Origin of the sequence: Pseudomonas sp. BF-B-26, from assembly GCF_019956495.1 — a bacterium.
Lineage (GTDB): Bacteria > Pseudomonadota > Gammaproteobacteria > Pseudomonadales > Pseudomonadaceae > Aquipseudomonas.
The window spans coordinates 1-44,904 of record NZ_JAHBDP010000089.1 but is presented as its reverse complement, the minus strand read 5'-3'; the positions used below and the strand labels follow the sequence as shown (position 1 = coordinate 44,904).

The 44,904-nt window shown below is 59.3% G+C and carries 45 protein-coding genes, 4 tRNA genes and 2 pseudogenes; 38 read left to right on the top strand and 13 right to left on the bottom strand.

The annotated features are described in order from the left end of the window. Positions 1–96, top strand: a pseudogene (locus tag KGB03_RS20125) (IS110 family transposase); the annotation flags it as partial. Positions 97–138: 42 nt separating this feature from the next. Here the strand turns inward: KGB03_RS20125 and KGB03_RS20120 are convergent. Further along, entirely contained in the window at positions 139–1,143 is a 1,005-nt protein-coding gene (locus KGB03_RS20120; RefSeq protein ID WP_192411036.1) for an NADP-dependent oxidoreductase, read from the bottom strand. Then, a complete protein-coding gene (locus KGB03_RS20115; protein WP_223528523.1) occupies positions 1,140–1,277 on the bottom strand; it encodes a hypothetical protein in 138 nt (45 codons plus the stop codon). Before KGB03_RS20115 ends, KGB03_RS20120 begins: the two co-directional genes overlap by 4 nt. 101 nt (positions 1,278–1,378) lie before the next feature. On the opposite strand from KGB03_RS20115, the gene KGB03_RS20110 reads away from it, so the two are divergent. The 4 genes and pseudogenes from KGB03_RS20110 to KGB03_RS31405 all read left to right on the top strand — a co-directional run bounded on the left by KGB03_RS20110 (position 1,379) and on the right by KGB03_RS31405 (position 5,789). Continuing rightward, positions 1,379–2,140 carry an SDR family oxidoreductase gene (locus tag KGB03_RS20110; protein WP_150657097.1) on the top strand — a complete coding sequence of 254 codons (762 nt, stop codon included), beginning with the start codon at positions 1,379–1,381 and terminating at the stop codon, positions 2,138–2,140. A gap of 184 nt (positions 2,141–2,324) precedes the next feature. After that, positions 2,325–3,716, top strand: a complete 1,392-nt coding sequence (locus KGB03_RS20105) for a PLP-dependent aminotransferase family protein (protein WP_223528520.1) — start codon at positions 2,325–2,327, stop codon at positions 3,714–3,716. A 108-nt stretch (positions 3,717–3,824) separates the two neighbouring features. Further along, a pseudogene (locus tag KGB03_RS31410) lies at positions 3,825–4,928 on the top strand (HAMP domain-containing protein); the annotation flags it as partial. Further along, on the top strand, positions 4,908–5,789 hold the full coding sequence (locus KGB03_RS31405; RefSeq protein ID WP_371317146.1) for a methyl-accepting chemotaxis protein: 882 nt from the start codon (positions 4,908–4,910) through the stop codon (positions 5,787–5,789). The pseudogene KGB03_RS31410 and the gene KGB03_RS31405, both read left to right, overlap by 21 nt. Positions 5,790–6,371: 582 nt before the next feature. Here KGB03_RS31405 and KGB03_RS20095 read toward each other — a convergent pair. After that, positions 6,372–7,130, bottom strand: a complete 759-nt coding sequence (locus KGB03_RS20095) for a hypothetical protein (RefSeq protein WP_223528518.1) — start codon at positions 7,128–7,130, stop codon at positions 6,372–6,374. A gap of 393 nt (positions 7,131–7,523) precedes the next feature. Between KGB03_RS20095 and KGB03_RS20090 the strand changes: the two genes are divergently transcribed. The 4 genes from KGB03_RS20090 (at position 7,524) to KGB03_RS20075 (ending at position 7,938) form a co-directional block, all read left to right on the top strand. Beyond that, a tRNA-Glu gene (locus KGB03_RS20090) sits at positions 7,524–7,599 on the top strand. Positions 7,600–7,602: 3 nt separating this feature from the next. Further along, positions 7,603–7,678 (top strand) — tRNA-Gly (locus KGB03_RS20085). 105 nt (positions 7,679–7,783) lie between these two features. Further along, positions 7,784–7,859, top strand: a tRNA-Glu gene (locus KGB03_RS20080). A gap of 3 nt (positions 7,860–7,862) precedes the next feature. Continuing rightward, positions 7,863–7,938, top strand: a tRNA-Gly gene (locus KGB03_RS20075). 58 nt (positions 7,939–7,996) lie between these two features. Here the strand turns inward: KGB03_RS20075 and KGB03_RS20070 are convergent. Beyond that, positions 7,997–8,866: a helix-turn-helix transcriptional regulator gene (locus tag KGB03_RS20070; RefSeq protein WP_218537642.1), complete on the bottom strand. Its 870-nt coding sequence runs from the start codon at positions 8,864–8,866 to the stop codon at positions 7,997–7,999. A 409-nt stretch (positions 8,867–9,275) separates the two neighbouring features. Between KGB03_RS20070 and KGB03_RS20065 the strand changes: the two genes are divergently transcribed. The 12 genes from KGB03_RS20065 to KGB03_RS20010 all read left to right on the top strand — a co-directional run bounded on the left by KGB03_RS20065 (position 9,276) and on the right by KGB03_RS20010 (position 19,557). Continuing rightward, positions 9,276–9,470 (top strand): Flp family type IVb pilin, encoded by a 195-nt coding sequence (locus tag KGB03_RS20065; protein WP_008152440.1) that lies wholly within the window; start codon positions 9,276–9,278, stop codon positions 9,468–9,470. 142 nt (positions 9,471–9,612) lie between these two features. After that, entirely contained in the window at positions 9,613–9,810 is a 198-nt protein-coding gene (locus tag KGB03_RS20060; protein ID WP_218537643.1) for a Flp family type IVb pilin, read from the top strand. 27 nt (positions 9,811–9,837) lie between these two features. Next, positions 9,838–10,368, top strand: coding sequence for a prepilin peptidase (locus tag KGB03_RS20055; protein ID WP_218537644.1), 531 nt, complete (start codon positions 9,838–9,840; stop codon positions 10,366–10,368). A 2-nt stretch (positions 10,369–10,370) separates the two neighbouring features. After that, the gene (locus tag KGB03_RS20050; RefSeq protein ID WP_218537645.1) at positions 10,371–11,699 is read left to right on the top strand and encodes an AAA family ATPase; all 1,329 of its coding nucleotides are present in this window, start codon (positions 10,371–10,373) and stop codon (positions 11,697–11,699) included. A gap of 15 nt (positions 11,700–11,714) precedes the next feature. Further along, positions 11,715–12,530, top strand: coding sequence for a Flp pilus assembly protein CpaB (gene cpaB / locus KGB03_RS20045; protein WP_223528514.1), 816 nt, complete (start codon positions 11,715–11,717; stop codon positions 12,528–12,530). Positions 12,531–12,608: 78 nt separating this feature from the next. Next, a complete protein-coding gene (locus KGB03_RS20040; protein WP_218537647.1) occupies positions 12,609–13,949 on the top strand; it encodes a TadE/TadG family type IV pilus assembly protein in 1,341 nt (446 codons plus the stop codon). 8 nt (positions 13,950–13,957) lie between these two features. Continuing rightward, positions 13,958–14,437, top strand: coding sequence for a TadE/TadG family type IV pilus assembly protein (locus KGB03_RS20035; RefSeq protein WP_223528512.1), 480 nt, complete (start codon positions 13,958–13,960; stop codon positions 14,435–14,437). Further along, on the top strand, positions 14,437–14,931 hold the full coding sequence (locus tag KGB03_RS20030; protein ID WP_111451745.1) for a TadE/TadG family type IV pilus assembly protein: 495 nt from the start codon (positions 14,437–14,439) through the stop codon (positions 14,929–14,931). The genes KGB03_RS20035 and KGB03_RS20030 overlap by 1 nt, the downstream gene beginning before the upstream one ends. Continuing rightward, positions 14,925–16,145: an AAA family ATPase gene (locus KGB03_RS20025; protein ID WP_223528509.1), complete on the top strand. Its 1,221-nt coding sequence runs from the start codon at positions 14,925–14,927 to the stop codon at positions 16,143–16,145. Before KGB03_RS20030 ends, KGB03_RS20025 begins: the two co-directional genes overlap by 7 nt. A gap of 3 nt (positions 16,146–16,148) precedes the next feature. Then, positions 16,149–17,582, top strand: a complete 1,434-nt coding sequence (locus KGB03_RS20020; protein WP_223528506.1) for a CpaF family protein — start codon at positions 16,149–16,151, stop codon at positions 17,580–17,582. Continuing rightward, entirely contained in the window at positions 17,579–18,565 is a 987-nt protein-coding gene (locus tag KGB03_RS20015) for a type II secretion system F family protein (RefSeq protein ID WP_218537650.1), read from the top strand. The genes KGB03_RS20020 and KGB03_RS20015 overlap by 4 nt, the downstream gene beginning before the upstream one ends. 29 nt (positions 18,566–18,594) lie before the next feature. After that, positions 18,595–19,557 (top strand): type II secretion system F family protein, encoded by a 963-nt coding sequence (locus tag KGB03_RS20010; protein WP_218537651.1) that lies wholly within the window; start codon positions 18,595–18,597, stop codon positions 19,555–19,557. A gap of 301 nt (positions 19,558–19,858) precedes the next feature. On the opposite strand, the gene KGB03_RS20005 is transcribed toward KGB03_RS20010, so the two are convergent. The 6 genes from KGB03_RS20005 to KGB03_RS19980 form a co-directional block, all read right to left on the bottom strand. Further along, on the bottom strand, positions 19,859–20,128 hold the full coding sequence (locus KGB03_RS20005; RefSeq protein ID WP_223528503.1) for a DUF3613 domain-containing protein: 270 nt from the start codon (positions 20,126–20,128) through the stop codon (positions 19,859–19,861). A gap of 18 nt (positions 20,129–20,146) precedes the next feature. Continuing rightward, complete coding sequence (locus KGB03_RS20000) at positions 20,147–20,857, bottom strand: tetratricopeptide repeat protein (RefSeq protein ID WP_192411021.1); 711 nt, start codon at positions 20,855–20,857, stop codon at positions 20,147–20,149. A 119-nt stretch (positions 20,858–20,976) separates the two neighbouring features. Then, on the bottom strand, positions 20,977–22,209 hold the full coding sequence (locus KGB03_RS19995; protein ID WP_192411020.1) for a type II and III secretion system protein family protein: 1,233 nt from the start codon (positions 22,207–22,209) through the stop codon (positions 20,977–20,979). Between the two features lie 637 nt (positions 22,210–22,846). Next, a complete protein-coding gene (locus KGB03_RS19990; protein WP_218537653.1) occupies positions 22,847–23,488 on the bottom strand; it encodes a LysE family translocator in 642 nt (213 codons plus the stop codon). 1 nt (position 23,489) lies between these two features. Further along, positions 23,490–24,260: a 2OG-Fe(II) oxygenase gene (locus KGB03_RS19985; protein ID WP_218537654.1), complete on the bottom strand. Its 771-nt coding sequence runs from the start codon at positions 24,258–24,260 to the stop codon at positions 23,490–23,492. 92 nt (positions 24,261–24,352) lie between these two features. Then, on the bottom strand, positions 24,353–24,979 hold the full coding sequence (locus KGB03_RS19980; RefSeq protein WP_223528500.1) for an alanyl-tRNA editing protein: 627 nt from the start codon (positions 24,977–24,979) through the stop codon (positions 24,353–24,355). A 90-nt stretch (positions 24,980–25,069) separates the two neighbouring features. Between KGB03_RS19980 and KGB03_RS19975 the strand changes: the two genes are divergently transcribed. Then, the gene (locus tag KGB03_RS19975) at positions 25,070–26,068 is read left to right on the top strand and encodes a LysR family transcriptional regulator (protein ID WP_218537656.1); all 999 of its coding nucleotides are present in this window, start codon (positions 25,070–25,072) and stop codon (positions 26,066–26,068) included. A gap of 117 nt (positions 26,069–26,185) precedes the next feature. Here KGB03_RS19975 and KGB03_RS19970 read toward each other — a convergent pair whose 3' ends face one another. Both KGB03_RS19970 and KGB03_RS19965 read right to left on the bottom strand, forming a co-directional pair. Continuing rightward, complete coding sequence (locus tag KGB03_RS19970; protein ID WP_008152400.1) at positions 26,186–26,593, bottom strand: PA2817 family protein; 408 nt, start codon at positions 26,591–26,593, stop codon at positions 26,186–26,188. Positions 26,594–26,680: 87 nt separating this feature from the next. Then, on the bottom strand, positions 26,681–29,128 hold the full coding sequence (locus tag KGB03_RS19965; protein ID WP_223528497.1) for an acyl-CoA dehydrogenase: 2,448 nt from the start codon (positions 29,126–29,128) through the stop codon (positions 26,681–26,683). Between the two features lie 249 nt (positions 29,129–29,377). On the opposite strand from KGB03_RS19965, the gene KGB03_RS19960 reads away from it, so the two are divergent. From KGB03_RS19960 to KGB03_RS19945, 4 genes are all read left to right on the top strand, one after another. After that, positions 29,378–30,037: a transglutaminase-like domain-containing protein gene (locus KGB03_RS19960; RefSeq protein ID WP_218537658.1), complete on the top strand. Its 660-nt coding sequence runs from the start codon at positions 29,378–29,380 to the stop codon at positions 30,035–30,037. 43 nt (positions 30,038–30,080) lie between these two features. Continuing rightward, positions 30,081–30,704 (top strand): glutathione S-transferase family protein, encoded by a 624-nt coding sequence (locus tag KGB03_RS19955; protein ID WP_111451760.1) that lies wholly within the window; start codon positions 30,081–30,083, stop codon positions 30,702–30,704. 133 nt (positions 30,705–30,837) lie between these two features. Further along, entirely contained in the window at positions 30,838–31,770 is a 933-nt protein-coding gene (locus tag KGB03_RS19950) for an ABC transporter ATP-binding protein (protein WP_192411014.1), read from the top strand. Next, the gene (locus tag KGB03_RS19945; protein WP_192411013.1) at positions 31,767–32,546 is read left to right on the top strand and encodes an ABC transporter permease; all 780 of its coding nucleotides are present in this window, start codon (positions 31,767–31,769) and stop codon (positions 32,544–32,546) included. Before KGB03_RS19950 ends, KGB03_RS19945 begins: the two co-directional genes overlap by 4 nt. A gap of 166 nt (positions 32,547–32,712) precedes the next feature. Here the strand turns inward: KGB03_RS19945 and KGB03_RS19940 are convergent, their stop codons facing one another. Continuing rightward, on the bottom strand, positions 32,713–33,231 hold the full coding sequence (locus KGB03_RS19940; protein WP_223528494.1) for a DUF2062 domain-containing protein: 519 nt from the start codon (positions 33,229–33,231) through the stop codon (positions 32,713–32,715). Positions 33,232–33,366: 135 nt separating this feature from the next. Between KGB03_RS19940 and KGB03_RS19935 the strand changes: the two genes are divergently transcribed. The 12 genes from KGB03_RS19935 to KGB03_RS19880 all read left to right on the top strand — a co-directional run bounded on the left by KGB03_RS19935 (position 33,367) and on the right by KGB03_RS19880 (position 44,812). Next, positions 33,367–35,589, top strand: a complete 2,223-nt coding sequence (locus tag KGB03_RS19935) for a DNA internalization-related competence protein ComEC/Rec2 (protein ID WP_218537660.1) — start codon at positions 33,367–33,369, stop codon at positions 35,587–35,589. A gap of 98 nt (positions 35,590–35,687) precedes the next feature. Then, the gene (locus tag KGB03_RS19930; protein ID WP_165934036.1) at positions 35,688–36,323 is read left to right on the top strand and encodes a MotA/TolQ/ExbB proton channel family protein; all 636 of its coding nucleotides are present in this window, start codon (positions 35,688–35,690) and stop codon (positions 36,321–36,323) included. Beyond that, complete coding sequence (locus tag KGB03_RS19925; protein ID WP_008152382.1) at positions 36,320–36,751, top strand: ExbD/TolR family protein; 432 nt, start codon at positions 36,320–36,322, stop codon at positions 36,749–36,751. Before KGB03_RS19930 ends, KGB03_RS19925 begins: the two co-directional genes overlap by 4 nt. Further along, on the top strand, positions 36,751–37,761 hold the full coding sequence (gene lpxK / locus KGB03_RS19920; protein WP_223528491.1) for a tetraacyldisaccharide 4'-kinase: 1,011 nt from the start codon (positions 36,751–36,753) through the stop codon (positions 37,759–37,761). The genes KGB03_RS19925 and lpxK overlap by 1 nt, the downstream gene beginning before the upstream one ends. A 23-nt stretch (positions 37,762–37,784) precedes the next feature. After that, the gene (locus KGB03_RS19915) at positions 37,785–37,970 is read left to right on the top strand and encodes a Trm112 family protein (RefSeq protein WP_007945752.1); all 186 of its coding nucleotides are present in this window, start codon (positions 37,785–37,787) and stop codon (positions 37,968–37,970) included. Further along, positions 37,967–38,731, top strand: a complete 765-nt coding sequence (gene kdsB, locus KGB03_RS19910; RefSeq protein ID WP_223528487.1) for a 3-deoxy-manno-octulosonate cytidylyltransferase — start codon at positions 37,967–37,969, stop codon at positions 38,729–38,731. Before KGB03_RS19915 ends, kdsB begins: the two co-directional genes overlap by 4 nt. Continuing rightward, positions 38,731–39,195 carry a low molecular weight protein-tyrosine-phosphatase gene (locus KGB03_RS19905; RefSeq protein WP_111451767.1) on the top strand — a complete coding sequence of 155 codons (465 nt, stop codon included), beginning with the start codon at positions 38,731–38,733 and terminating at the stop codon, positions 39,193–39,195. The genes kdsB and KGB03_RS19905 overlap by 1 nt, the downstream gene beginning before the upstream one ends. After that, positions 39,192–40,211: a UDP-N-acetylmuramate dehydrogenase gene (murB, locus tag KGB03_RS19900; RefSeq protein WP_218537662.1), complete on the top strand. Its 1,020-nt coding sequence runs from the start codon at positions 39,192–39,194 to the stop codon at positions 40,209–40,211. Before KGB03_RS19905 ends, murB begins: the two co-directional genes overlap by 4 nt. A 242-nt stretch (positions 40,212–40,453) precedes the next feature. Beyond that, positions 40,454–40,924, top strand: coding sequence for a (2Fe-2S)-binding protein (locus KGB03_RS19895; RefSeq protein WP_223528484.1), 471 nt, complete (start codon positions 40,454–40,456; stop codon positions 40,922–40,924). Continuing rightward, positions 40,921–43,242, top strand: coding sequence for a xanthine dehydrogenase family protein molybdopterin-binding subunit (locus KGB03_RS19890; RefSeq protein ID WP_223528481.1), 2,322 nt, complete (start codon positions 40,921–40,923; stop codon positions 43,240–43,242). Before KGB03_RS19895 ends, KGB03_RS19890 begins: the two co-directional genes overlap by 4 nt. Next, positions 43,242–44,225, top strand: a complete 984-nt coding sequence (locus KGB03_RS19885; protein ID WP_218537665.1) for an XdhC family protein — start codon at positions 43,242–43,244, stop codon at positions 44,223–44,225. The genes KGB03_RS19890 and KGB03_RS19885 overlap by 1 nt, the downstream gene beginning before the upstream one ends. Further along, positions 44,222–44,812, top strand: a complete 591-nt coding sequence (locus KGB03_RS19880) for an NTP transferase domain-containing protein (RefSeq protein ID WP_223528479.1) — start codon at positions 44,222–44,224, stop codon at positions 44,810–44,812. The genes KGB03_RS19885 and KGB03_RS19880 overlap by 4 nt, the downstream gene beginning before the upstream one ends. The last annotated feature ends 92 nt before the right edge of the window (positions 44,813–44,904 follow it).

Here is a 44,904-nt window from a genome sequence, read left to right as displayed (position 1 = left end):
ACCACTCAGGCGCTGGTGATGCTGGCTCGCAAGCTTGCTCGGGTGGTATTCGCCTTGCTGAAAGGGCAAAGCGAATATCAGCCAAAAGCCAGTTGAGGGCTTTCCCTCAACCATAGAATCTCCCACATTTGTTTGGCGTTAAACCTTCAACACCAATTTCCCGAAATTCTCGCCGCTGAACAACTTCATCAGCGTCTCCGGGAACGTCTCCAGTCCTTCAACGATATCTTCCTTGCTCTTGAGTTGCCCCTTGGCCATCCAGCCGGCCATTTCCTGTCCGGCGGCGGCGAACTGCGCGGCATAGTCCATCACCACAAAACCTTCCATCCGCGCGCGGTTGACCAGCAGCGACAGGTAGTTGGCCGGGCCTTTGACCGCTTCCTTGTTGTTGTACTGACTGATGGCGCCACAGATCACCACCCGCGCCTTCATGGCCAGGCGACTCAACACCGCGTCGAGGATATCGCCGCCGACGTTATCGAAATACACATCGACACCTTTCGGGCATTCGCGCTTGAGGCCGGCCTGGACGTCTTCGTTTTTGTAATCGATGGCACCGTCAAAACCCAGTTCGTCGATCAGAAACTGGCACTTGTCTGCGCCCCCGGCAATGCCGACGACCCGGCAACCTTTGATCTTGGCGATCTGCCCGGCAATGCTGCCCACCGCACCGGCCGCGCCCGACAGCACCACGGTGTCGCCAGCCTTTGGTGCGCCGACATCGAGCAGGGCGAAATAGGCGGTCATCCCGGTCATGCCCAGCGCCGACAGATAGCGCGGCAGCGGTGCCAGTTTCGGATCGACCTTGTAGAAACCTCGCGGCTCGCCGAGGAAGTAATCCTGCACACCCAGGGCACCATTGACGTAGTCCCCGACCGCGAAGCCCGGATGACTCGATGCAACGACTTTGCCTACGCCCAATGCGCGCATCACTTCGCCGATACCGACCGGCGGGATGTAGGACTTGCCCTCGTTCATCCAGCCACGCATGGCCGGGTCCAGGGACAGGTATTCGTTTTTGACCAGGATCTGACCCGCAGCCGGTTCGCCGACCGGTACTTCTTGATAGGTGAAGGTCTCGCGGGTCGCCGCGCCCACCGGACGTTTGGCGAGCAGGAACTGGCGATTGGTCTGGGTAGTCATGACAGGCACTCAAGATGAATGAAGACTTGTTGATAGACCTTCATGAACGATGCCGCAAGTTTGGCTGATTCGGCGAATGCATATCGATCCAGTGCAGTGATAGTCGAGCTGGTGGTTTTATCACTGTCACTCATGGGCGCCCAACCGGCCTTCTGATAGTGCTGCCGCGCCGCAGGCCCTTGTGGCTAGATTGAGAACACGCGATCCCCCGCATCTTCTCTTCGAGGACATAACAATGAGCATGACGTTTTCTGGCCAGGTCGCCGTTGTAACGGGCGCCGCCAATGGAATTGGCCGCGCGACCGCCCAGGCGTTCGCCGCTGAAGGCTTGAAAGTGGTCGTGGCCGACCTGGACGCGGCGGGTGGTGAAGACACGGTGGCGCTGATTCGTACCGCTGGCGGTGAAGCCACCTTCGTGCGCTGCAACGTCACGCTGGAAAGCGATGTAAAAAATCTGATGGACGAGGTGGTCAATACCTACGGCCGTCTCGATTATGCCTTCAACAACGCCGGCATCGAGATTGAGAAAGGCAAACTGGCCGAAGGTACGGTCGATGAGTTCGACGCGATCATGGGCGTCAATGTCAAAGGCGTCTGGTTGTGCATGAAGTACCAGTTGCCATTACTGCTGGCTCAGGGCGGCGGTGCAATCGTCAACACCGCATCGGTAGCCGGCCTCGGGGCTGCGCCGAAGATGAGTATTTATGCGGCGTCGAAACATGCGGTGATCGGCCTGACCAAATCGGCGGCCATCGAATACGCCAAGAAAAAGATTCGGGTGAACGCGGTGTGTCCGGCAGTGATCGACACCGACATGTTCCGCCGTGCCTATGAAGCCGACCCGAAGAAAGGCGAGTTCGCCAATGCCATGCACCCGGTCGGACGCATCGGCAAGGTCGAGGAAATCGCCAGTGCGGTGCTGTACCTGTGCAGCGATGGCGCAGCGTTCACCACGGGGCATTCGCTTGCGGTGGACGGTGGTGTTACGGCGTTTTGAAACCAGGCAGTTAAACGTAGGAAAAAACCCGCATTCGTGCGGGTTTTTTTTCGGTTCCTTAAAGGCCCCGGACAATGTGTTTCAAATGGTTAGAACTGAGGGTTTTGGTGGCGTTGTCGCACATCAGATCGACCGCTCCTGTGATTAACTGTTTCCCGCAAAACGGACAGGAGTTTGCTTGCTCATGGAGTTGAGAATCGATCGACAGGCATTGGTGCCGGTCGTACAGCAAATCGTCGACGCGCTAGCCTGCTGGCTTCGCCGTGGCGAGGTGCCGCCGGGAACGCGTTTGCCTTCCGTGCGGCAAATCGCCCGGATCAATTTGCTCAGTCAGGCCAGCGTCGCTGAGGCCTGTGAGCGTCTGGTGGCTCAAGGGGTGCTGGCGTCGCGCCAGGGCGCCGGTTTCATTGTCGCCATGCCAGCTCTGGCCGCTCAGGGGCAACAGGATGGCCCCTGGTTCGAGGGGGTAGAGGTGAAGCAGGGCGGCACTTCGGACGAACTCAAACTGGGGTGTGGCGGACTGCCCGAGAGCTGGCGCGAAACTGACGACCTGAGCTACGCGATCCGCCAGGTCAGTCGCACCGACATGACCGGTCTGTTCAACTACAGCACGCCGCTGGGTCTGCCAGCCTTGCGCCAGCAGATCCACAAACGCCTGAAACATCTGGATATCGTGGTGGACGAAAGCCGGATCCTGACAACGGCCGGGGCCAGTCAGGGGCTGGACCTGATCGTGCGGACCTTGTTCAAGCCGGGGGATTGCGTGGTAGTGGAGAATCCCGGTTATTCCTTGCTGTTCGATTTGCTCAGGTTGCACGGGGTCAGCATGTTCGAGGTGCCTCGAACCCCGCGCGGGCCGGACATTGAAGCGCTTGAGGCACTGCTGGTTAAGTACAGGCCTTGCGGGATCTTTATCAATAGCTTCTATCACAATCCCACTGGCAGCAGCCTGGCGCCGGCGGTGGCGCAGCGGGTTGTGCAACTGGCCAAAACCTATGGCCTTCTGGTAATCGAAGACGATGTCTATGCGGATTTTCACAGCGGCCCCGGTACGCGCCTCGCTGCGTTGGGTACCGATGACAACGTGATCTATGTCGGTAGCTACTCCAAAACCCTCAGCAGTTCGTTGCGGGTCGGTTTTGTAGTGGCCGGCGCTGAGGTCATTTCGCGGCTGGCCGAGGTCAAGATGATCAGCAGCATGGGTGCTTCACGGTTTTGCGAGTCGGTGCTGGCAAGCCTTTTAGCCAGCGGTGCCTACCGCAAACTGGTCCAGCGCCAGCGCCAGCGTTTGAGCAATGACAGGGAGGCGGCGTTGCAAGTGCTTGAAGACGCCGAGTGGGAGGTGTTCGGCAAGCCCGTCGGTGGCTTGTTCATCTGGGCGCGATCGCGGATGTCCGACTACGCTCTGGTGCGCAAACAAGCCCAGCGTTTCGGTGTCCTGTTGTCTTCTGCGACGGCATTCAGTCCCACCGCGCAGGCCAGTGACTGGCAGCGTATCAATGTGGCCTATGCCTGTGATCCTCGAGCCCGGGCGTTTTTTCAGGCCACCGCTCCGGATCGACCTCAAGCGTTCTGAAAACGACGCAAGCGTAGCTTTTTGCCATTATTCCGACGCCAGAGACTTGTGTTGATACAGGCCCGTTGCGAATCTGCGTCAACAGACTATGTCAGGGGACTAAGTGCAATGATTTCGGCCGTGCAAGGACGTTTTGCCAACCTCGGTATGGCGAAAAAACTGGGTGTCGGGTTTGTACTGGTGCTGCTGTTGACCGCCTTGGTGGCGGCCATCGGCGTATGGTCCCTGCAAACCATCAGTCAGCGCTTCGACGGACTCAAGCAGATGTCGTCGCTCAACAGCGGTTTGCTCAAGGTGAGACTGCTCGAGCAGGAATACGCCTTGCACGGCAACCCGAAAACCGCTGATGCGCTGCGCGAGGGCGTTGACGGCCTGATCGCCCTGGCAACCCAACTGAAAGCGGCGTCTGCGGCCAACGTGCCGGTGATGAATGACGTCGAGCAGTCCCTGGGGGCTTATCGCAAGGCCTTCGACGAGTTCGTTTCGCTCAGCCAGGCCAAGGACCTGGCACTGGAGATGGCCAGTTGGTCGGTGTCCAGCGTGGCCAACAACCTCGACGTGTTGCAGGCCGGGCTGGCCGATGACGGCGCCTATGCCTTGAAGGAATCCGAAGGCAAGGACGGTGGGCAGTTCATCGAACAAGCCAATCAGGTCAGCCAGGTGTCGCGGTTGATGTTGCAAGCCATGAACGAAGCGCGCGTGCGTCTGGACCAGAGCCGCAAGGGCGACGACAGCGCAGGGCAGGGCAAGATCGAGCAGGCCGACCAGGCACTGACCCAGGCCGAGCAGCTGAAAACCACGGTCAAGGATGAGGGGTACCAGACGGTCCTCAATGAAGTGGTCGGGCACATTGGCGGATTCAGCGAAAAACTCGCCGAGTACACCGGCTTGCTGGCGCAGGAAAAAACCGTCTATGAGCAACTCCATCAGCGCGCTTCTCAGGTGGTGGAGCGGGTGGATCAGGCTTATGTCGCCGAAGACCAATCGATGCAGGCGGAGCTGAAAAAGAATTCGCTGCTGATCATTGGTTCCTCGGCGCTGGCGCTGCTGGTCGGGCTGATTGCGGCCTGGGTGATTACCCGGTTGATCGTGGCACCGCTGCGCAGTGTGATCCGTGTTGCTCAACAGATTGCTTCTGGCGATTTGAGTGCGACGATTGAAGTGACCCGTCGTGATGAGATCGGGCAGTTGATGCAGGCCATGCAGCAGATGGGGGCAGGGCTTAGCAGTATTGTCAGCGGTTTGCAGGCGGGTATCGAACAGTTGGCCAGTTCCGCGCAGTCGCTGTCAGCGGTGACCGAGCAGACCAATCTTGAAGTCAGCAGCCAGAAGGAAGAAACCGAACAGGTTGCTACCGCGATGAATCAGATGACCGCCACGGTGCACGACGTTGCGCGTAATGCGGAGGAGGCCGCTCAGGCAGCGCAGACGGCAGACGGCAAGGTTGAAAGTGGTCAGCAGGTGGTGCGCCAGAGTATGGCGCGGATCGAACAGTTGGCGGATTCAGCCACCTCGGCCAGTTCAAGCATCGAAAGCTTGAGTGCCGAGATCCAGAACATCGGCACAGTGCTGAGCGTCATCAAGAGTGTGGCCGAGCAGACCAATCTATTGGCCCTCAACGCCGCGATCGAGGCGGCTCGAGCCGGCGAGCAGGGCAGGGGTTTTGCGGTGGTAGCCGATGAAGTGCGAGCCCTGGCCAAGCGCACTCAGCAATCGACCGAGGAGATTGAACGACTGGTGAGTGCCTTGCGTTCGGCGGCTCAGTCTTCTGTTCAGCAGATTCAGAACAGTGGCGAGCTGGTGAAGCTGGCGGTGAGTGATGCGTTGCAGACTGAGAGCGCGCTGGGGAGTATTGCAGCGGCAGTGTCTTTGATTCAGCAGATGAACCAGCAGATCGCAGCAGCTGCCGAGGAGCAGAGTTCAGTGGCTGAGGAGATTAATCGCAGTGTCACGAGTATTCGAGCCAGTGCGGATCAGTCTTCGTTGGCGATGCAGGGGAATGCGGCTTCCAGTATTGAGTTGGCGCAGTTGGGGGTTGAGTTGAAGGGGATGGTGGGGCACTTTCGGCTCTGAGGAGTACACCGATCAACTGTGGGAGCCGGGCTTGCTCGCGAAGGCGGCCTTAGAGCCGACCGGGATTTTTGATGGTGTACATATCCGTTTCTGCGGTAACGGCCACTTAGGGTTTCGCCCCTACGGCGACTCACTTTTTTTACAAGCGCCTAAAAAAAGTAAGCAAAAAAACGCTCGCCCCAAGCGTCCGGCCCCTCGCTTAGGCTCGGCGTTCCTTCGTTCCGGCATTCATCTGGGGGCATCGCCTCCGGTCGGCTTCGCTTCGACCTCCTCTCGATGTGTGCGGCTTCGCCGCACGGCGCTTCGCGCCTGCCCCCCAGATGAACACCTCCACTCAGCCTTCCGAAGGGGCGGGTAGATCAAGGTCAAGAGCTGCAGGCGAGCTAACGCTCGGCCTGTTGAGTGGTGAGAAGCGAAAGGTGTACGCCGATCCCCCTTGTGGGAGCGAGCTTGCTCGCGATGGCGGCCTGACAGCCGACCAATTACTCGCAGGTGTCAGCCGGCCTGTCTTTCCTGGATGTACACGCCAAACTCAACGCAAAAAAAAGCCACCTGATCAGGTGGCTTTTCTGCTTTTTGTGATCAGTCGTAGATCACTTTTTTCTTCCAGTCCGCATCGGCCTCGACGTCTTTGAGGCCTTCGGTCAGCTGGTTCACTTCGCCTTCTGCCGGAGCGATGTTGTCCATGACTTGTGCGTTGGCGCGAGCCAGGAGCTTTTCCAGGTATTCCAGCTGTTCGGCGTAAACCTGAGGTTCCTGCTGTTTGCGCAGGTACTGCACGCCCCGTTCGAACGCCAGGCGGGCCTGGCCGGGCTGGTTCTGTTGCAGGGCGTGCTGGCCGAGGTTGTTGAAGAACTCGATGTGCAGCAGGACCAGGATGTGGCGAACTTCGCGGATCCAGCGTTTGGCTTCGTTGGTTGGCAGGAAGCCGTCCTGTGCGGCGCGGGTGATTTGGCCGTGCAGGGCTTCGAGCAGGAAGCGTACGTCCTTGGCTTTGGCTTCGGTCTGGATCGGTGCTGGCGGGTTGTTGACCGGGATCGATTCGCCCTGGCCGACCAAGGCGCTCAGTTCGCCGATCCGTGCCTTGAGGTTGGCGTTGGTTTTTTCCAGATTCAGCAGGCGTTGGCAGACGTTCAATTCCAGACGGGTCAACAGCAGCTTGAGTGCCGGTGTCATCAACTGGCCGGGGAAGGTCTCGGTGATTTCGCCGCAACGACGCAGACGATCGTTGAGCTCAACTTTGGCGCGGGCCTTTTCCAGCTTATTGTTTTCCACCACATGGTTCATGTAGCCAATGGCGATCAATAGTGCGATCCCGGCTACGACTAGCAGGGTGATCATGAGTGGTGTCACCGGTAAGACCTCTTTATGGGGTTCGCGTGCGAGTGTAGTGGCTTGGCATTGGGACGCATAGCGCCGCTCGGCGAGTTGAATCGGCTACTGCACTGCCTGTATCGGCCGCGTTCCTGCTTATATAAGTAATAGCGTGCGAGGTGCACATTGCCATCATCTTGGGCGTGGGTGGACTATAACGTCTTGGCGGGTGCCAGAATATAGGCGTCAAACCCCGGGCGACGGAAAAGTCCGATTAGTGTCTCAAAGCAGGGCGAAGTCATTGATTTAAATAAATTTATATCTGGGGGTTGACGACCCCTCAATCCATCCATAGAATGCGCGCCACTTACAGCGTAAAGCACACAGCGAAACGCGGTAGGAAGTGAATGTTGTACGTGTGTCCCCTTCGTCTAGTGGCCTAGGACACCGCCCTTTCACGGCGGTAACAGGGGTTCGAGTCCCCTAGGGGACGCCATATGCGGGAATAGCTCAGTTGGTAGAGCACGACCTTGCCAAGGTCGGGGTCGCGAGTTCGAGTCTCGTTTCCCGCTCCAATTTTAAACAGCGTTGCTTTCGGGCAGGGCTGAGTGAAACCAGAACCAGCATCTTCGGATGCGGATTTGGGCACTGAAATACACACCATGTGTTTCAGTTAGCGTGTCCCCTTCGTCTAGTGGCCTAGGACACCGCCCTTTCACGGCGGTAACAGGGGTTCGAGTCCCCTAGGGGACGCCATTTGCGGGAATAGCTCAGTTGGTAGAGCACGACCTTGCCAAGGTCGGGGTCGCGAGTTCGAGTCTCGTTTCCCGCTCCATATTTAACAAAAACGCCGCTCAATGAGCGGCGTTTTTGTGTGCGCGTATAAAACCGCATCAACCGCTGAGGCTTTGAACCAGGCTTTCGAGCGCTTCAGTGGTTTTTTCATCGTGCACCATTTGCGCAGCGGCAGTCGCTCTGAGTTGGCGTGCCAAGCGGTATTCGCTGGGCGTGCAGTTTGCGAACTGCTTGAAAGCACGAGCGAAGTAGGAAGGATCCTTGAAGCCGGCCTCATAGCCGATGCTGGTAATAGGCATCTGGCTGTTGTCGAGTAGTTCTTTGGCGAAGTTCATGCGCTTGTTCAAGATGTAATCCGTGAAGCCAAGTCCATTGGCTTCCTTGAACAGGCGGCTGAAGCGAAAGGTCGTCATGCCGCAGCGCTGCGCCAAATCTCTCTGATCAATGCTGTCCCGAAAGTGCTGCTCGATGTACAGCATGATGTTGCTCAGGGCCTGATGTTTTTGGTGCCCGGAGGTCAGCCGGATGCTGTCTGGCAGGGTCGGGGAGTGGTCGATGAGCCGTGTCTTGCGGTGGTCAACAACATTCCGGCGCAGCTCGCAGAGCTGAACTACAGCAGTCAGGTAGCGATTCCTCTCGGTGACCGAGAGGGGGAGCACTATGTATTCCCAGACGCTGGAACGCATGGCCCAGACGGCCAGTTCTTCTGAGTGCTGCACGGTGAACATGGTGATTGGGATGGCCGGTGCGCTGCGTTTGATCTCCAGCAACAGTCTCAGGCCTGGTGTGTCGGGGCGATCGAAATGGATGCAGATCATGTCTGCGTGTTCCCCGATGGGCAGCACGGAGTTTTTCGCCAGTTTGCCGTCGCAGGTACCCTCGAACTGCGCGATGAGTTCTTTCGTGGATCGATCATGAGTCAGATCGAACCATAGGAGCGTTGGCCTTTTGGTCAAGTTGGACGTCATGTCTCTACTCTTGGATTCTTAGCGACTCTTTACGCTAAGCAGTATCGTCAATGTGCCATCACCTTGCAGATTTAATCTCGATATGAAAGTCGGGTTTTAGTTCTATTCGTTCTATGGGTTGCCTGGAAAGCAGCCCAGGCGACTGTTTGCTTATGTGTTTTCGATGAGCCCGGGTCTAACCGCTTATCGCTTGTGAATTAGTGACAATCGCATTTGCCCTGTCATGCCTTATTTACCCCCTCCCGTTACTTCTGCAAGGCCAATGACCCCTATTTGGCCGCTCCGCAAAAAAGTCCTAGCGATGTGCAAAATCCTCCTAACGGCTATGCCTTCACCCTGACTAAGGTTGCATCAGGCAGCGCAAAACGTACTGCTTCCGGAAAAACAACTTTCGAGTGAGGTGGGCAAAATGAACATGCAAACAATCAAGGCTTCGGTAGTGAAGTTCGCCAAAGACGAAGACGGTCTGACCATTGTGGAATACGCGGTGGCGGGTGGTTTGATTACGGTGGCTGTTGCCACAGCGTTCGTGACGCTTGGTGGCCAGGTAAATACCAAGATCACGGCGCTGTGCACTGCGGTTAAAGGTGGCGTCGCCTGCTAATTCCCGCCGGGGGACGCGTCGATGTCCATGGAATAACCGGCTGCCTCTATTTCTGATAGGGCGCCGGGCAACTTTCTTAATGGATTTCGCGTTGTCCCTGCCAACTTACGTTATGAGCGGCATGGCCGCTGGAGTGATCAAAATGACTCTGCAAACAATCAAGGCTTCGGTACTGAAGTTCGCCAAAGACGAAGAAGGCCTGACCATTGTGGAATACGCGGTGGCGGGTGGGTTGATTACGGTGGCTGTCGCCGCAGCGTTCGTAACGCTTGGGGGCCAGGTAAATACCAAGATCACGGCGCTGTGCACCGCGGTCAACGGTGGGGCCGCTTGCCCATAACAATAAGTCGCACTCGGGAGGCGCACCATGTCCATGGAATTGCTGGTTTCGACTGTTTTACTGCTAGGACTACTGGGCGTCGCGGTGGTGAGCGATCTGCTTCGCCACCGTATTCCCAACATGCTGGTCCTGTTGGGCCTTGCCCTGGGAATGGCTGGTCAAGTCTATTCAGGCGGTGTCAGCGGATTGGGTGACAGCCTGTTGGGTATGTTGATCTGTTTTGGGATGTTTCTGCCGATGTACGCCGTGGGTGGCATGGCCGCCGGTGACGTTAAGTTAATGGCCATGGTCGGCAGTTTTTTACCGATTCATTACGCATTGTGGGCTGCCATGTTTAGCCTGATTGCCGGCGGCGTATGCGGTTTCCTGATCGTGCTGTTCCGCGGTCAATTACTTCAAACCCTGGGGCGTTATTGGCTGATTGTGAGGGCGCAGGCTTATCTGGCGCCGACTTCCGATGAAGTAGCCGGCAAGCCTTTCCCTTATTCGATTGCAATCCTGATCGGCACTTTAATCAGCGTCTACTGGCAACTGGTTGCCGGCGGATTGGGAGCTTAGTCATGCACGTCATCGTCGAAAGTGATGCCTACTCCTGCGATCGGGGCGCGGTGCAACGATTGGCTCCTCAGCCATGCACAATCCGCGAGACGGGTCTGACCGACAGTTTTCTCGGTGAGTTGGTGTGCAAGCATTTGTTTGATGCCGGCGTGCTGGACATGTCGCGGCTGGTGGAGCGCCTGGCGCTGACCGGCGCGGTACTTGAAGAGGTCCTGGCGTTTCTGCGCAAGGATGGTCGTGTCGAAGTGCTTGGCCAAGGGAGCCAAACAGGCGGGCAGATGTTGCGTTATGGCTTGACCGAGCGCGGTCGCAGTGCCGCCCGCGATGCCCTGTCGCGCAGCGGCTATATCGGTGCGGCACCCTTCCCGGTGAGTACCTACCGTTCCCTGATCAAACTACAGACCATTCACCATGGTCGCATCAACGCCAACGATATGCGCAATGCCCTCGCGGGCGTAGTGCTCACGGAGGGGATGCTCGATCAGTTGGGTGTGGCGATGAACTCCGGGCGCGCAATCATGATTTATGGCCCTGCGGGTACCGGCAAGACCTATGTCAGCAGTCGGCTGATTCGTCTGTTTGCCGAGGCCATCTGGGTGCCTTATGCCATCGTCATCAACGAGTCGGTGATCGAGATCTATGACCCGCAGGTGCATCAGCGGCTCGATGACAACGCTCAGCAGAACAATCTGATGCTCAACGAAGGGATCGACCGTCGACTGCTGCGCTGCAAACGCCCGATTGTCATTACGGGCGGTGAATTGAGCATGGAGCAGCTGGACGTTCGTTATGACCCTTTCACCCGTCAGTACCAGGCTGCCCTGCAGCTCAAGGCCAGCAATGGCCTGTTCATCATCGACGACATGGGACGCCAGCGCATGGCACCCGCCGAGCTGTTGAATCGCTGGATCGTCCCGATGGAAGAGAAACGCGATTTCCTCAACCTGGGCGGCGGTCGGCATTGCGAATTGCCGTTCGATCTGATTCTGGTGTTTTCCACCAACCTCAATCCTCTGGAACTGGCCGATGAGGCCTTCCTTCGCCGGATTGGCTACAAGCTGCAGTTCGGTTACCTGAAGCCCGAGGAGTACGAAAAGATCTGGCGCCAGGAAAGCGAGCGTCTGGGCATGCCTTATGACCAGCTGCTGGTGCGTTATGTGCTGCAAAGGCTCTATGCAAGTGAAGGCATGCCCCTGGTGCCTTGCCATCCCCGCGATCTCCTGAACATGGCGCTCGATCGTCAGCGTTATATGGGCGGTTCCGGACCACTGTCACCGCAAGATTTGGAATGGGCCTGGCACAACTACTTCGTCCAGCTCAACTTTCTTTGATACGGAGATACTGACATGAGCTCTCGTACTCTTACCCTGATAGGCGTTTCCCTGGTCATGGGCCTTGGAGCTGCATGGATGGCCGACTCCTGGCTGAGCGCACGTCTCAACGCCAGCCCGGATGACCACCTTCGAAGCGTGGTGGTCGCCACGGTAGAGATTCCATTCGGGCAGATGGTCGAGGCCCAGCAGGTTACGACCATGCGCATGCCCATGGACACGATCCCGGACGATGCCTTCGACTCCAGCGAAAAAGCAGTGGGCAAGATCGCTACGTTCGACATCCTGAAGGGCGACATTGTGCGCGGTGCGCGTCTGAGTGAGCACTTGGGTGGCAGCACCCTGGCCTCTTTGATTGCCCCCGACAAACGCGCCATATCGGTACGTGTGGACGATGTGGTCGGTGTGGGCGGGTTCCTGTTGCCGGGCAACCGGGTCGATGTACTGGCGACCAAAACTACTAGTGCCGGCAGTAACAGCGCCGTGTCCAGGACCATCCTTGAAAACCTGCGTGTGCTGGCGGTGGACCAGACGGCAGGTACCGACAAGACCCAACCAGTGGTGGTGCGAGCAGTGACGCTGGAGATGTCGGCTGCCGAGGCAGAAACCCTGGTCACGGCGCAGACGGAAGGCAAGTTGCAACTGGCGCTGCGTAACCCACTGAACCTCGAGAAGAAAACCGCAGCTGTTGCGCCTGTTGCGCCTGTTGTGCCGGCCATGGCTTTGGCCGCCGTCGCGGTGCCAAAACGCGTGGTACAGCGCAGCAGCGGAGAGGGTGGCGGGTCTATTACCGTTATCCGCGGGACCCAAGCCACTGTCGTCAAACGTTGACAGGGCGGTAGGGGTGCCCGGGCACCAAAGCATTGGCGGAGCCGATCCGGATCAGTATCGGTAAACGAGGGCTTGAAGATGAATAATCGTATTCAGCGGCCGTTCACTGCGACGCCATGGCGCCAGGAAGGATCGGTGAGTGTATTGATGGTGTTTGCGTTGGCGGTGATTGGCATGATGGCGGCGCTGGCTTTGGACGGCGGGCATATGATGCTGAACAAAACGCGCCTGCAGAATGCGGTGGACGCCGCCGCCCTGAGCGGCGCCAAAACCCTGAGTCAGGTGGAGGGTGGCAGCAACATTGCCAGCACGACGCGCGCTGCCGCGCTCAGTACGCTGATGCAAAATGCCAATGCCACGGGCAACAATGAATTGGCAACGGCTATTGGCAGCAACGCAGGCACATTTGCAGTGGTGGAACTGGCAAATAGCGTCTATGGCCCGTTCTCTTATCCCGGGCCTTCGGATGCCAAGTACGTTCGGGTATCGGTACCGAACTATAGCCTGACGGGGTTTTTCTGGAACTTCGCTCAGGTATTCGGCTCTGGCGGCCTGGGGGCCAAAGCGGTGGCGGCGATCGCCACCGCTGGACCCAGCCCTACCAGTCCTTGTGATCTCTCACCTTTGATGGTCTGTGGCGACCCGACTCAAAACAACCCGGGCGCTGGCATGTTCTGGGGCTTCCAGTTTGGTGATTTGCAGGTATTGAAGACGGCTGCCGGTAATTCGTCGCCCATTGGTCCAGGCAACTTTCAGTTGCTCGACTTTGGCTCGGGCGGCAGTACCGTCAGGGAGGACCTGGCCGGAGGTGGCAAGGAATGCCGCAGTGTGGGGGACAATGTCCTGACCGCCCCTGGCAACAAGGTCGGCCCTAGCTCTCAAGGCCTGAATACGCGCTTCGGCATCTACAACGGCCCGGTCAGTGCCTCGGACTATCCGCCGGACCTGGTGACCACGTCCAGCAACCCCGCAATCACTTACGACGAATCAGTCTCCCCGCCACAAGCGAAGTACCAGGGGCAAACCGTCACCTCGAGCAACGGCAATCTCACCGCGGGCAGCAACGCGATATTTGACTACAACGACTGGCGTGCGAGCACTGCCGCGTGTGTGGCAGGGGGCAGTGGCTGTCAGAGCAATGGGGTGTTCGAGCGCCGAATGATGAAAGTCGTGGTGGGCAACTGCACCGGCAAACAGGGCGGTTCAACCTCAATCCCCGTGCTGGGTTTCGGTTGCTATTACGTGGTGCAGCCAATGAGCGGCGGCGGCACGGAGTCGCAGATCTTCGGACAGTTCGTGAAGGAGTGCGAGGGCGACAACGTGGCAGGCCCCTCGCCGTCAACCGATACCGGCCCGCAGATCATTCAGCTCTACAAAACCTATCTCACCGGCAGCAGCACTCCGAGCACTGACTCGTAGGAGGCGTCATGAGAATCCACGCGTTTAAACATCCGCAGCGCCAGCAAGGCCTGGCCATGGTGGAATTCACCCTCGTCCTGCCGGTGCTGCTGTTGCTATTGCTGGCCTTCGGTGAGTTCGGCCGCATGCTCTATCAATACAACGTGCTGCTGCAGGCCAGCCGCGATGCCGACCGTTTCGTCGCTAGCCAGGCCTGGAACTCGACGCTTGGTCAGGTCGCTCTGAGCAATACGCTACTGACCCAGACGAAAAACGTTGCGGTCTATGGCGTGCCTGCCAATACCGGGACCGCTGTGGTGTCAGGGCTGACGACTGGCAACGTGGTCGTCGCCGCAGTGGGTACCGACCATGTGCGGGTCACCATCACTTATACGTTCTGCCCGGTGATTGGCGGTGGCAATTGTGGCGGCTCGATTCCGGGTTTCTTTGGTAATCAGATTGCGCTGAGCATTCCGCTGGTTGCCACTACCGTGATGAGGGCACTGTGATGAATAGAAAACACATGCGCGGCACCTATACGGTGGAGTTCGCCTTCATTGGCCTGCTGATGTTCACGCTGTTGTTCGGCGTGTTGGAAATGGGCCGCCTGTACTTCACGGTCAATGCACTGGATGAAGCCGTACGGCGTGGTACGCGCCTGGCTTCGGTGTGCAATATCAGCGATCCGGTGGTTCTGCGGCGGGCGATATTCAATGCCGCGACCGATGCAGGTGCGAGCCAGCTGATCGGTGATCTGGCCACCACCAACCTGACGTTGACCTATCTGGACGTCAATGGTGCTCTGGTGGCCAACCCCGCTGACCTGGTCAGCGTCAATGGTTTTCGTGCCATCCGCTATGTCCAGTTGAGTCTGCAAAACTTCGTATTCAATCTGTTTATTCCCGGGCTCCGCGTGCCCATTACCTTGCCCGCATTCAGGGCAACGTTGCCACGCGAAAGCCTCGGGCGTCATTCCGGTTCCGGGGAGATCACGCCATGCTGAATACCAAGGAAACACCCGTCTCCAGTTCGACCGGCAAAGCCGGGCTCAGGTTGCTGATCAGTAGCCGTGACGCCAGCTCTTTGCGCGACCTGCAGAGCGTCTGCCAACGCATGCCCAGCCTGGAGGTGAGTACTCGCCTGGTGAGCAACGGGCATGTCGACCCGCTCTACGGTCTGGACCGGATGCCCGATCTGTTGCTGTTGCGCGTTAGCGACCTGTGGCGTGAAGAGCTGTCGGCACTGTTGCAGCACCCGGCCCATGAGCGTCCGCCGATGTTGGTGTGCGGACTGCTGAGTGAACAGGAAGCCATGCGCCTGGCGATGCAGGCCGGTGCCCGGGACGTGCTGCCGGAGCCCATCGCCGAGACCGAACTGGTCGCCGCCTTGAATCGTCTGGTCACGGAAGTTCGGACCGGCAGTGGGGCAGAAGGAAAATTGATCGCCGTGATGAGCGCCAAGGGCGGCTCTGGCGGAACCCTGCTGGCCTGCAACCTGGCTCAGCAACTGAGCATCAAGGGTGGCAGCACCCTGTTGCTGGATATGGACCTGCAATTTGGCAGCGTGACGCATTATCTGGATGTGGCGCAGACGCACAGCCACCTGGAGGTGTTGCACCAGATCGACGGCATGGACAGCGTTGCGTTACGCGGTTTTTGCGGTCACTTCAGCCCGACCTTGCATGTGCTGGGCGGTCGAGCCGGTGAGCTGTCCTTGCCGCAGGATACCCAGCCCGAGCAACTGGACACCCTGTTGCAGTTGGCCCGCGCCAGCTATGGCTGGGTGGTGATCGACCTGCCGCGGCAAATCGATCACCTCACCGGCTCTGTGCTGGAGCAGGTGGATCGGGTGTACGTGGTGGTGCAACAGAGCGTCAGCCATCTGCGCGATGCCAGCTCCCTGGTGCGGATTCTTCGCGAAGACCTGGGCGTGCGTGGGGATCAATTGCAAATAGTGGTGAACCGCTATGACAAGGCGGCAGCGGTCAGCCTCAAGGATATCGGCGAGGCGCTGCGCTGCACCAATCTGTCGACGTTACCCAACGACTTCAATCTGGTCAGCCAGAGTCAGAACACTGGCGTGCCGTTGGGGCTGCATGCGCCGAGGGCAGCGATCACTGCTGCACTGCGCAACATGACCGAGGACCTGGTCGGTCAACAGGTGGCCGGCAACAAAGGCTTGCTCAAACGTGCCTTCAACCGTTTTTTCGGGGGATGACCCATGATCAGTGACTTTCGTAACCGCTTGCGCAAACAGTCCGGTAAACCCGCCGCTGCCCAACCGGGCGACGATCTGTTAGATCCGGCAGAGGAAATAATGGCGTGGGAGCGTGCAGCGCCGGACGTTCTTTACGAAACCAGAAGCCAGGTCACCCCGGTGGAGGCCGAGTGGAGGGAAAAGATCTACCAGCAGTTGCTCAAGGTCATGGACCTGTCCTTGCTGGACTCCCTTGAGCAGGCCGAGGCTACTCGGCAGATTCGCGATATTTGCCTGCGCCTGCTCGATGAGCATACGGCACCGGTGAGTACCGTCAGCCGTCAGTTAATCATCAAGCAGATCACCGACGAGGTACTCGGCCTGGGTCCTCTGGAACCGTTGCTGGCCGATCACACTGTGTCCGACATTTTGGTCAACCGGCATGACTCAGTGTATGTCGAGCGCTTCGGCAAACTGCAACGGACCGATGTGCGTTTTCGCGATGATCAGCATTTGCTGAACATCATAGATCGCATCGTCTCCAGCCTGGGTCGGCGTATCGACGAGTCTTCGCCGTTGGTGGATGCGCGGCTCAAGGACGGTTCGCGGGTCAACGCGATTATTCCGCCGCTGGCCATCGACGGCCCGAGCATGTCGATCCGGCGTTTTTCCGTGGACCTGCTCAATACCGACAGCTTGATCCAGGTGGGGGCGTTGAACCCGGCCATTGCCCTGCTGCTCAAGGCGATTGTCCGCGGGCGCTTGAACGTGCTGATTTCCGGCGGTACTGGCAGCGGCAAGACCACCATGCTCAATGTGCTGTCCAGTTTCATCCCGCACAACGAGCGGATCGTTACCATCGAAGACTCAGCCGAACTGCAGTTGCAACAGCCCCACGTGGTACGCCTGGAAACCCGGCCTTCGAATATCGAGGGGCGTGGTGAGGTGAGCCAGCGGGAGTTGGTGCGCAACAGCTTGCGGATGCGTCCGGACCGCATTGTGATCGGCGAAGTGCGTGGCGCCGAGGCGCTAGACATGCTGACGGCGATGAACACCGGTCACGACGGCTCGTTGACCACGATCCACGCCAACACCGCACGCGATGCGCTGGGGCGGATCGAGAACATGGTGTCGATGACCGGGGCGACCTTCCCGATCAAGGCCATGCGCCAACAGATCGCTTCGGCCATCGGAGTGGTGATCCAGCTGGAACGCCAGGAGGACGGCAAACGTCGCCTGGTCAGTGTGCAGGAGATCAACGGCATGGAGGGCGAGATCATCACCATGACCGAAATCTTCTCCTTCGTGCGCCAAGGCATCGGCGAAAACGGCGAAGTACTGGGTGATTTTCGGCCCAGCGGCATGATCCCGGCCTTCCGCGATGTGCTGGCCAAGCGCGGCATCGAGTTGCCGCTGACGATGTTCAGGCCTGAGTGGATGGAGGCACGGCAGTCATGAGCCATATTCCTGGTGAATTCATTCTGATGTTCCTCGGCATGGTGTTTATCGCTGTGTTCCTCCTGTCCCAGGGGGTGGTAGTGCCGGTGTTCGGCGAGGCCGGCAAGATGCGCAAGCGCATCCGCGGCCGTTTGCACATTCTGGAGAAAGCCAACAATCTGCCCAACATGCAGACGGTGTTGCGGCAGAAATACCTGACGCGCTTATCGCCACTGGAGGCCATGCTCGAGCAGTTGCCCTTTATGGCGAGCCTGACCCAAGTGATCGAGCAGTCCGGTCATGAATATCGTGCTTATCGGGTGCTGTTGCTCGGGCTGTTCCTGGGCGCCTGTGCAGGCATCTCGGTCTTGATGATCTCGTCAGTCTGGTGGATGGCGCTGCTGGCGGGCTTCGGAGTGTTCTGCGTACCACTGCTGAAAATATCTCGTGACCGTGGCAAACGCTTCGCTGAGTTTGAGGAAGGCCTGCCGGATGCACTGGATGCCATGTGCCGTGCGCTACGCGCTGGACACCCGTTCAACGAAACCCTGCGCCTGGTCGGCGAGGAGCATAAGGGGCCGGTCGCTCAGGAGTTCGGTCTGACCTTCGCCGATATCAACTATGGCAACGATGTACGTCGGGCCATGCTCGGCCTGCTTGAGAGGATGCCGAGCATGACGGTGATGATGCTGGTGACCTCGATCCTCATCCATCGCGAGACCGGCGGTAATCTGACGGAAGTGCTGGAACGTCTGAGTCGGCTGATTCGCGGGCGCTTTCGCTTTCAGCGCAAGGTCAAGACCCTGTCGGCCGAAGGGCGGATGTCGGCCTGGATACTGGTGGCGATTCCCTTCGTGTTGGCGATTGCGATCATAGTCACCAGCCCCAGTTACCTGCCTGTGCTGGTCAATGATCCCATGGGCCATAAGCTGATCATCGGGGCGTTCAGCGCCATGTTGCTCGGGATTCTCTGGATACGCAAAATCATCCGGATTCAGGTTTAAGCGGTATTCGCTACCGGGAGGTAGAGATCATGGACTTTTTGCTCGGGTTGTTCAGTCGGGTCACGGGGAGCGAGGAGCTGGCGCGTCTGTTGTTCATCGCCTCGATCGGTTTGAGTACGGTGCTTGCGGTCGTCGCCGTGATCTTGCTGATGATGGGGCTTCAGGATCCGGTGCAGCGTCGTCTGGCGCTGATCAAGCGTGGTCATTTAGGCAACACCGCAGGACAGGAGGCTCCGGGTAATCTGCAACTGTTGCTGGAGCGGGTCGGCCAGCACTTTGGCTCGGCCGAATCGGCTCAGACGTCCGTCACCCAGACCCTGTTGATACATGCGGGGTACCGTTCCTCGTCGGCGCTGCAGATGTACTGGGCTGTGCGCTTGATGTTGCCGCTGTTATTGATCGGTATTACGTTGCTGCTGTTGCCGATGATTCCCAAGATGTCCCTGATCATGGGGTTGCTGTTGGTGGCCATGGCGGCCGGTATCGGATGGTTGGTGCCAGCGCTCTATGTCGCCAAGCGTAAGCAGTTGCGACAAGGTCGGTTGCGTGCCGCGTTTCCGGATGCGCTGGATCTGATGGTGGTGTGCGTGGAGTCGGGCCTGGCCCTGCCCTCGACCATCGAACGGGTGGCTGAGGAGATGTCGGTCAGCCAGGCCGAACTGGCTGAAGAACTGGCCCTGGTCAATGCGCAAATCCGCGCGGGCATTTCCAGTACCGAGGCGCTCAAACAGCTGGCCCTGCGCACTGGTCTGGATGATGTACAAGGGCTGGTCAGCCTTTTGGCGCAGAGTATCCGCTTTGGTACCAGCGTGGCCGATACCCTGCGCATCTATGCCGACGAGTTCCGTGACCGGCGTACGCAGGCCGCCGAAGAGATGGGGGCGAAAATCGGCACCAAGCTGATATTCCCACTGATTTTCTGCCTGTGGCCGAGCTTCTTTCTGGTCGCTATCGGCCCTGCCATGATCGGGGTGTTGAGAGCATTCGGGTGAGGTAAACGGTCGGAGGCTGTCGAGCGCGATGGCCTTTCCCCCCCCCCGAGCCTGATCTGCACTTTCCTGTCATGGATCTACACATTTCCCGCAGGCTGCGATCATTTGATTCAGAGGACCAGGCTACGAATTGCCTGGGTCCTCGGAATCAAATGATCGCAGCCTGCGACCGCTCCGGGGTAATCCGGCCAGGGTTTAATAATGTGTAGAGACCACTGCTTTCCTGCACACGACATTAAGCCCGGCTTTGCAGCCAGGCTACTCTGGACTACGCCAGAGGCTGATCACCCATAGACAGGCCTCAGTTGCTGGTGGTGATTTTCCCCGCTGCATCCTGGTTAAAAAACTCCGGAATCGGGTAGTTGAAACTGTTCAGCAAGCGCTGCATGGCCAGCTCACGTTCGGTGGCCGAAGCGGTTTGCAGGTTAGGGGAGGCCACCACACCGCGAATCTGCAGCTGCATCCATTGTTCGGTACCTTGTTGCTGCGCCGAAGAGGGGCCGGGCTCAATCGCCCAAGCCGTGGTAGTCAGGCAAGCCATGCACACGATCAACAGCCTTTTGGTATTCATCTCGACTCCTCGTACGTTCTACTTGATCGCACTGGAAGAGGCATCGGCTACCTCAGTCCGGCGATTCCCCTCGGAAGCCACCACCTTGTTGGCGGAGGCCTTGAGTTTTTCCGCGCGGATTTGAGCCTCGGCGAATTGCTTGGGGCTCAAGTCGGCGCGGGTCACGAGTTCGGAAGCCGCCTTCCAGTTATCCTGGTAGATCAGCAACGTCACCATATTGAGTGCCGCCAGTGTATTTGCCTGCTTGAGTTCCATGGCGGTCATGAACTCAAAACGCGCTTCCGGGATCCGTCGCTGATTGAGGTAGACGACCCCCAGGTCATTACGCATCCTGTCGTCAGTGGGGTCCATCTTCACCGCATTCTCAAGGTGAGCGGCTGCGGCGGCGTTATCATTTTTTTCTGCGGCCAACTGGCCCAGACCATGTTCCCCATCAGCAGCCAGACAGGTGCCGAGCAGACTTTGATACAACGGCCCCGCCTCGCTACGCCCCATCAAGCGCAGCACTCGAGCCTTGCGCAGGCGAACCTGGACCAGGTTATCGGGCAATCCTTCCAGATTCGCCAGGCTGGCATACAAACGGCCTTCGTTGGCCATGTTGTCGGCCAGGTTCAGGGCCAGTTCTTGATCAGAGCCGGGCTTGGCACAGCTCGCCGGTCGCGAAGACAGGCCATTGCTGGCACAACCTGCGAGCATTATTGTCGCCGCTATTGCAATGACTGCTTTCATCGAATGTCCTCTGGCTACAACACGTTGAACGCCTGGCCAATGGCAATGAAGCTGGCCTGGCAAGTGTTCAACATCACCGTTACGAGTGAGGGCGAGGCACGTCTGGTTCAGGCTTCGGTTCATTGCGAGAGCCCACTGAGACTGTCGAAGTTGCCATTTTCCAGGAAGAACATGCGGTAGAAGTTCGGGTCGTAATTGCGCAGTTGCTCGCCAGGCAATGACGGTAGTTGTGCATTCGCAGCCAGTGGCTGGACCAGATGGGGGGTGACGATCATCAGCAGTTCGCGCTCTTCACGGTTGATGCTGTTGTCGCGGAAAAACGCGCCCAGAATCGGAATATCGCCCAACCCCGGAAACTTGTTCACCCGGGAATCGTTGTGGGTGCTGATCAGGCCGCTGATGACGAAGCTTTCGCCGTCGGCCAGAGAGATGCTGGTATCGGTACGGCGTACGGTCAGGGCCGGGACGATCGTGCCGGCGATGCTCACTGCGTTGGTGAAGTCCAGTTCACTGACTTCCGGTGCCACCTTCAGCGCGATACGGTTTTTCCCGACGATGGTCGGCGTCAGGGTCAGGCGGATACCGAACTCCTTGTACTCGATGGACACGTTATCGCTGCCTGAACTGGGCACCGGAATCGGTACTTCACCGCCGGCCAGGAAGCTCGCACTCTGCCCGCTGAGCGCTACCAGGCTTGGCCGCGCCAGGGTGTAGGCGAAACCACTACCCTCCAGCGCGTTGAGCGCCACCAGGGTATTGCCGGTAGCAAAACTGAGGTTGAACATGTCGTTGTTCACGGGCAGCGACGGCCTGACAATGCCGTTGATGGTGGGCAGGGTTCTCGGCGAGCCGAACAGGAAGTTGCCCCGGACGCCGAAAATCGAGGCGGAAGCTTCCTTGAGCTTGGTCCGGCTGACTTCAACGAAGCGGATATCGGTCTGCACCTGGCTTGGCAGCAGCGGGTCGTCGGAAGGCACCGACGGCACGCTGGTCAGCGCCGCGGTGGCCTTACCCTTGACGAACACCATGCTTTGGCGCGGCGTTTTCGAACAGGCGGTCCAGACCATCAGGCTGGTGGTCCCCGGTGCAACGCCCGTGAGTATGAAGGCGTTGTTGCTACTGTTTGCACTGGATTGCACGTCGGCAATTTTCGGGTCACCCACCGCCAGTTGTGTTATCGGAACGGGGCTGCGCAATTCACTTTGCAGCCCCTGGCCGACCTCATACGTTGTCGGCCAACTGTCCAGTTGCGAACAATTGTTCGGCGCGGCCTGAGCCGCATTCACGCTGAGGCCTGTCCAGAACAGGCCATGGATGATTCGCTTGAAAGCGGGCACGGGACGAAGGCTCATTTAATACATCCTCACTGGATAGGCCATCTTTAGGCTGACTGATTTGTCACGGATCACTTCACGGGGACCGGACTATCCCCCCCAATGCGTCAGACCACTTGTCCATGGTCTTGGTGTTATTCCTTACGTGCTACACACGAGCGAGCGCAATTCGCTGATCTGGCTGGATAGCGAGCGACCTTTGCTAAAACGGTTTTTAGTGATCCGGTTACCTGGACTGCTCGCCAGAGCGAAACTTGCGGCTATGGACGGTACTGTCCGCCGACTTGGCTCCCCCGGAAAGTAATCGGCAATGAAGGTACAGAGCCGGAAAACGCCTGACAGGATCATAGAGAGGTAACTCCTTTTGCCTATTCACCATCTGATCACTGAAGCTAACGTGAAAACTCGAGCCGTTATGACTTCTTATTGCTTCAACGTTAGTTCAATCAAACCAAAGTGCCATGATTTTTAAAAAAAACCACGGGTGCAAAGACTGGAGAAAGGCGGGCGGGAGAGCGGTGCAGGCAAGGTCATAGCGCAGTGCGGTTGCCTGATATTGACGGGTTATGCTGAGTGTCCAGTCCGTAGAACCGTACGAACGGTGGTGTGAGAGGACGGCGGCTGTAAAGCCGCCTCCTGCTCGATTCACGGGTATTTACATCGACAAAATCAACCGGCCGGCAAACAGGATCAGGATCACTCCCATGCTCCGTTCGAACCAGTGCCCCAGGCGCATGAACAGCAATCGCACCTTGCTGCTTGAAAAGAACAGCGCAACGATGACAAACCACAGTGCGTTCACGAAACACATCCAGAGACCGTATAGCGCCTGAATCTTGAGTGGTGTCGTGGTGCTGATGATCGTGGTGAAGATTGCCAGGAAAAACAGTGTCGCCTTGGGATTGGTGGCATTGGTCAGAAACCCGGTGGTAAACGCTTTTAGCAGTGTTTGCTCGACCATCGGTTCGTCTGCATTTTTTTCACCCTCCGGCATGGATTTGGGTTGGCTGCGCAGCAGGCTTACGCCGAGGTACAGAATGTAGGCGCCGCCCACGACCTTGGCCACGGTCAACAGCCAAGGCGTGGTGTGCATCAATGCGCCGACGCCGAACAGGGTGTAAAGCACATGCACGGAAATGCCCGCACCGATGCCCAGCGCGGTACAGATCCCCACCCATCGACCGAAACGCACGCTCTGGCGGATGGTGACCGCAAAATCCGGTCCGGGGGCGACGACGGCCAGAAAGTGGATAGTTGCCAGCGCCAGGAACTCGCCCAGGTAATTCGAAAGCTGCATCTCAACTCCAGAAGGTAAGGGGTGATGCGTTGCCGCGATAGCCGACAAAGAATGAAAGGCTTAAGCGCGGATCGGCCACGCCCGGTGTCACCGAGTGCATGCGGCGTGAATTGAACATGATGAAATCTCCCGGATCCGGACGAATCTCCAGGGTCGGCGGGCCGAGCAGGGACGGATCGATGCCGTAATTGTCGCCGCGCATGTCGTCGAACTGCTCCGGGGAAATATCGTCGTCCCACATCTGTAGCGCGCCGCCCTCGATCGGCATGTTGAGGTAAACATTGCAGGCGAACTGCGACTCCAGACTTCGCGCCTGGAAACTGTCCGGGGCATCCTTGGCGAAAATGTCGTGATGGGCCAGAAAGCACACACCGGGTTTCACTACCCGTGAAAGCCCGACGTACATTTTGCGACCGTAGAGATTTTCCAGGTGCGCACCCGCCGGCCAGGACTCGTCGAGCATGCAGCGCAGGGTGTCGACCGGGGACGAGTAGGGCGCACAGCGACTGCGCAACTCCGCGATGTTACGGGTGGCACGCTCGAAATAATCTTCGATCAGGAGCGGCTGGTTTTCCGCTTCGTAAAACGCCATGCCAATGCGACCGATACTCGGCGCATTGATGTATCCCTCGAAGCCAGGGGCGAGGATCTTGTCGCCAATCTGAATCGCCAGCGGTCGGGGCAGAAAGCCTTTGACGCGCACGGCGAGGACTTCTTTATTGGCCAGTTTTTTTATGCACGTCTCATCGAGACGCTCGACGTCAAGCATCATGTCTTAGGTCCATCTATCAGATAGTCAACAGAACCCGCGAACGCAGGCTCCCCCGGCGTCAGGCGATGACAGGAACGGCATCGCCCAAATGCTCAATCCACGCTGTAGTGGACTGACAGCGTTCCCTTCTTCAGTGAAAGGGACGCGATCGTGACCGTGCCCAAATCCTTCAGGCTGCGTACATGGGTGCCGCCACAGCCGTAGGCGGGCAGTTCACCGAAACCGATTTCCCGGGCGCCTTCACGCATCGACGTCAGGCGCGGCAGATCATGGGCGATCCACTGCTCGATGCCGTGCTGAATCATCTCGGCATCAACCTCTTTTGCCGACTCTGCCGGTTTGAATTGCACGCGTCCTTCGCCCGGCCAGTGATGAGCCTTGATCGGCATCCAGCCCATGGCCTGGACGAAGTGGCCGATCAGGTGGCCGGCGGAATGCATGCGTGAATTGAACTGGCGGCGTTGTTCGTCGACCCGAATCTGAGTCATGCCCGGTTTTACCGGATGGTCGACGAAATGAATGATCCGGTCCGGATCCTGAACAACCCGCAGTATTCGGCTTTCGCCGATCCAGCCGGTGTCAAAGGGCTGTCCACCGCCCTGGGGGTGAAACAACGTGGCGCGTAGCACCACGGCAAATTCGTTCTCGTGGGGCGTGCAATCCAGGACTTCCACATTAGCCTTGAGGTCATCACTATGGAAAAAGAGGCGAAGCGTCATATTCCATGCCCTTATTAACAATTCTATTTTTATTATATGGAGCGTGGAATTGCGTGATAATCCGTTCAAACATCAAAGGACTGTTGCGCTGTGAGCATAAATCTTCCACTACCGCTGCTCGGTGAAATGGCAATCTTCGTCAAGGTTGTCGAGACCGGCAGTTTCTCCGAGGCTGCTCGACAATTGGGTTCTTCTCCCTCAGCGGTCAGTCGCAGCATTTCGCGTCTGGAGAAGGCGCTCGCCACCCGTTTGCTGCAGCGAACCACGCGCAAGTTGCGCTTGAGTGATGGTGGGGAAGAGGTGTTCAAGCGTTGCCAGGAGATGGTCAGCGCCGCCAAGTCGGTGATGGAGATCAGCGGTCAGTTCACCCATGAAGCCGAAGGACGGGTGCGCGTCAGTGTGCCGAAGGCGGTGGGGCGTTTCGTGATTCATCCGCATATGCCGGAATTTTTGCGTCGCTATCCCAAAGTGGATGTAGAGCTGTTACTTGAGGACCGCCAGGTGGATTTGATCGACGACAACGTTGATCTGGCGATTCGTATTACAGATCGGCCACCTGCTGGGCTGGTCGGTCGGCAATTGCTCACCATCGATCACATGCTCTGTGCAACGCCGCAATACCTGGCCGAACACGGCACACCGACCCATCCCCACGACTTGCTCAACCACAGCTGCATCTATCTGGGCGAAACGCCGAGCGATGCACGCTGGAAATTCAAGAAAGGCACCAAGGCTGTCACCGTTGGCGTGCGCGGACGTTATGCGGCCAATCACACCGGTGTGCGGTTGGGCGCAGTGTTGCAGCACATCGGGATTGGCAGCCTGCCGTACTTCACCGCGCGTTATGCGCTGGAACAGGGGCTGATCGTGCAGGTGCTGCCGGACTGGACCTTTCTGGCGTCCTACCACGGCGGTGCCTGGTTGCTGCATTCGCCAACCCGGTATTTGCCCCCGAAGTTACGGGTGCTGATCGACTATCTGGTGGAGTGCCTGGAAAAGGAGCCGACCCTGAGCAAGCCGGGCAAGTTGAGTGGCTCGGTTAGGGGCGCGGCGGAGTATGAGTTGCCCGAGAGTGATGGATTGCTCTGACAGACGCCTTCGCGGGCAAGTCGAAGGGGCCCGACCAGCCACTGCATCACTTGAAGCAAGGCACAAAAAAGGCCCGCATGAATCACCATGCAGGCCTTTTGCATTTCTGACCGAGGATCAGTGCTTGCTGTCGTCTTTCGACATCGCCAGCAGCTGTTTTTCCTGGTTCCAGTCGAACGGTTCGTCGTTTTGTTCAGCTTCGAAACGACGTTCTTCCAGTGCCTGATACAAGTCGATTTCATCGTCGGGCATGTAATGCAGGCAGTCACCGGCGAAATACCACAGCAGGTCGCGCGGGACCAGGTGGGCGATTTGCGGGTAGCGGGTGATCACCTGGCACAGAATGTCCTGGCCCAGGTATTGGCTTTCGATCGGGTCGACCGGCAGCAACGCACGCAGTTCGTCGAAGCGCTCCAGGAACAAGGCATGGCTTTCTTCGGGAACCTGTTCGGCCTCACCTACGGCGACCAGGATGCTGCGCAGGTGGTCGAGCAAGACAAGATGATCGGCAACGACATTGGACACGAGATAAGTCCTCAAGAGCAAAACGGGCGCGGGAGTATAAAGCGCCCGCGCCCATTTTTACAGGTGGAAGGCACATGGTAAGCGGGATCAGCGGACCTTTCCTTTGCCCAGCGCCAGTTCCTTTTTGTCGAAATCATCGACATCAATCACCTTGCGCCGCGCCGCTTCGGCGTCCCGCAGGGTCTGCGCTTCCCTGGGCTGCAACACACCGGCTTCAAGCGCTGCATCGATGACGTGCTCCCCAGCGACCGGTTTGACCTGGCCACTTTTGAGCGCGACATGAAGCTTTTTGCGCAGCGGTTGCGCGGCACTCAGCAGGTTACACGCATGTTGCAGGGCGCCAACCGGGTCATCAGTGGATTGCGGCCGGTAGCAACCGCCGAGCAACTCTTCCAGGGTCGGATCGCCCTTGGCGCGGCCGATCACCGCCGCCACTTCGGCGCCGAGTTTGTCCGATGGCCCTTTGTGACGACGACCGAACGGGAACACGATCACCCGCAACAGGCAACCCAACACTTTGTTCGGGAAGTTGGTCAGCAGCTCATCCAGTGCTCGTTCCGACTGCCCCAGGCTTTCTTCCATGGCCCAGGTAAACAGCGGTGCCATGTGCCCCGGTGAATCGAGGTCGTGGTAACGCTTGAGCGCGGCGGAGGCGAGGTACATGTTGCTGAGCACATCCCCCAGACGTGCCGACAGACGTTCGCGTCGTTTCAATTCGCCGCCCAGCAGCATCATGCTCAGGTCGGCGAGCAGGGCGAACGCAGCCGCCTGGCGATTGAGGGCGCGGAAGTAACCCTGGCTGAGCTTGTCGCCTGGCGCGTGTTCGAAGTGACCGAAACCAAGGTTCAGCACCAGCGTGCTGGCGGCGTTACTCACGGCGAAACCGATGTGTTTGAGCAGCAGGCCATCAAATTCAGTGAGTGCCTGATCCTTGTCTTCACGACCGGCGAGGGCCATTTCCTTAAGTACGAAAGGATGGCAGCGAATCGCACCCTGGCCGAAGATCATCAAGTTACGCGAGAGAATGTTCGCGCCTTCCACTGTGATGAAAATCGGCGCGCCGTTCCAGCTGCGACCGAGGTAGTTGTTCGGCCCCATGATGATTGCCTTGCCGCCATGAACATCCATGGCGTGGCTGATGCACTCGCGGCCGCGTTCGGTGAGGTGATACTTGAGAATCGCCGACAGCACCGATGGCTTCTCGCCCAAATCCACCGCATTGGCGGTGAGCATCCGCGCGGCATCCATCATCCAGGCGTTGCCGCCGATACGGGCCATCGCTTCCTGAATACCTTCGAAAGCCGACAAAGGAACGTTGAATTGTTCACGGACCTGAGCGTACTGGCCAGTCACCAGGCTGGTGAACTTGGCGGCGCCGGTGCCGACCGCTGGCAACGAAATCGAACGCCCGACCGACAGGCAGTTCATCAGCATCATCCAGCCTTTGCCGAGCATTTCCTGGCCGCCGATGAGGAACTCCAACGGTACGAACACATCTTTGCCGGAGTTCGGGCCGTTCATGAATGACGCGCCCAACGGCAAGTGGCGGCGGCCGATTTCGACACCGGCGGTATCGGTCGGGATCAATGCCAGGCTGATCCCCAGGTCTTCCTCCTCACCCAGCAAGTGATCCGGGTCGTAGGCCTTGAACGCGAGGCCGAGCAGGGTGGCGACAGGACCCAGAGTGATGTAACGCTTTTCCCAGTTCAGGCGCAGGCCCAGGGTTTCCTTGCCTTCCCATTCACCTTTGCAGATCACCCCGGTGTCGGGCATGGAGCCCGCATCAGAGCCGGCCAGTGGCCCGGTCAGTGCGAAGCACGGGATGTCATCGCCGCGCGCCAGTCGTGGCAGGTAGTGGTTGCGTTGCTCGTCGGTGCCGTAATGCAACAGCAGTTCGGCCGGGCCGAGGGAGTTGGGGACCATCACGGTAGAGGCAAGGTCGCCGCTGCGGGTCGCCAGTTTCATCGCCACCTGGGAGTGGGCATAGGCGGAGAAACCCTTGCCGCCGAACTCCTTGGGAATGATCAGGGCGAAGAAGCCGTTTTCCTTGATGTAGGCCCAGGCTTCGGGAGGCAGGTCCATGGTTTGACCGATCTGCCAGTCGCTGACCATGGCGCAGAGTTCTTCGGTCGGGCCGTCGATGAAGGCCTGTTCCTCTTCGCTCAGCTGCGCTTTTGGATAGGCCAGCAGTTTGTTCCAGTCCGGGCGACCGCTGAACAGTTCGCCATCCCACCACACTGTGCCGGCATCGATCGCATCGCGTTCGGTTTGCGACATCGGTGGCAGGGTTTTCTGGAACCAGCTGAACAGCGGCGCGCTGAAAAATTTGCGGCGCAGGTCGGGCAACAACAAGGGCGCAGCCACAGCCGCGATCAACACCCAGAGAACCAGCAGCAACCAGCCTGGCGCGCGGCTGAAAGCGCCCATCGCCACCACGTAAACGGCAACGATGCACAGGGCGGGCAACGGGGCGACACGACGGTGGGCTAAATAAGCAATCCCGACAACCAGAACCAGTATCCACAACAGCAGCATATTTAATCCTCCGTGAAACCAGGGCAAAACCAACTTTCAGAGCTTAGACGGCATCCGCAAAACAGGGTGGTCAGAGCGATGTGATTGAATTCGTGGGAAACCTTCGATGAGTTTTGTAGGCCCAGTGGGCAACAGGCCGCGGAAATCGTTCGTTGGGCGGGCGGCAAAGCGCCCATGTTTGGCCGAAACGTCGTTATCTCTGTGCTGAACGTGTCGCTAGACTCGTGGCTTCCCCAGGAGATTGTTCTCATGCACGCGTATCTGAGTCCCGGCCGCTTCATCGATAGTGACCACTCGTCGGTGGTGGAGTTCGCCGAAAAACATCGCGGCAACAGTCGTGACCCTCTAGAGCAGGCGATCAATCTCTATTACGCCGTGCGCGAAGCCGTGCGTTACAACCCTTACACCTTCAGTCTCGACCCGAATACCTTGCGCGGCAGTTATGCGCTGGCAGCGGGGGAGAGTTATTGCGTGCCCAAAGCCACGCTGCTGGCCGGTGCCGCCCGGCATTGCGGGATTCCCGCGCGGATCGGTCTGGCGGATGTGCGCAATCATTTGTCGACGCCGCGGTTGCTCGAGTTGCTCAAGAGTGACGTGTTCGCCATGCACGGTTATACGGAACTTCACCTGAACGGCCGCTGGGTCAAAGCCACGCCAGCGTTCAACCAAGGCTTGTGCGACCTGTTCAATGTCGCACCCCTGGAATTCGACGGCATCAACGACAGCGTTTTCCATCCGTTCAATCGCGACGGAGAGCAATTGATGGAATACCTGATCGACCACGGCCAGTTCACCGACGTGCCTGAAGCGTTCTTTTTCGAGCACCTGGAGAAGTGCTATCCGCATCTGTTCGGCGACCAATCGCCCGTGCTGCCGGGTGACATGCAGAGCGATTTGAGTCGCGCCTGATCCGGCGTATGCTGCCTGCGCATTCATCCATAAAGAGGCGGTCATGCTGAAGATCTGGGGTCGGAAAAACTCGTCGAATGTCAGAAAACCTTTGTGGGCCGCCGAGGAGCTGGGCCTGGCCTATGAAGCCATCGATGCCGGCGGCGCCTTTGGTGTAGTCGATACGCCGCAGTACCGCGCGATGAACCCCAATGGCCGCGTGCCGGTGATTGAAGACGAAGGTTTCGTGTTGTGGGAATCCAACGCCATCGTGCGTTACCTGATGGCTCGCCACGCCAGCGGCACGGCCTGGTATCCAGAGGATCTGCAGTCCCGGGCTTCTGCCGACAAGTGGATGGACTGGACCACTTCAAGTTTTGCCGGACCGTTCCGCACGGTGTTCTGGGGCGTATTGCGTACCCCGGAAGACCAGCAGGACTGGCCCGCAATCAACGCCGCGATCAAGGAGTGCGATGGCCTGCTGTCCATGGCCAACCAGGCGCTGGCGACCCAACCCTACCTGTCCGGTGATGAGATCGGCATGGGCGACATTCCTCTGGGCAGTTTCATTTATGCCTGGTTCGAGATGCCGATCGAGCGCGCACCGCAGCCTCATCTGCAAGCCTGGTATGCACGCCTGAAACAGCGTCCGGCGTATCAGAAAGCGGTTATGACCGCGTTGACTTAATACTCACTATCGACACGCTTGACTGTACTTGTGTGGCGGCGGCAAGCACCATTGCGCTCGTGCGCCGCGGTTGTATTCGTCGCCGCCCGCCCTTATTTGTCCCTTTCTTCCCTTCTTGGTGCGTAAATCCGATATGAGTTCCGCTCTGTCCATCCGGCAGCTAACCAAAACCTACGGCAACGGTTTCCAGGCCTTGAGTGGTATCGATCTGGACGTCGCCGAAGGTGACTTTTTTGCCTTGCTCGGCCCCAATGGCGCCGGCAAATCCACGACCATCGGCATTCTCTCGACCCTGGTGAACAAGACCAGCGGGACGGTGAATGTTTTCGGTCACGATCTGGACAAGAATCCTGCGCAGCTCAAGCGCTGCATCGGCGTCGTGCCCCAGGAATTCAACTTCAACCAGTTCGAGAAAACCTTCGACATCGTCGTGACCCAGGCCGGTTATTACGGCATCCCGCCGAAAATCGCCAAGGAACGTGCCGAGCAGTACCTGACCCAGCTGGGCCTTTGGGACAAGCGCGATGTCCCGTCACGTTCACTGTCCGGCGGCATGAAGCGTCGACTGATGATCGCCCGTGCGCTGGTTCACGAACCACGCCTGCTGATCCTCGACGAACCGACAGCGGGTGTGGACATCGAACTGCGTCGCTCGATGTGGACGTTCCTCACTGAGCTGAACAAGAAAGGCATCACCATCATCCTCACCACCCACTACCTGGAAGAGGCTGAGCAGTTGTGCCGCAACATCGGCATCATCGATCACGGCACCATCGTCGAGAACACCAGCATGAAACAGTTGCTCAGCCAACTGCATGTGGAAACGTTCCTGCTCGACCTCAAAAACACAGTGCAAACCGCGCCGCAGTTGCTCGGTTACCCGACCAAGCTGCTCGACAGCCACACCCTTGAAGTTCAGGTCGACAAGGCCATGGGCATCACCGCGCTGTTCACCCAATTGGCGCAACAGAACATCGAAGTGTTGAGCCTGCGTAACAAAACCAATCGCCTCGAGGAGTTGTTCGTGTCCCTGGTGGAGAAAAATCTGTCGAAGGTGGCGGTATGAGTTCCGAGCTGCAACCCAACCTCGTTGCCCTCAACACCATCGTTTACCGAGAGGTCAGGCGCTTTACCCGGATCTGGCCGCAGACGCTGCTGCCGCCGGCTATCACCATGGTTCTGTACTTCGTGATCTTCGGCAATCTGATCGGCCGGCAGATCGGTGACATGGGTGGTTTCACCTACATGGAGTACATCGTGCCGGGGCTGATCATGATGTCGGTGATCACCAACTCCTACGGCAACGTGGTCTCGAGTTTCTTCGGCAGCAAGTTCCAGCGTTCCATCGAAGAATTGATGGTGTCGCCGGTGTCGCCGCATACGATTCTGATCGGTTACACCCTGGGCGGCGTACTGCGTGGCTTGATGGTTGGGGTCATTGTGACCCTGCTGTCGCTGTTCTTCACCCAATTGCAGGTGCATCACCTGGGCGTGACCATTCTGGTGGTGGTGCTGACGGCGACGATCTTCTCGCTGCTGGGCTTCATCAACGCCGTGTTTGCGCGCAACTTCGATGACATCTCGATCATCCCGACATTTGTGCTGACACCGCTGACTTACCTGGGCGGGGTGTTCTACTCGATCTCCTTGCTGCCGCCGTTCTGGCAGACCGTGTCCCTGGCCAACCCGGTGCTGCACATGGTCAACGCCTTCCGTTACGGCATTCTTGGCGTTTCGGACATCAGGATCAGCGTGGCGATCACCTTCATGCTGGTGGCGACCGTGGTGTTGTACATCGGTTGCGCACGGCTGCTGGTCAGTGGTCGCGGGATGCGTACCTGAGGAAGACCGAGTCGCCTGCTTCGTCGGAACGCCGCCCGGACCAAGCCCGCTCCCACAGTGGGTTTGTGTCGTTCACAGATCCAATGTGGGAGCGGGCTTGCTCGCGAAGGCGTCAGCCCAGACACCACAAAAAAACGGCCTCCAAAAAATGGAGGCCGTTTTGCGTTTACGGCATCCGTTTTTTCTGGCGCCGCCGCCACTGCCGTCCTACCCACCAGCGCCAATACATCATGGTCAGGCAATAGGCGAGCGCGCCGAGCACCAGTCCCGTCACCACCGAGCCGAGTAAAAACGGCTGCCAAAGCGTCGAGAGTTCGCCGCTGATCCATTCCCAGGTCAGCTCGTCCGGCAAATGGCGGGTGGGAACATCCATCAGCCAGGCTCCGGTCTGGTAAGTGCAGAAGAACACCGCCGGCATGGTGATCGGATTGGTCAGCCAGACCAGGCTGACTGCAATCGGCATGTTGCCGCGCACCATGATGGCGAGAATGGCCGCAACCAGCATCTGCAGCGGAATTGGCAGGAACGCCGCGAACAGACCCACCGCCATGGCCCGTGCGACGGAATGGCGGTTGAGGTGCCAGAGGTTCGGGTCATGCAGCAGTGTGCCGAGAAAGCGTAAGGACTTGTGTTCCCTGATGCTGATCGGGTCTGGCATGTAACGTTTGAATAAGCGCCGGGGCATAAGGCTTCTCGGTCGGTTAAGGCGGCAAGTATGTCTGGATTCTATGAGCTGCCCATTCAGACTTTGTGACAATTAATAACGATGCCTGTGCGATTAGCCGGCTATGCCTAGGAGGGGACTCTCAAGGACGGGCGTATGCGCACAGGGATGATGGCGCTGGCGTTGGGTCTGTTGATCCTGCGTTTTTTACCGGTATTACCGCCGGTCTGGTTATGGATGTTGCTGCCGGTCATCGGTTTGATGTTGCTGCCGTTTCGCAGCTATCCACTGGCATTTTTGCTGTTCGGCTTCAGTTGGGCGGGCGCGAATGCGCAGTGGGCGCTGGATGATCGGCTGCCGATGAGCCTCGATGGCGAAACCCGTTGGGTCGAAGGTCGGGTGACGGGATTGCCACAGAACAATGAGGCCGTCGTGCGTTTCGAGTTGGCCGACGCCCGGTCGCGACACGGCAAGGTGCCGCAACTGATGCGCCTGGCCTGGTATGACGGGCCGCCGGTCAACAGCGGCGAACAGTGGCGACTGGCGGTCAAGTTGAAGCGTCCTGCGGGGCTGCTCAACCCCCATGCCTTCGATTACGACGCCTGGCTGTTGGCGCAACGTATCGGCGCGACCGGGACGGTCAAGGCTGGCGAGCGGCTCAAGGAAGCCCAATGGGCCTGGCGCGACGGCATCCGTCAGCGCTTGCAGTCCGTGGATGCCCAGGGGCGAACGGGAGCGCTGACGGCGTTGGTGCTGGGGGATGGCGCCGGACTGAGTCGCGAAGACTGGCAGGTGCTGCAAGACACCGGCACGGTCCATCTGTTGGTGATTTCCGGACAACACATCGGGTTGTTGGCGGGGCTGGTGTATCTGTTGATCGCCGGGCTGGCCCGTTATGGCCTGTGGCCCAAACGCTTGCCTTGGCTGCCGTGGGCCTGTGGACTCGCGTTCGCGGCCGCTCTCGGTTATGGGCTGCTGGCCGGTTTTGAGGTGCCGGTGCGGCGGGCCTGCGTGATGATCGGCCTGGTGCTGTTGTGGCGCCTGCGATTTCGTCACCTTGGCGCCTGGTGGCCGCTGTTGCTGGCGCTCGACGGTGTTTTGCTACTGGATCCGCTGGCGAGTCTGCAACCGGGTTTCTGGCTGTCGTTCGCGGCGGTGGCGGTGTTGATCTTCACTTTCGGTGGTCGGCTGGGCCCCTGGCGCTGGTGGCAAACCTGGACCCGCGCCCAATGGCTGATCGCGATTGGCCTGTGCCCGTTGCTGCTGGTGCTCGGGTTGCCGATCAGTCTCAGCGGGCCGGTGGCCAATTTGCTCGCGGTGCCGTGGATCAGCGTGGTCGTGCTGCCTCCGGCATTGCTGGGCACGCTGTTTTTACCCCTTCCTTACGTGGGCGAAGGGTTGTTGTGGTTGGCAGGAGGTTTGATCGACCTTTTGTTCAAGGGCCTGACGCTGATGGCCGGGTACTTGCCCGCGTGGGTGCCGGTGGCCATCCCGTTGTGGGTATGGGCACTCGGCACACTCGGTGCCTTTCTACTATTAATGCCTCGAGGTGTGCCGTTTCGCGCGTTGGGTTGGCCGATGCTGCTGTTGCTGGTTTTTCCGCCCCGGGAGCGCTTGCCTGAAGGCATCGCCGAAGTCTGGCAGCTGGATGTCGGCCAGGGTTTGGCCATCCTGGTGCGCACGCGACATCACGCACTGTTGTATGACACCGGGCCACGTTTCGGCGATTTCGACCTGGGCGAGCGTGTGGTGCTGCCGGCATTACGCAAACTGGGAGCGGAGGGGCTCGATTTGATGTTGATCAGCCATGCCGACGCCGATCATGCGGGCGGCGCCCGGGCCGTTGCCAATGGTCTGCCGGTGAAACGGGTGGTCAGTGGCGATCCCCAGGCGCTGCGGGCCGAGTTGCAGGCCGAAGGCTGCGAGAGCGGCAAGCAATGGGTCTGGGATGATGTGAGGTTCCAGCTGTGGCAATGGTCTTCGGCCAGCGACAGCAATCAAAAATCCTGCGTCCTGCAGATAGAAGCCAACGGTGAGCGTCTGTTACTTACCGGCGATATAGACGCCGCAGCCGAGCGGGCGCTGCTCGACAGTCCACTGGCCGTCACCACTGATTGGTTGCAGGCGCCGCACCACGGCAGTCGCAGTTCGTCATCGATGGCGTTGCTTGCCGCGTTGCAGCCCAAGGCGGTGTTGATCTCTCGTGGCCAGGGAAATTCATTCGGTCATCCCCATCCCACAATCATGGCGCGCTATCGAAAGCGCGGCATTTCGATCCATGACAGTGCCGAGCAGGGTGCCATCCGTCTGCAACTGGGACGCTTCAAGCCGCCATGGACGATGCGTCAAGAACGGCGTTTCTGGCGCTCTGCACAGTAACCCGGAGTGATTAAACACCGACTGGATGCGACATCACGGTCTTCGGTGCGCTCACCCCCTATGTTAGAGTGGCGCACTTTTTCGAGGGGGCTGTCACTGTGTGGGAATTGGTCAAATCCGGCGGCTGGATGATGCTGCCGATCATTTTGAGTTCCATCGCGGCCATGGCAATCGTCGCAGAGCGTCTCTGGACCCTGCGAGCCAGCCGTGTGACCCCGGAGCATTTGCTCGGGCAAGTCTGGGTGTGGATCAAGGACAAGCAACTCAATAAAGAAAAACTCAAGGAATTGCGCGCCAACTCGCCGTTGGGCGAAATCCTCGCGGCTGGCCTGGCCAACTCCAGGCATGGTCGCGAGATCATGAAAGAGTGCATTGAAGAGGCTGCGGCACGGGTCATTCACGAGCTCGAACGTTACATCAACGCGTTGGGCACCATCGCCGCCATGGCCCCGTTGCTGGGTCTGTTGGGTACGGTGCTGGGCATGATCGACATTTTCAGCGCGTTCATGGGCACGGGCATGGGTACCAATGCTGCGGTGCTGGCTGGCGGTATTTCCAAAGCGCTGATCACCACGGCCGCAGGCCTGATGGTCGGTATCCCGGCGGTCTTCTTCCACCGATTCCTGCAACGCCGGATCGATGAACTGGTGGTCGGCATGGAGCAGGAAGCGATCAAACTGGTAGAGGTGGTACAGGGTGACCGTGATGTCGACCTGAATGGGGGCAAAGCGTGAAATTCCGCCGTAAACCACGGGAAACGGTAGACATCAACCTCGCGTCGCTGATTGACGTGGTGTTTATCCTGCTGCTGTTTTTCGTGGTCACCACTACGTTTACCCGTGAAACCCAGTTGCGCGTGGATCTGCCGGAAGCGGTCAGTGGTTCCCCTGCCGAAGACCAGCAGGTCAAACACCTGGACGTTGCCATCAGTGCCGAAGGTGCCTTCTCGGTGAATAATCAGGTATTGCCCAAGAACGACCTGGCGACCCTGATGGACGCACTGCAGAAAGAATCCAGTGGCGACACCAACCTGCCGCTGTCCATCAGCGCCGACGGCAAGACTCAGCATCAGTCCGTCATTACCGCCATGGACGCCGCCGGCAAACTCGGTTTCAGTCACCTGCGCATGACCACTGTCGAGGCGGCGCCGCCCGCGCCCTGATGGCCATGTCCGATCGCTTGCTCGCCGCGTGGTACCAAGGTCATCCGGCCCTGAAGCTGTTGCAGCCGCTGGAGTGGTTGTATCGGCGCGTGGTCATTAACAAGCGCAAGCGTTTTCTGGCGGGTGAGGGCGAGATCTATCAACCGCCGGTGCCGCTGATCGTCGTGGGTAATATCACCGTCGGCGGCACCGGCAAGACGCCGCTGATTCTGTGGATGATCCAGCACTGCCAGCGCAGCGGTTTGCGGGTCGGCGTGGTCAGTCGGGGTTATGGCGCCAAGCCACCCCACTTGCCGTGGCGAGTCGAGGCGGATCAAAGCGCCGATATTGCGGGAGACGAACCACTGTTGATCGTCCAGCGCACCGGCGTTTCGTTGATGATCGACCCGGACCGCAGCAGCGCCGTCAAAGCCCTGCTGGCGAGCGAGCCACTGGACCTGATCCTGTCCGACGACGGCATGCAGCATTATCGACTGGCCCGCGACCTTGAACTGGTGCTGATCGATGCCGCCCGCGGCCTGGGCAATCAGCGTTGCCTGCCAGCCGGGCCGTTGCGTGAACCGGTCGAGCGTCTGCAAAGTGTCGACGCGGTGCTCTACAACGGTGCCGATGCCGATCGCGACGACGGTTTTGCCTTCCAGCTGCAACCCACCGAATTGATCAATCTGCACAGCGGCGAGCGGCGTCCCCTCGACCACTTTCCCGCTGGCCAGGCCCTGCACGCCGTGGCCGGGATCGGCAATCCGCAGCGTTTCTTCACAACCCTCGAAACGTTACACTGGCAGCCAGTGCCGCATGCGTTTGCCGACCACGCCGAATACAGCGTGCAGGCCTTGAATTTCACACCGTCATTGCCGTTGGTGATGACCGAAAAGGACGCGGTGAAGTGCCGTGCCTTCGCCGCCGCCGATTGGTGGTACCTGGCGGTCGATGCTGCGCCATCACCGGCTTTCGTGGCCTGGTTCGATACGCAGCTGATGCGCCTGTTGCCGGCTCGTCTTTTGCCTTAAATCCATTTATCCAGGGAATGCTCATGGACACCAAATTGCTCGATATCCTCGCTTGCCCGGTCTGCAAAGGCCCGCTCAAGCTCAGCGCCGACAAAACCGAGCTGATCAGCAAAGGCGCAGGCCTGGCTTACCCGATTCGTGACGGCATCCCGGTGATGCTCGAAACCGAAGCCCGCACCCTGACCACCGACGAGCGTCTGGATAAATGACCACAGCCTTTACCGTTGTCATTCCATCGCGTTACGCCTCCACCCGCTTGCCGGGCAAGCCGCTGCTGCTGATCGCCGGCAAGCCGATGATCCAGCACGTCTGGGAACAGGCGAGCAAAAGTAGTGCTCAGCGCGTGGTGGTTGCCACTGACGATGCGCGCATCGTCGAGGCCTGCAAAGGGTTTGGCGCTGAAGTGGTGCTGACCCGCGAAGATCACAATTCCGGCACCGACCGTTTGGCTGAAGTCGCCGCGAAACTGGGCCTGGCGTCCGACGCCATTGTGGTCAACGTCCAGGGGGACGAACCGTTGATCCCGCCGAGCGTGATCGATCAGGTGGCCGCCAACCTGGCCGCCCACACCGAAGCGCGCATGGCCACGCTGGCCGAGCCGATCGAAGACGTGGAAACCCTGTTCAATCCCAACGTGGTCAAGGTTGTCAGCGACCTTAATGGCCTGGCGCTGACCTTCAGTCGTGCCACCTTGCCGTGGGCCCGGGACGCGTTCGCCAAAAGCCGCGAGCAATTGCCGGAAGGCGTGCCGTATCGTCGGCACATTGGCATCTATGCCTACCGCGCCGGTTTCCTGCATGACTTCGTCAGCTGGGGCCCGTGCTGGCTGGAAAATACCGAATCCCTGGAACAGCTCCGCGCCCTGTGGCACGGCGTGCGGATTCACGTCGCCGACGCGCTGATCGCACCGCCGACCGGCGTCGATACCGTCGAAGACCTTGAGCGCGTTCGTCGCCTGCTGGAGGCCTGATGCGGGTTTTGTTTGTCTGCCTGGGCAACATTTGCCGTTCACCCACGGCCGAAGGCGTGTTGCGACATAAACTGCGCGAAGCGGGGCTGGCCGATCAAATCGAAGTCGCCTCTGCGGGTACCGGTGACTGGCACGTCGGCAAGGCCCCGGACAAGCGCAGCCAGGCGGCGGCCAAGCTGCGCGGTTATGACCTGTCCGCCCAGCGCGCCCAGCAAGTGTCCCGCGCCGATTTCGCCACCTACGACCTGATTCTGGCGATGGACCACAGCAACCTGCGCAACCTCGAGGCTTTGCAACCGGCCAAGGGCAAAGCCGAGCTGGACCTGTTCCTGCGTCGCTATCAGTCGGAAATCGATGAAGTGCCGGATCCGTACTACGACGGCGACCAAGGCTTTGAGCAGGTACTGGACCTGATCGAGCGCGCCAGTGATTTGCTGGTGATCGAATTGAAGGGACGGTTATGAGTTTGCAGGTCCAACCCCGGGTTTCGCTCAAGCCGTTCAACACCTTTGGCGTCGATGTTCAGGCCCGGCTGTTTGCCGAGGCCCATAACGATGCCGACGTGCGTGAAGCCCTGGCCTATGCGCTGGAACATGACGTGCCGCTGCTGGTGATTGGCGGTGGCAGCAACCTGCTGCTGACGGCCGATATCCAGTCGTTGGTGCTGCGCATGGCCACCCGCGGGATTCGCATCCTGAGCGATGACGGCAGCAAAGTCGTGATCGAAGCCGAGGCCGGTGAGCCTTGGCATCCGTTCGTGCAGCACACCCTGGCGCAGGGGTTGTCGGGACTGGAGAACCTCAGCCTGATTCCCGGCACCGTCGGTGCGGCACCGATGCAGAACATCGGCGCCTATGGTGTGGAGATCAAGGACGTGTTCGCCGGCTTGACCGCGCTGGATCGCCAGACCGGTGACTTGCGGGATTTCACCCTGGAAGAATGCAACTTCGCCTACCGCGACAGCCTGTTCAAACAGGAACCGGGGCGTTGGTTGATCCTGCGGGTACGTTTCATCCTGGACCGCGCCGCGCACCTGCATCTGGAGTACGGCCCGGTGCGTCAGCGCCTGACTGAGCAAGGTATCGATCACCCGACCGCCACCGATGTCAGCCAGGCGATTTGCAGCATTCGCAACGAAAAGCTTCCGGACCCGGCAGTGCTCGGCAATGCCGGCAGCTTCTTCAAGAATCCGTTGGTGCCAGCGGCGCTCGTTGCGCAACTCAAAGGTGAATACCCGGATCTGGTGGCCTACGCGCAACCCGACGGGCAGATGAAACTGGCAGCGGGGTGGCTGATCGAGCGGGCCGGCTGGAAAGGTTTCCGTGAAGCCGATGCCGGCGTGCATAAATTGCAGGCATTGGTGCTGGTCAACTACGGCAACGCGACCGGTCTGCAATTGCTGAACCTGGCGCAACGCATCCAGAAAGACATTTCAGAACGTTTTCATGTCGACCTGGAAATGGAGCCCAATCGGTATTGAGGCTACGCTTCAAGACTGATCTGAAAGCCCTGCACACGTTTAACGGTGCAGGGCTTTTTTGTTAATGTTGGGTTAACTTAGCCACCTAACGATGCAAACGTTTGCTCCACCAAAGGCCCGATGCGGACCCTGCCGTCCGCATAAGAGAGCCCATTTAGCCTGAGCCGATCTGCGTGATGCCAACCGCCAACCCTGGGCGGCAGATTGCTCGACCCCATAACCAATAATATGCGGGCGTGCCCATGATTACCCTGAAGCTCAATGGTCAAGACCATCAACTCGATGTCACCGAGGACATGCCGCTGCTCTGGGCGATCCGCGACGTGGCCGGTTACAACGGCACCAAATTCGGCTGCGGCATGGGCCTCTGTGGCGCCTGCACCATCCATATCGACGGCGCCCCGGCGCGCAGTTGCATCACGCCGATCGGTTCAGTGGTCGGCCAGAACGTCACCACCATCGATAATCTGCACGCCGACCCGGTCGGGCAAGTCGTCCAGCAAGCCTGGCTCGACACCGCCGTGGCCCAGTGTGGTTTCTGCCAGGGCGGGCAGATCATGTCCGCCACGGCGTTGCTCAAGACCAACCCGAACCCCAGCGACGAACAGATCGAAGAGGCGATGGTCGGCAACATTTGCCGCTGCGGCACGTACAACCGCATCAAGACCGCCATCCGCCAGGCATCCACTCACCTGAAGGAGGCCAAGGCATGAGCCAGTTACCGAATGATTTCGCGCTGAGCAACCTCAGTCGTCGCGGTTTCCTCAAAGGCGTTGGCGCCACCGGTGCGTTGGTTTTGGTGGCGAGTTGGGGCTGGCAAGATGCTTTGGCTGCGGAGAAAGAGAAGAAATTCGGCGCCGATGGCATGCCCAACGGCTGGATCGACGATCCCAAGGTTTACGTCAGCATTGCCGCTGACGGCAGGGTGACCGTGGTCTGCAACCGTTCGGAAATGGGCCAGGGTGTGCGCACCAGCCTGACGATGGTGGTAGCCGATGAACTGGACGCCGACTGGGCGATGATGAAGGTGCAACAGGCGCCGGGCGACGAAGTGCGCTTCGGCAACCAGGACACCGATGGCTCGCGCAGCATGCGCCACTGGTACGAGCCGATGCGTCGCTGCGGTGCTGCTGCGCGGACCATGCTTGAACAAGCCGCTGCCGAACAGTGGAAAGTGCCGGTCAGCGAATGCCATGCGCAACTGCATAAAGTCATCCATAAACCGAGCGGTCGTGAGCTGGGTTACGGCGCCTTGGCCGCCGCGGCCGGTGCGTTGGCTGTGCCGGCGCGTGACAGCCTGCGGCTCAAGCAGCCGTCGGAGTTCCGCTACATCGGCAAGGAAGGCACCAAGGCCATCGACGGTACCGACATCGTCAATGGCCGCGCCATTTACGGTGCCGACGTTCATTTCGACGGCATGCTCTACGCCACCATTGCACGCCCTGCGGTGTATGGCGGCAAGGTCAAGTCCGTCGACTCCAGTGCCGCGATGAAAGTCCCGGGCGTGATCAAGGTCGTGCAGATCGAAGGTCATCCGCTGCCGTCGGAGTTTCAGCCGTTGGGCGGCGTGGCCGTGGTCGCCAGTAATACCTGGGCGGCGATCAAGGGCCGCGAAGCGCTGAAAATCGAGTGGGATGATGGCCCTAACGCCAGTTACGACTCGATCGCCTACCGCAAGGAAATTGAGGCAGCCTCCCTCAAACCCGGCAAAGTGGTGCGCAATACCGGCAACATCGACGAAGCCATGGGCAGCGCCGACAGCACGCTCGAAGCGTCCTATTACCTGCCGCACCTGACGCAAGCACCCATGGAACCGATGGTCGCCATCGCCCGCTTCAAGGACGGTGTATGCGAAGCCTGGGCCCCAAGCCAGGCCCCCCAAGTCACCCGCGAACGCATTGGCGAGCGCCTCGGCATTGCGTTCGATAACGTCACCTTTAACGTCACTTTGTTGGGCGGCGGTTTCGGGCGTAAATCCAAACCGGACTTCATCATCGAAGCGGCCATCCTCGCCAAGGAATTCCCCGGCAAGGCCGTGCGGGTGCAATGGACCCGTGAAGACGACATCCACTGCTCCTATTTCCACACGGTGTCGGCCGAGTACCTGAAAGCCAGCCTGAACAAGGACGGCCTGCCGTCCGGCTGGTTGCACCGCACCGTAGCGCCGAGCATCACCGCGTTGTTTGCGCCGGGCATGAACCACGAGGCAGCCTTCGAACTGGGCATGGGTTTCACCAACATGGCTTACGCGATCCCCAACGTGCGCCTGGAAAACCCGGAAGCGGCGATTCACACCCGGGTCGGCTGGTATCGCTCGGTGTCGAACATTCCTCACGGTTTTGCGATTCAGAGCTTTGTCGATGAACTGGCGCACAAGGCCGGCCAGGATCCGCTCAAGTACCAGATCAAATTGCTGGGCCCGGACCGGCAGATCGATCCGCGCACCTTGAGTGAAGAGTGGAACTACGGCGAATCCCCCGAGCGTTATCCGATCGATACCGCGCGGATGCGCACGGTGCTGGAAACCGCTGCCAAAGCCGCCGGTTGGGGTCGTGAGTTACCCAAGGGCCGAGGTTTGGGGCTGGCGGTGCATTACAGCTTCGTGACCTATGTGGCGGCGGTAATCGAGGTTGAAGTCAAAGACGACGGCACGCTGATCGTGCACAAGGCCGACATCGCAGTGGATTGCGGTCCGCAGATCAACCCCGAGCGGATTCGCTCGCAGTTCGAAGGCGCCTGTGTCATGGGGCTGGGCAACGCGGTGCTGGGGGAAATCAGCTTCAAGGCCGGCAAGGTCCAGCAGGACAACTTCCACATGTACGAAGTGGCGCGTATGTCCCTGGCGCCCAAGGAAGTTGCAGTTCATCTGGTCACACCGCCAGGCAATGTGCCACTGGGCGGTGTCGGTGAACCGGGCGTGCCACCGATTGCGCCAGCACTGTGCAACGCAATCTTTGCCGCCACCGGCAAGCGCATCCGCAACTTGCCGGTTCGCTATCAGCTGCAAGGTTGGCAGAAGGCACAAGCCTGATGGACAGCGTCGATCTGAACGTCCTGCGCAGCGTGCTCGAATGGCGCCGCGCCGGTCGGCGGGTGATGTTGTACAGCGTGGTCCAGACCTGGGGCACCGCGCCGCGGGCACCTGGCGCCATGCTGGCGTTGCGTGAAGATGGTGTGGTGATTGGCTCGGTGTCCGGTGGTTGTGTCGAAGACGATTTGATTGCCCGGCTGCATGACGGTCGGATTCCCGCCGATGGGCCGCCGGTGCAGTTGATCACTTACGGCGTCACCCGTGAGGAGGCGGCACGCTTCGGTTTGCCGTGCGGCGGCACCTTGCGCCTGACCGAGGAGCGGGTCGGCGATCCGGCTTGGGTCGCCGAGTTGCTGGCGCGCTGCGAGGCGCATGAAATCGTGGCTCGCTCGCTCAGTGTCGAGACGGGTGAAGTCACGCTGCAACCGGCTGACAAGACGGATGTCCTGACGTTCGATGGCAAAACGTTGCGGGCCATTTACGGTCCACGTTGGCGGCTGTTGCTGATCGGTGCGGGGCAGTTGTCCCGGTATGTCGCCGAGATGGCACGGCTGCTGGATTTCGAAGTGCTGATCTGCGATCCGCGCACCGAGTTCGTTTACGGCTGGGAAGAGCAGCACGGGCGATTTGTTTCGGGTATGCCCGATGACGCGGTGCTCAGCATCCAGACTGACGAGCGTACGGCCATCGTCGCACTGACCCACGATCCTCGACTCGATGACATGGCGCTGCTGACGGCGCTGGATTCCAGGGCGTTTTATGTCGGTGCGCTGGGGTCGCGGGTCAACAGCTTGAAGCGCCGGGACAATCTGGCTCAGCTAGGCTTGTCACAAGAGGCTATCGCTCGGCTGCACGGTCCGATCGGTTTGCACATTGGCAGCCACACACCGGCGGAAATCGCTTTGTCGCTGCTGGCCGAAATTGTCGCGATCAAGAACGGTGTCGAGCTCAAGCAGAAGAAGCTGTTGCAGGAGGGCGTATGAGCGAATCCATCGGCGTCATTGTGCTGGCAGCGGGGCAGGGCCGTCGGTTTCGACAGGAGGCCGGTGCCGAGCGGGACAAGCTGGTAGCGGATTGCACGGGGCGCGACGGCGCTGTGCATTCGATGATCGAGCAAGTGCTGGTGAATTTGCCGACGTCTCTTGAGAAGCGCGTCCTGGTGACCACGGTGGATCGACCACAAGTGATCCGTATGGCCAAGGCTTATGGTTGCGAAATTGTGCTGATTGAATCGACCGGCATGGGCGACAGCATCGCGGCCGGGGTGGCGGCGTGTCCGCAGCTCGGTGGCTGGCTGATTGTGCTGGGGGATATGCCGTTCATCTTGCCGTCGAGCATCGAGCGGGTAGTGGCGAGTATTTCCGACGATTGCATCAGCGTGCCGGTGCATGAAGGCGAGTTCGGGCACCCGGTGGGATTTGGGCGCAGCTTTGGTCCGGCGTTAATGGCGTTGTCCGGCGATCGAGGGGCCAAGGCGTTGTTCGCGCAGGCGAGAGTAGTCGAGGTGGTCGTGGACGATCCTGGGGTGTTGTGGGATGTGGATGTGCCAGAGAAATTGAACTTCCAGTAGCCTCGACATAGATCCAATGTGGGAGCGGGCTTGCTCGCGAAAGCGGTGAATCAGCTTGCATCAATGTCGAATGTGAAACCGCTTTCGCGAGC

What these genes read in the sequence shown, in the direction of transcription:
- KGB03_RS20050 (WP_218537645.1), top strand. Translation starts at nt 10,371, where the DNA reads ATGCACGTCATCGTCGAAAGTGATGCCTACTCCTGCGATCGGGGCGCG.
- KGB03_RS20065 (WP_008152440.1), top strand. Translation starts at nt 9,276, where the DNA reads ATGAACATGCAAACAATCAAGGCTTCGGTAGTGAAGTTCGCCAAAGAC.
- lpxK (WP_223528491.1), top strand. Translation starts at nt 36,751, where the DNA reads ATGGCCATGTCCGATCGCTTGCTCGCCGCGTGGTACCAAGGTCATCCG.
- KGB03_RS19985 (WP_218537654.1), bottom strand. Translation starts at nt 24,260, where the DNA reads ATGATGCTTGACGTCGAGCGTCTCGATGAGACGTGCATAAAAAAACTG.
- murB (WP_218537662.1), top strand. Translation starts at nt 39,192, where the DNA reads ATGAGTTTGCAGGTCCAACCCCGGGTTTCGCTCAAGCCGTTCAACACC.
- KGB03_RS20095 (WP_223528518.1), bottom strand. Translation starts at nt 7,130, where the DNA reads ATGATCACCCTGCTAGTCGTAGCCGGGATCGCACTATTGATCGCCATT.
- KGB03_RS19965 (WP_223528497.1), bottom strand. Translation starts at nt 29,128, where the DNA reads ATGCTGCTGTTGTGGATACTGGTTCTGGTTGTCGGGATTGCTTATTTA.
- KGB03_RS20110 (WP_150657097.1), top strand. Translation starts at nt 1,379, where the DNA reads ATGAGCATGACGTTTTCTGGCCAGGTCGCCGTTGTAACGGGCGCCGCC.
- KGB03_RS19905 (WP_111451767.1), top strand. Translation starts at nt 38,731, where the DNA reads ATGCGGGTTTTGTTTGTCTGCCTGGGCAACATTTGCCGTTCACCCACG.
- KGB03_RS19990 (WP_218537653.1), bottom strand. Translation starts at nt 23,488, where the DNA reads ATGCAGCTTTCGAATTACCTGGGCGAGTTCCTGGCGCTGGCAACTATC.
- kdsB (WP_223528487.1), top strand. Translation starts at nt 37,967, where the DNA reads ATGACCACAGCCTTTACCGTTGTCATTCCATCGCGTTACGCCTCCACC.
- KGB03_RS19960 (WP_218537658.1), top strand. Translation starts at nt 29,378, where the DNA reads ATGCACGCGTATCTGAGTCCCGGCCGCTTCATCGATAGTGACCACTCG.
- KGB03_RS20035 (WP_223528512.1), top strand. Translation starts at nt 13,958, where the DNA reads ATGAGAATCCACGCGTTTAAACATCCGCAGCGCCAGCAAGGCCTGGCC.
- KGB03_RS20105 (WP_223528520.1), top strand. Translation starts at nt 2,325, where the DNA reads ATGGAGTTGAGAATCGATCGACAGGCATTGGTGCCGGTCGTACAGCAA.
- KGB03_RS19950 (WP_192411014.1), top strand. Translation starts at nt 30,838, where the DNA reads ATGAGTTCCGCTCTGTCCATCCGGCAGCTAACCAAAACCTACGGCAAC.
- KGB03_RS20010 (WP_218537651.1), top strand. Translation starts at nt 18,595, where the DNA reads ATGGACTTTTTGCTCGGGTTGTTCAGTCGGGTCACGGGGAGCGAGGAG.
- KGB03_RS20060 (WP_218537643.1), top strand. Translation starts at nt 9,613, where the DNA reads ATGACTCTGCAAACAATCAAGGCTTCGGTACTGAAGTTCGCCAAAGAC.
- KGB03_RS19915 (WP_007945752.1), top strand. Translation starts at nt 37,785, where the DNA reads ATGGACACCAAATTGCTCGATATCCTCGCTTGCCCGGTCTGCAAAGGC.
- KGB03_RS19940 (WP_223528494.1), bottom strand. Translation starts at nt 33,231, where the DNA reads ATGCCCCGGCGCTTATTCAAACGTTACATGCCAGACCCGATCAGCATC.
- KGB03_RS19995 (WP_192411020.1), bottom strand. Translation starts at nt 22,209, where the DNA reads ATGAGCCTTCGTCCCGTGCCCGCTTTCAAGCGAATCATCCATGGCCTG.
- KGB03_RS20040 (WP_218537647.1), top strand. Translation starts at nt 12,609, where the DNA reads ATGAATAATCGTATTCAGCGGCCGTTCACTGCGACGCCATGGCGCCAG.
- KGB03_RS31405 (WP_371317146.1), top strand. Translation starts at nt 4,908, where the DNA reads ATGCAGGCCATGCAGCAGATGGGGGCAGGGCTTAGCAGTATTGTCAGC.
- KGB03_RS19890 (WP_223528481.1), top strand. Translation starts at nt 40,921, where the DNA reads ATGAGCCAGTTACCGAATGATTTCGCGCTGAGCAACCTCAGTCGTCGC.
- KGB03_RS19935 (WP_218537660.1), top strand. Translation starts at nt 33,367, where the DNA reads ATGCGCACAGGGATGATGGCGCTGGCGTTGGGTCTGTTGATCCTGCGT.
- KGB03_RS20055 (WP_218537644.1), top strand. Translation starts at nt 9,838, where the DNA reads ATGTCCATGGAATTGCTGGTTTCGACTGTTTTACTGCTAGGACTACTG.
- KGB03_RS20115 (WP_223528523.1), bottom strand. Translation starts at nt 1,277, where the DNA reads ATGAGTGACAGTGATAAAACCACCAGCTCGACTATCACTGCACTGGAT.
- KGB03_RS19880 (WP_223528479.1), top strand. Translation starts at nt 44,222, where the DNA reads ATGAGCGAATCCATCGGCGTCATTGTGCTGGCAGCGGGGCAGGGCCGT.
- KGB03_RS20015 (WP_218537650.1), top strand. Translation starts at nt 17,579, where the DNA reads ATGAGCCATATTCCTGGTGAATTCATTCTGATGTTCCTCGGCATGGTG.
- KGB03_RS19980 (WP_223528500.1), bottom strand. Translation starts at nt 24,979, where the DNA reads ATGACGCTTCGCCTCTTTTTCCATAGTGATGACCTCAAGGCTAATGTG.
- KGB03_RS20025 (WP_223528509.1), top strand. Translation starts at nt 14,925, where the DNA reads ATGCTGAATACCAAGGAAACACCCGTCTCCAGTTCGACCGGCAAAGCC.
- KGB03_RS19895 (WP_223528484.1), top strand. Translation starts at nt 40,454, where the DNA reads ATGATTACCCTGAAGCTCAATGGTCAAGACCATCAACTCGATGTCACC.
- KGB03_RS20020 (WP_223528506.1), top strand. Translation starts at nt 16,149, where the DNA reads ATGATCAGTGACTTTCGTAACCGCTTGCGCAAACAGTCCGGTAAACCC.
- KGB03_RS20005 (WP_223528503.1), bottom strand. Translation starts at nt 20,128, where the DNA reads ATGAATACCAAAAGGCTGTTGATCGTGTGCATGGCTTGCCTGACTACC.
- KGB03_RS20030 (WP_111451745.1), top strand. Translation starts at nt 14,437, where the DNA reads ATGAATAGAAAACACATGCGCGGCACCTATACGGTGGAGTTCGCCTTC.
- KGB03_RS20000 (WP_192411021.1), bottom strand. Translation starts at nt 20,857, where the DNA reads ATGAAAGCAGTCATTGCAATAGCGGCGACAATAATGCTCGCAGGTTGT.
- KGB03_RS19945 (WP_192411013.1), top strand. Translation starts at nt 31,767, where the DNA reads ATGAGTTCCGAGCTGCAACCCAACCTCGTTGCCCTCAACACCATCGTT.
- cpaB (WP_223528514.1), top strand. Translation starts at nt 11,715, where the DNA reads ATGAGCTCTCGTACTCTTACCCTGATAGGCGTTTCCCTGGTCATGGGC.
- KGB03_RS20070 (WP_218537642.1), bottom strand. Translation starts at nt 8,866, where the DNA reads ATGACGTCCAACTTGACCAAAAGGCCAACGCTCCTATGGTTCGATCTG.
- KGB03_RS19955 (WP_111451760.1), top strand. Translation starts at nt 30,081, where the DNA reads ATGCTGAAGATCTGGGGTCGGAAAAACTCGTCGAATGTCAGAAAACCT.
- KGB03_RS20120 (WP_192411036.1), bottom strand. Translation starts at nt 1,143, where the DNA reads ATGACTACCCAGACCAATCGCCAGTTCCTGCTCGCCAAACGTCCGGTG.
- KGB03_RS19885 (WP_218537665.1), top strand. Translation starts at nt 43,242, where the DNA reads ATGGACAGCGTCGATCTGAACGTCCTGCGCAGCGTGCTCGAATGGCGC.